At 67.7% G+C, this 57,671-nt stretch carries 45 protein-coding genes (2 of these 45 cut by a window edge); 28 read left to right on the forward strand and 17 right to left on the reverse strand.

Annotation, left to right across the window (positions count from 1 at the left end; genetic code table 11):
- From HV766_RS13300 to HV766_RS13360, 13 genes are all read left to right on the forward strand, one after another.
- Window positions 1-1,528: the 3' portion of an HAL/PAL/TAL family ammonia-lyase gene (locus HV766_RS13300; RefSeq protein WP_370540020.1), read on the forward strand. 170 nt of this gene lie to the left of the window's left edge; 1,528 of the gene's 1,698 nt are visible here — the last part of the coding sequence; its start codon lies off the left edge, out of view; the stop codon is at window positions 1,526-1,528.
- A gap of 42 nt (window positions 1,529-1,570) precedes the next feature.
- Complete coding sequence (locus HV766_RS13305; RefSeq protein ID WP_054456498.1) at window positions 1,571-2,554, forward strand: Bug family tripartite tricarboxylate transporter substrate binding protein; 984 nt, start codon at window positions 1,571-1,573, stop codon at window positions 2,552-2,554.
- Window positions 2,555-2,568: 14 nt separating this feature from the next.
- Window positions 2,569-3,573, forward strand: a complete 1,005-nt coding sequence (locus HV766_RS13310) for an ornithine cyclodeaminase family protein (RefSeq protein WP_175181283.1) — start codon at window positions 2,569-2,571, stop codon at window positions 3,571-3,573.
- Between the two features lie 10 nt (window positions 3,574-3,583).
- Window positions 3,584-4,402 carry a phosphate/phosphite/phosphonate ABC transporter substrate-binding protein gene (locus tag HV766_RS13315; RefSeq protein WP_175181284.1) on the forward strand — a complete coding sequence of 273 codons (819 nt, stop codon included), beginning with the start codon at window positions 3,584-3,586 and terminating at the stop codon, window positions 4,400-4,402.
- Between the two features lie 198 nt (window positions 4,403-4,600).
- A complete protein-coding gene (locus HV766_RS13320) occupies window positions 4,601-5,530 on the forward strand; it encodes a LysR family transcriptional regulator (protein WP_175181285.1) in 930 nt (309 codons plus the stop codon).
- 129 nt (window positions 5,531-5,659) lie between these two features.
- Window positions 5,660-6,481 carry a DUF3348 domain-containing protein gene (locus tag HV766_RS13325; protein WP_175181286.1) on the forward strand — a complete coding sequence of 274 codons (822 nt, stop codon included), beginning with the start codon at window positions 5,660-5,662 and terminating at the stop codon, window positions 6,479-6,481.
- 10 nt (window positions 6,482-6,491) lie between these two features.
- Complete coding sequence (locus HV766_RS13330) at window positions 6,492-10,181, forward strand: DUF802 domain-containing protein (RefSeq protein WP_175181287.1); 3,690 nt, start codon at window positions 6,492-6,494, stop codon at window positions 10,179-10,181.
- A complete protein-coding gene (locus HV766_RS13335; protein ID WP_054456414.1) occupies window positions 10,178-10,828 on the forward strand; it encodes an OmpA family protein in 651 nt (216 codons plus the stop codon). The genes HV766_RS13330 and HV766_RS13335 overlap by 4 nt, the downstream gene beginning before the upstream one ends.
- Window positions 10,818-11,468 (forward strand): DUF2894 domain-containing protein, encoded by a 651-nt coding sequence (locus tag HV766_RS13340; protein WP_175181288.1) that lies wholly within the window; start codon window positions 10,818-10,820, stop codon window positions 11,466-11,468. The genes HV766_RS13335 and HV766_RS13340 overlap by 11 nt, the downstream gene beginning before the upstream one ends.
- Before the next feature lie 80 nt (window positions 11,469-11,548).
- On the forward strand, window positions 11,549-11,794 hold the full coding sequence (locus HV766_RS13345; protein ID WP_054456412.1) for a ParD-like family protein: 246 nt from the start codon (window positions 11,549-11,551) through the stop codon (window positions 11,792-11,794).
- The gene (map, locus tag HV766_RS13350) at window positions 11,795-12,586 is read left to right on the forward strand and encodes a type I methionyl aminopeptidase (RefSeq protein WP_054456411.1); all 792 of its coding nucleotides are present in this window, start codon (window positions 11,795-11,797) and stop codon (window positions 12,584-12,586) included.
- A 108-nt stretch (window positions 12,587-12,694) separates the two neighbouring features.
- Entirely contained in the window at window positions 12,695-13,915 is a 1,221-nt protein-coding gene (locus tag HV766_RS13355) for an MFS transporter (protein WP_175181289.1), read from the forward strand.
- Between the two features lie 94 nt (window positions 13,916-14,009).
- Complete coding sequence (locus HV766_RS13360; RefSeq protein WP_054456409.1) at window positions 14,010-14,633, forward strand: glutathione S-transferase family protein; 624 nt, start codon at window positions 14,010-14,012, stop codon at window positions 14,631-14,633.
- A gap of 12 nt (window positions 14,634-14,645) precedes the next feature.
- Here HV766_RS13360 and sodC read toward each other — a convergent pair whose 3' ends face one another.
- The 4 genes from sodC to HV766_RS13380 form a co-directional block, all read right to left on the reverse strand.
- Window positions 14,646-15,170, reverse strand: a complete 525-nt coding sequence (gene sodC / locus HV766_RS13365) for a superoxide dismutase family protein (protein WP_054456408.1) — start codon at window positions 15,168-15,170, stop codon at window positions 14,646-14,648.
- Window positions 15,171-15,702: 532 nt separating this feature from the next.
- The gene (locus HV766_RS13370; protein WP_082401160.1) at window positions 15,703-17,022 is read right to left on the reverse strand and encodes a DUF445 domain-containing protein; all 1,320 of its coding nucleotides are present in this window, start codon (window positions 17,020-17,022) and stop codon (window positions 15,703-15,705) included.
- Between the two features lie 52 nt (window positions 17,023-17,074).
- The gene (locus HV766_RS13375; RefSeq protein WP_054456407.1) at window positions 17,075-18,463 is read right to left on the reverse strand and encodes a GntP family permease; all 1,389 of its coding nucleotides are present in this window, start codon (window positions 18,461-18,463) and stop codon (window positions 17,075-17,077) included.
- A 138-nt stretch (window positions 18,464-18,601) separates the two neighbouring features.
- Complete coding sequence (locus tag HV766_RS13380; protein ID WP_054456406.1) at window positions 18,602-19,531, reverse strand: LysR family transcriptional regulator; 930 nt, start codon at window positions 19,529-19,531, stop codon at window positions 18,602-18,604.
- A gap of 199 nt (window positions 19,532-19,730) precedes the next feature.
- Between HV766_RS13380 and HV766_RS13385 the strand changes: the two genes are divergently transcribed.
- The 6 genes from HV766_RS13385 to HV766_RS13410 are packed head-to-tail and all read left to right on the forward strand — an operon-like array spanning window position 19,731 to window position 28,382.
- The gene (locus tag HV766_RS13385) at window positions 19,731-21,851 is read left to right on the forward strand and encodes a 3-hydroxyacyl-CoA dehydrogenase NAD-binding domain-containing protein (RefSeq protein ID WP_175181290.1); all 2,121 of its coding nucleotides are present in this window, start codon (window positions 19,731-19,733) and stop codon (window positions 21,849-21,851) included.
- Window positions 21,852-21,876: 25 nt separating this feature from the next.
- Window positions 21,877-23,058 carry an acetyl-CoA C-acyltransferase gene (locus HV766_RS13390; protein WP_175181291.1) on the forward strand — a complete coding sequence of 394 codons (1,182 nt, stop codon included), beginning with the start codon at window positions 21,877-21,879 and terminating at the stop codon, window positions 23,056-23,058.
- A 9-nt stretch (window positions 23,059-23,067) separates the two neighbouring features.
- Window positions 23,068-24,264, forward strand: coding sequence for an acyl-CoA dehydrogenase family protein (locus HV766_RS13395; protein WP_054456403.1), 1,197 nt, complete (start codon window positions 23,068-23,070; stop codon window positions 24,262-24,264).
- Window positions 24,265-24,273: 9 nt separating this feature from the next.
- Window positions 24,274-25,407, forward strand: a complete 1,134-nt coding sequence (locus HV766_RS13400; protein ID WP_175161401.1) for an acyl-CoA dehydrogenase family protein — start codon at window positions 24,274-24,276, stop codon at window positions 25,405-25,407.
- A 15-nt stretch (window positions 25,408-25,422) separates the two neighbouring features.
- Window positions 25,423-27,354, forward strand: coding sequence for an acyl-CoA synthetase (locus HV766_RS13405; protein ID WP_175181292.1), 1,932 nt, complete (start codon window positions 25,423-25,425; stop codon window positions 27,352-27,354).
- Window positions 27,355-27,398: 44 nt separating this feature from the next.
- Window positions 27,399-28,382: a tripartite tricarboxylate transporter substrate binding protein gene (locus HV766_RS13410; protein ID WP_054456400.1), complete on the forward strand. Its 984-nt coding sequence runs from the start codon at window positions 27,399-27,401 to the stop codon at window positions 28,380-28,382.
- 17 nt (window positions 28,383-28,399) lie between these two features.
- Here the strand turns inward: HV766_RS13410 and HV766_RS13415 are convergent, their stop codons facing one another.
- The gene (locus HV766_RS13415; protein ID WP_175181293.1) at window positions 28,400-29,014 is read right to left on the reverse strand and encodes an ABC transporter ATP-binding protein; all 615 of its coding nucleotides are present in this window, start codon (window positions 29,012-29,014) and stop codon (window positions 28,400-28,402) included.
- A gap of 310 nt (window positions 29,015-29,324) precedes the next feature.
- On the opposite strand from HV766_RS13415, the gene HV766_RS13420 reads away from it, so the two are divergent.
- Window positions 29,325-36,878, forward strand: a complete 7,554-nt coding sequence (locus HV766_RS13420; protein ID WP_175181294.1) for an autotransporter-associated beta strand repeat-containing protein — start codon at window positions 29,325-29,327, stop codon at window positions 36,876-36,878.
- Between the two features lie 132 nt (window positions 36,879-37,010).
- Here HV766_RS13420 and HV766_RS13425 read toward each other — a convergent pair whose 3' ends face one another.
- Window positions 37,011-37,607: a short chain dehydrogenase gene (locus HV766_RS13425; protein WP_125472171.1), complete on the reverse strand. Its 597-nt coding sequence runs from the start codon at window positions 37,605-37,607 to the stop codon at window positions 37,011-37,013.
- Window positions 37,608-37,737: 130 nt separating this feature from the next.
- Between HV766_RS13425 and HV766_RS13430 the strand changes: the two genes are divergently transcribed.
- The gene (locus HV766_RS13430; RefSeq protein WP_175181295.1) at window positions 37,738-38,628 is read left to right on the forward strand and encodes a LysR family transcriptional regulator; all 891 of its coding nucleotides are present in this window, start codon (window positions 37,738-37,740) and stop codon (window positions 38,626-38,628) included.
- 43 nt (window positions 38,629-38,671) lie between these two features.
- Here the strand turns inward: HV766_RS13430 and gcvA are convergent, their stop codons facing one another.
- Window positions 38,672-39,589, reverse strand: coding sequence for a transcriptional regulator GcvA (gene gcvA / locus HV766_RS13435; RefSeq protein WP_119451398.1), 918 nt, complete (start codon window positions 39,587-39,589; stop codon window positions 38,672-38,674).
- A 150-nt stretch (window positions 39,590-39,739) separates the two neighbouring features.
- Here gcvA and HV766_RS13440 point away from each other — a divergent pair, with 150 nt between their 5' ends.
- Genes HV766_RS13440 through HV766_RS13455 form a run of 4 tightly spaced genes read left to right on the forward strand, consistent with a single transcriptional unit; the run spans window position 39,740 to window position 43,839 of the window.
- Window positions 39,740-40,414 carry a cupin domain-containing protein gene (locus HV766_RS13440; RefSeq protein WP_175181487.1) on the forward strand — a complete coding sequence of 225 codons (675 nt, stop codon included), beginning with the start codon at window positions 39,740-39,742 and terminating at the stop codon, window positions 40,412-40,414.
- A complete protein-coding gene (locus tag HV766_RS13445) occupies window positions 40,411-41,523 on the forward strand; it encodes a flavin monoamine oxidase family protein (RefSeq protein WP_175181296.1) in 1,113 nt (370 codons plus the stop codon). Before HV766_RS13440 ends, HV766_RS13445 begins: the two co-directional genes overlap by 4 nt.
- A gap of 5 nt (window positions 41,524-41,528) precedes the next feature.
- The gene (locus tag HV766_RS13450) at window positions 41,529-42,590 is read left to right on the forward strand and encodes an alcohol dehydrogenase catalytic domain-containing protein (RefSeq protein ID WP_175181488.1); all 1,062 of its coding nucleotides are present in this window, start codon (window positions 41,529-41,531) and stop codon (window positions 42,588-42,590) included.
- Window positions 42,591-42,615: 25 nt separating this feature from the next.
- Complete coding sequence (locus HV766_RS13455; RefSeq protein WP_175161411.1) at window positions 42,616-43,839, forward strand: MFS transporter; 1,224 nt, start codon at window positions 42,616-42,618, stop codon at window positions 43,837-43,839.
- 15 nt (window positions 43,840-43,854) lie between these two features.
- On the opposite strand, the gene HV766_RS13460 is transcribed toward HV766_RS13455, so the two are convergent.
- Window positions 43,855-44,316 (reverse strand): GNAT family N-acetyltransferase, encoded by a 462-nt coding sequence (locus HV766_RS13460; RefSeq protein WP_125472167.1) that lies wholly within the window; start codon window positions 44,314-44,316, stop codon window positions 43,855-43,857.
- Window positions 44,317-44,492: 176 nt separating this feature from the next.
- On the opposite strand from HV766_RS13460, the gene HV766_RS13465 reads away from it, so the two are divergent.
- Together HV766_RS13465 and HV766_RS13470 are read left to right on the forward strand one after the other, a co-directional pair.
- Window positions 44,493-45,521, forward strand: a complete 1,029-nt coding sequence (locus HV766_RS13465; protein ID WP_175181297.1) for a MerR family transcriptional regulator — start codon at window positions 44,493-44,495, stop codon at window positions 45,519-45,521.
- A gap of 90 nt (window positions 45,522-45,611) precedes the next feature.
- Window positions 45,612-46,298 carry a GntR family transcriptional regulator gene (locus HV766_RS13470; protein WP_054456386.1) on the forward strand — a complete coding sequence of 229 codons (687 nt, stop codon included), beginning with the start codon at window positions 45,612-45,614 and terminating at the stop codon, window positions 46,296-46,298.
- A 14-nt stretch (window positions 46,299-46,312) separates the two neighbouring features.
- Here HV766_RS13470 and HV766_RS13475 read toward each other — a convergent pair whose 3' ends face one another.
- Window positions 46,313-47,197 (reverse strand): LysR family transcriptional regulator, encoded by an 885-nt coding sequence (locus HV766_RS13475; protein ID WP_175181298.1) that lies wholly within the window; start codon window positions 47,195-47,197, stop codon window positions 46,313-46,315.
- 154 nt (window positions 47,198-47,351) lie between these two features.
- Between HV766_RS13475 and HV766_RS13480 the strand changes: the two genes are divergently transcribed.
- Window positions 47,352-48,863, forward strand: coding sequence for an MFS transporter (locus HV766_RS13480; protein ID WP_054456384.1), 1,512 nt, complete (start codon window positions 47,352-47,354; stop codon window positions 48,861-48,863).
- Window positions 48,864-48,889: 26 nt separating this feature from the next.
- On the opposite strand, the gene HV766_RS13485 is transcribed toward HV766_RS13480, so the two are convergent.
- From HV766_RS13485 to HV766_RS13520, 8 genes are all read right to left on the reverse strand, one after another.
- Window positions 48,890-50,173, reverse strand: coding sequence for a cystathionine gamma-synthase family protein (locus tag HV766_RS13485; protein ID WP_054456383.1), 1,284 nt, complete (start codon window positions 50,171-50,173; stop codon window positions 48,890-48,892).
- A gap of 288 nt (window positions 50,174-50,461) precedes the next feature.
- Window positions 50,462-51,475 carry a response regulator gene (locus HV766_RS13490; protein ID WP_054456382.1) on the reverse strand — a complete coding sequence of 338 codons (1,014 nt, stop codon included), beginning with the start codon at window positions 51,473-51,475 and terminating at the stop codon, window positions 50,462-50,464.
- Window positions 51,476-51,509: 34 nt separating this feature from the next.
- Window positions 51,510-52,520, reverse strand: coding sequence for a chemotaxis response regulator protein-glutamate methylesterase (locus HV766_RS13495; RefSeq protein ID WP_175161415.1), 1,011 nt, complete (start codon window positions 52,518-52,520; stop codon window positions 51,510-51,512).
- On the reverse strand, window positions 52,517-54,772 hold the full coding sequence (locus tag HV766_RS13500; protein WP_175181299.1) for a hybrid sensor histidine kinase/response regulator: 2,256 nt from the start codon (window positions 54,770-54,772) through the stop codon (window positions 52,517-52,519). Before HV766_RS13500 ends, HV766_RS13495 begins: the two co-directional genes overlap by 4 nt.
- Window positions 54,769-55,419, reverse strand: a complete 651-nt coding sequence (locus tag HV766_RS13505; protein WP_175181489.1) for a chemotaxis protein CheW — start codon at window positions 55,417-55,419, stop codon at window positions 54,769-54,771. Before HV766_RS13505 ends, HV766_RS13500 begins: the two co-directional genes overlap by 4 nt.
- Window positions 55,420-55,423: 4 nt before the next feature.
- Window positions 55,424-56,707: a CheR family methyltransferase gene (locus HV766_RS13510; RefSeq protein ID WP_175181300.1), complete on the reverse strand. Its 1,284-nt coding sequence runs from the start codon at window positions 56,705-56,707 to the stop codon at window positions 55,424-55,426.
- Window positions 56,704-57,234, reverse strand: a complete 531-nt coding sequence (locus HV766_RS13515) for a chemotaxis protein CheW (protein WP_082401156.1) — start codon at window positions 57,232-57,234, stop codon at window positions 56,704-56,706. Before HV766_RS13515 ends, HV766_RS13510 begins: the two co-directional genes overlap by 4 nt.
- On the reverse strand, window positions 57,234-57,671 hold the final stretch of the coding sequence (locus HV766_RS13520) for a methyl-accepting chemotaxis protein (RefSeq protein ID WP_054456378.1). Its footprint extends 1,182 nt past the window's final position; the window shows 438 of its 1,620 coding nt (coding positions 1,183-1,620); the start codon falls outside the window, past its right edge — the gene reads right to left on this strand; the stop codon is at window positions 57,234-57,236. Before HV766_RS13520 ends, HV766_RS13515 begins: the two co-directional genes overlap by 1 nt.

A 57,671-nucleotide genomic window follows, 5' to 3' on the forward strand; every position in this document is an offset into this window, starting at 1 on the left:
CCAGCCCGTGGCGCCCACCGAAACTGCGTGGCAGCGCGTGGCCCGCTCGCACGACTTGCTGCTGGAATACGGCCGCCTGGGGCAGCCCGTGTACGGCCTGAATCGTGGCGTGGGTCAGAACAAGGACCAGACCATCTTCTCCGGCGACACGCTGTCGGACGAGGCCCGCGCCTTGTCGGCGGCCTTCAACCATCGCATGCTGCTGTCGCACACCGTGGCCTATGGCGAGCCGGCGGCGACGGACACGGTACGCGCCGCCATGCTGATACGGTTGAATACCGCGCTGGCGGGCGGCACCGGCATGAGTCCGCCGCTGGTGCGCCAGTACGCCGACTTTCTCAACAAGGGCTTGACGCCGGTGGTCTTGGGCCAAGGCTCGGTCGGCCAGGCCGACATCACGATCCTGCCGCAGATCGGCCTGGCCATGATGGGTGAAGGCATGGTGGAAACCGGCGGCAAGCGCCTGCCGGCAGCCGAGGCCATGCGCCAGGCAGGCCTGGCGCCGATCCAGCCCTACGCCAAGGATTCGCTGTCCTTGTTGAGTTCCAACGCCTATGGCGCGGCCCTTGCCATCCTGGCCGCGCACGACGCCAGCCGGGTGCTGGACCGCGCCGATGAGGTGGCGGCCCTGTCGCTCGAAGGCCTGAACGGCAATATTGCACCCTTGCTGCCCGCCACCCAGGGCCAGCGTCCATATCCGGCGCAGCAGCAGGTGGCCCGGCGCATCCTGTCGCTGCTCGAAGGCAGCGCGCTGTGGCAGACGGATGAACAGCGGCCGTTGCAGGATCCCCTGAGCTTCCGCACCGTGAGCCAGGTCCATGGCGCGGCCCGCGAAACGCTGCGCCAGCTGGACGTGCAGCTGCTGGTGCAGATCAACAGTTCTGATGACAACCCGACCGTGGCGCTGGATGTCTCGCCGCCACCGGGCGCCACGCCGCAGGAAACCCGCTACTACGTGACGCAGGGCAAGCTGCGCGGCGCGGTGCTGCCCAGCGCCGGCTTCGATCCCACCGCCTGGGTGGTGCCGCTGCAGTCGGTGGGCGTGGCGCTGGCCCAGGTGGCCCAGTCTTCGGCGCAACGCGTGCTGCGCATGGGCGACCCGGCCTTCACCAAGCTGCCGCGCTTTCTGTCGCCCAATGACACGACGCTGGCCTACACCACGATACAGAAGCCCGTGTCGCTCCTGGCGACCGAAATCCGGACGCTGTCGCAGCCCGTCTCGTCCGATGCGCTGGCGGTCGCCGGCAACATCGAAGACGTGGCCACCAACGGCCCGCTGGCGGCGCAGCGCGTGGGCCAGCAGGCCGCGCGCCTGCGCACGCTGCTGGGCATAGAACTGATCCATGCGGCGCAGGCCGTGGATCTGCGCACGCGCGCGGAACCGCGGCGTCCGGTGGGCAAAGGGACCGGCGAGGTGCTGGCGGCCTTCCGGCAGGAAGTGCCGTTTCTTTCGCAGGACAGAAGGCTGGCCGACGACATCGCGCGCGCCGACCGGTTTCTGAACCAGGAGCGCGGCGCGGCGCAGTAAGCGCCACGCCGCGGCCTGAACCACACAACAAGGGGAATGACCATGAAAAAGTACCTTGCGCTGTGCCTGAGCAGCGCCCTGCTGGCCGCCGCGCTGCCACTGCCTGCGGCTGCCGCCGATGGCAAGTATCCCGCCAGGCCCGTCACCATCGTCGTGCCGTTTGGCGCGGGCGGCATCGCCGATGCGCTGCCCCGCATCGTCGGCCAGGAACTCAACAGCAAATGGGGCGTGCCGGTCATCATCGAAAACAAGGTCGGCGCCTCCGGCAACATCGGCATGGACTTTGTCGCCCGCGCCAATCCGGACGGCTATACGCTGGCCCTGGCGCCCGCGGGCAACCTGACCGTGAACCCGCTGCTCTATACCAAGCTGCCGTTCAACACCGCAAAGGACTTCGCGCCGGTGACCATGCTGGCCACCTCGCCCAATGTGCTGGTGGTCAACGACAAGGTACCGGTCAAGAGCTTCACCGAACTGGTGGCCTATGCGCGCCAGCATCCGGACAAGCTCAACTATTCCTCGCCCGGCCCCGGTAGCGGGGCCCACCTGGCGGGCGAACTGCTGAACCAGTCGGCCGGCATTGTCACGCGCCACATCCCCTACAACGCCATGGCTGCCGCAGTCAACGACGTGGTGGCGGGCAACGTGGACATGATGTTCGCCGGCGTATCCACCGTGCTGCCGCATATCCAATCCGGCAAGCTGCGCGCGCTGGCGGTGGCCGGTCCGCAACGCCTGCCGCAACTGAAGGACGTGCCCACGGTGGCCGAGAGCGGCTATCCGGGCTTTGACGTGACGTCCTGGTACGGCATCGTCGCGCCGGCCAAGGTGCCGCCCGCTATCCTCGACCAGTTGCAGGCCGACATTGCCGCCGTGCTGCAAAAGGAGTCCGTGCGCCAGAAGTTCGCCGGCCTGGGCGTGGAGCCCGCCGGCTCGAACCGCGCGGATTTCACCCAGGCGATCCAGCAGGAAACCGCAAAGTGGGCGGCCATCGTCAAGCAGGCCGGCATCCAGCCCATCCAATAAACAGAGGAGACATCATGCAATCCATAGACATCACCTATTTGAACGGCCCTGACGTGCGCGCGCTGGCGCTGACCGATGCGGAAATCCTGGCCGCGGTGCAAAGCGCGCTGGACGCCCAGGGACGCGGCAAGACCGTCATCGAACCCCGCATGCACCTGGTGCCGGAGTCTTCCGCCAAAGGGCACTTCAATGTGCTGCGCGGCTACATCGAGCCGCTGCACGTCGCGGGCGTGAAGGTGGTCAGCGACTTCGTCGACAACTACAAAGTCGGCCTGCCTTCGGAGATGGCCCTGCTCAATCTGTTCGATCCGGTCAACGGCAAGCCGTTGGCCGTGGTCGACGCGACCGCCATCACCGACATGCGCACCGGCGCCGTCACCGCGCTGGGCGCCAAGTACCTGGCGCGCAAGAACAGCAAGGTGCTGGGGCATATCGGGTCGCGCGGCACTTCCTATTGGAACGTGCGGCTGCTCGACAGCCTTTACGACTTTGACGAAATCCGCGTGCACTCGCGCCGGCCGGAAAGCCAGCAGGCCTTTGGCGAGCGCCTGTCGCGCGACCTGGGCAAACCGGTGAAGGTCGTCAATGACTGGGAATCCTGCGTGCGCGGCGCCGACATCGTGGTCGAAGCCTCGCGCCTGCCTGAACCCACGCCGCTGCTCAAGACCGAATGGATCAAGCCCGGCGCCCTGGTCATGCCCTACGGCACCATGAGCGCGGTGGAACTGAACCTGACCGACATCATGAGCAAGGTGGTGGTCGATGACTGGGGCCAATGCCGCAAGGGGCTGCCCTATGGCGCGCTGCGCGCCCACGTCGACAGCGACCGCATCACGGAAGAAAACCTGCACGCCGAACTGGGCCAGATCGTGGCGGGCCTGAAGCCGGGTCGCGAGCGCGATGACGAAACCATCCTGTTCTGGCACCGCGGCCTGTCCACCACCGATATTGCGCTGGGCCACGCCATGCTGGAAAAGGCCCGCAATATGGGCCTGGGCCAGACCTTGAAATTTGCATAGGCGCAGCGCCATGGATCTCATCACTTCGACGCGCATGTACGACGTGGCGCCCGCGGCGCGGGCTGCCTGGCATGCGCTGCTGCAGGCCGCGCACGCCAGCGCCGGACTGGAGGTGCGCTTCGTCGAGCACGGCTGGCCCACGCCCATCGGCGAACTCTGGGAACGGCCCGGCCTGTGCGGCGTCTTCATGTGCGGCTGGCCCTACGTCAACGCGCTGCAGGCGGGCCGGGCCTTTGCGGCGGTCGCTGCGGTGGTGCCTGACTGGCCGGCCTACGAAGGCCTGCCGCGCTATCGCAGCGAATTCCTGGTGCGCGCCGACTGCGGCTGGTCCTCGCTGGCTGATGCGGCCGGCAGCCGCTATGGCTGGATGGTGCGTGACTCCCAATCGGGCTGGAATGCGCCGCGCGCGGCGCTGGCCGGGCTGGCCGCGGCTGGCGGCTCACTGTTCGCAGCGTCCAAGGGGCCTTATGGCAACCCGCGGGGCCTGCTGCGCGCGCTGGCTGACGGCGAGATCGACCTGACCGCGGCCGACAGTTGGTACCTGGATCTGCTGCGCGCGCACGATCCGGCCGCGCTGGCCGGACTGCGCACGCTGGCGTATACGCCATGGACGCCGAATCCCCTCCTGGTGTCCGGACCCGACGTGGCCCCGGCCGCCACGCAGGCCCTGTCGGATGCCCTGCTTGCCATGCACGAGAATCCGGCGCACCAGCCGCTATTGCGCGCGGCGCATGTCGCGCGCTTCGCCCGCCCGGATCCGGCCGCCTACTCTGTCCTGGGCGACATGGCGCAAGCCGCCGTGACGGCAGGCTATCCCGAGATACGCTGAAACCGGCGCAGGCCCCGCCTTTCCAGGCGGGGCGGACTGCCTCTTTCCCCTGGCACGGCGGCGCTTTAAAGAATTATTAAAACCCCGTGCCGACAATGCCCTCCTGCGACGGCTGGCCTTCCCTGGGCCGCCGGCAACACGCACATCAAGCAATGGAACATGGCGCTGATCCGTCCGGACCGCGCGGGAGATGCACTCATGAAACGCCTGCAAGGCATGGAATTGTTCGCCGAAGTGGCGAAGGCGCATAGCTTCAGCCGGGCCGCCGCGACGCTCGGCATGCCCACCTCCACGGTGTCGCGCCACGTGGCCGAACTGGAACGCTCGGTGGGCCTGCGGCTGCTCAGCCGCAACACGCGCCGCGTGGAGCTGACCGATGCCGGGCGGCTGTACTTCGAACGCTGCCGCCGCATCGTGGCCGAAGCCGAGATCGCCCACGAGGAACTGCGCGAGCAACTGGAACTTCCCAGCGGGCCGCTGCGCGTCCAGCTGCCCGCGGCGTATGCGCTGGACGCCTTGATGCCCGCCCTGGTGGCATTCGGCAGCCGCTACCCGGATATCCGGCTCCAGATGAGCGTGGCCGGACCCGAGTTCGCCGAGCAGCCGCCCGAGATCGGCGACGTCTCGATCCGCCTGGGCGAACTGCCCGACTCGTCGCTGGTGGCGCGCCGCGTGGGCGCGGTCCATGCCGGCCTGTACGCCTCGCCCGCCTACCTGGCCGCCCGCGGCATGCCTGTCAGCCCCGCGGACCTGGCGCGCCATGACTGCATCGGCCTGCGCGCCGGCGGCGGGCAGCCCGCGCCCTGGCCGCTACAGCGCGGCCGCGAGCAGTTGCTGGTTCCGGTGGAGCACCGCTACGGCGCCAACGACGCCTGCATGGCCAGGCAGCTTGCCGTGTTGGGCGCCGGCATCGCGGCGCTGGGCGGCGACGAAAGCGGCCGGCTGCGCTCGGGCGAGCTGGCGCGCGTGCTGCCGGCCTGGAGCCTGGGGCCGATCGAGGTCCACGCCGTGACCGAAACCCGTTTGCTGCCCGCCCGGACCCGGTACCTCATCGATTTTCTGGCGGACTACCTGGACAATCCGGCGCATGGCCTGGCGCCAGAACTCCGAATTCGCCGGGTGGCATAACCCCGTCACAATATTGCATCGGCAGATGATGCGACCCTCTTTTTTCGGGCGGCACGCCCTTGCCGCCCGTCCCCCGCCCCTGGCGCCGCCCTCCACCGTGTAAACTCCCCCCTTTTTGACTCTGGTGGTATGTTGCAGGCCCCACAGCGCACAGGTTTAAGCGGCCCGACGCTCATTCGCTTGCTGACTCGCCTGACGGATGTCGATGTTCCGCAATCCAGGCAATCGCTCTCGGACCATCTGAGCCAATGGCTCGGCTGGACGGACGCGATCGCGCTCTCCGCGGCGCTGAACACCAGCCCGCCGGTGATCGCCCCCGGCGCCCGCATGTTCAGCAGCGCCGAAGAACGCGAGTGCGAACGCGTGCGGACCACGCTGGCCGACGCCATCGCCAGCGACACCGCGGCCACGGCCGCCAAGCGGCGCACGCCGGGACAAGCGCCCGCGCCCGCCAAGCAACTGGCGGCGCTGGCCGAGGCCGATTACGCGAATTTTCGCCAGCGCTATCTGTCGTTGCAGCACACGATGGAAACCGCCGTGGGCAATTTGCGCAGCCGGCTGCGCGGCATGGTCGCAGCCACAAACGGCGAAATGACGCGACTGGCAGTGGTCGACGCCATCATGGACCGCGCCCTGCTGCCCAAGGAACGCGCGCTGTTCGGCGCGATTCCGAAATTGCTGCAAGGCCATTTCGAGCGCCTGCGCGACGCGGAGGCCGCGGCCCTGGCCGAGGCTGCCGCATTGGCGCAAGCGCAAGGCGAGACCGAAGCCGAGGCGCAAGGCGATGCCGCGGTCGAGACGGGCGCGGCGCCCGCTCCGGCGACGGCATCGATAACGCCGGGCGCCTGGCTGGACACGTTCCGCAAAGACATGCGCAGCGTGCTGCTTGCCGAATTGGATGTTCGTTTACAACCGGTCGAAGGGCTGCTTGCCACCCTTCGCGCCAGCTAACCGGGACACTATGTCCAAATATCTGACTAATCTCGTAGTTTTCTTGGCGGGTCTGGCCGTCGTGGGCTGGATCGGCGTGGGCTATGCGGGCACCAACCCGCTGGCGCTGGCCGTGACCTTGCTGATAGCCGTCTGTTACCTGGCCGGCGCGCTGGAACTGCTGCGCTACCAGCAGGCGACATCCTCGTTGACGCGCGCGCTCTCGGGCCTGTCCGAAGCGCCCGGCAATCTGGGATCCTGGCTGGACCAGTTGCCGCCGGGCCTGCGCAACGCCGCGCGGCTGCGCATCGAAGGCGAGCGCGCGGGCCTGCCCGGACCGGCGCTGACGCCGTACCTGGTCGGCCTGCTGGTGCTGCTGGGCATGCTGGGCACTTTCCTGGGCATGGTCGTGACCCTGCGCGGCACCGGCCTGGCGCTGGAAAGCGCCACCGATCTGGCCGCCATCCGCGCCTCGCTCGCCGCGCCGGTCAAGGGCCTGGGCTTTGCCTTCGGCACCTCGATCGCCGGCGTGGCCAGCTCCGCCATGCTGGGCCTGCTGGCAGCCCTGTGCCGCCGCGAACGCGTGCGCGCCGCACAACTGCTGGACAGCAAGGCCGCGACCACGCTGCGCGTGTACTCGCAGGGCTATCAGCGCGAGGAATCCTTCAAGCTGCTGCAACGCCAGGCTGAAGTCATGCAGCGCCAGGCGGAAGCCATGCCTACCCTGGTGGACAAGCTGCAAGCCATGATGAGCGACATGGCCCGCCAGAACCAGGCCCTGAGCGACCGCCACATGGCCAGCCAGGACGCGTTCCAGGGCAAGGCCGAGGCGGCCTATTCGCGCCTGGCCGCCGTCATGGAACAGTCCATGAAGGAAAGCGTGTCGCAAAGCGCGCGCTCGGCCGGCGCCGCCCTGCAACCCGTGGTGGAAGCGACGATGGCCAGCCTGTCGCGCGAAACCGCTTCCCTGCAGGACACCGTGACGCAAGCCGTGCAGCGCCAACTGGAAGGACTGACCTCGGGCTTCCAGGCCACCACCAGCAATGTCGCCGGCATCTGGAACCAGGCCCTGGCCGGCCAGCAGCGCGCCAGCGAGGCCCTGTCCCAGGACCTGCGCGCCTCGCTCGACCACTTCGCCCAGACCTTCGAACAGCGCTCGGCCGCCCTGCTGGACAGCGTGTCCTCGCGCCTGGAGGAATCGTCGGGCAGCATGTCGCAAGCCTGGACCCAGGCGCTGTCGCGCCAGGAGCAGGCCAGCGAAAAACTGGCGGGCGACAATCTGCAGGCCCTGACCGCGGCCGCAGCCAGCTTCGAGCAGCATTCGGCCTCGCTCTTGCGCACGCTGAACCAATCGCACACCTTGCTGCAGTCCGAGCTGGCCTCGCGCGACCAGCAGCGCCTGGCCGCCTGGACCGACACCCTGGGCGCCATGGGCGCCACGCTGCGCCAGGAATGGGAACAGTCCGGCGCGCAGGCCGTCGAACGCCAGGAAGCCATCAGCGCCACGCTGGCGCAGACCGTGCGCGACATCACCGCGCAGGCCGAAGTCCAGGCCCGGCTGCTGGAAGGCGTATCCGCCCGCATGGAAGCGGCCGCCAACGGCGTCTCGGAACAATGGGCCACCGCGCTGGCACGCCAGGAACGGGCTGGCGAAAAGCTGGCAGGCGACAACCGCGAGGCCCTGGCCGCCGCGGCCGCCACGTTCGAACAGCATTCCGCGGCCCTGCTGCAGACGCTGGACCAGTCGCACACGCAATTGCAGGCCGCGCTGGCCTCGCGCGACCAGGAACGCCTGGCCGCCTGGACCGGCACGCTCACCGCCATGGCCGCCACGCTGAGCCAGGAATGGCAGCAGGCTGGCGCCGACACCGTGGCCCGCCAACAGGCCGCCAGCGATACGCTGGCCCAGACCGCGCGCGACATCGCCGCCCAGACGCAGGCCCAGGCCGGCATGCTGGAAAGCGTATCGGCCCGCCTGGAAACGGCGGCAGGCAGCGTCACCCAGGCCTGGACCGAGGCGCAAGCCCGCCAGGAACAGGTCAACGCCAAGCTGGCTGGCGACAACCAGCAAGCGCTGGAAACCGCCGCCGCCACCTTCGAACAGCATTCCGCGGCCCTGCTGCAAACGCTGAACCAGTCGCACGCCGAATTGCAGGCCGCGCTGGCCTCACGCGACCAGGAACGCCTGGCTGCCTGGACCGGCACCCTCACCGCCATGGCCGCCAAGCTCGGCCAGGAATGGGAACAGGCCGGCACCCAGGCCGCCCTGCGCCAGCTGGAAGTCAACGACACCCTGGCCCAGACCGCGCGCGACGTTTCGGCGCAAACCCAGGCCCAGGCGGGCTTGCTGGAAAGCGTATCGACTCGCCTGGAAACGGCGGCTACCGGCGTCACCCAGGCCTGGACCGAGGCGCAGGCGCGCCAGGAGCAGGCCAACGCCAAACTGGCCGGCGACACCCAGCAAGCGCTGGAAACCGCCGCCGCCGCCTTCGAACAGCATTCCGCCGCCCTGCTGCAAACGCTGGATCAGTCGCATGCCGAATTGCAGGCCGCGCTGGCCTCTCGCGACCAGGAACGCCTGACCGCCTGGACCGGCACGCTCACCGCCATGGCCGCCAAGCTCGGCCAGGAATGGGAACAGGCCGGCACCCAGGCCGCCCTGCGCCAGTTGGAAGTCAACGACACGCTGGCCCAGACCGCGCGCGACATCACGGCTCAGACCCAGGCTCAGGCCGACCTGCTGGAAAACGTGTCGACCCGTCTGGAAACGGCGGCCGGCAGCGTCACCCAGGCCTGGACCGAGGCGCAGGCACGCCAGGAGCAAGCCAACGCCAAGCTGGCCGGCGACAACCAGCAGGCGCTGGAAGCCGCCGCCGCGGCATTCGAACAACACGCCGCCGCCCTGCTGCAAACGCTGGAGCAATCGCAGACGGACCTGCAGAATGCGCTCGCCGCCGAGGACGAAGCGCGCCTGGAAGTCTGGACCGGCAAGCTCGGCACGATCGCCGACTCGCTGCGCACCGAATGGGAACAGACCAGTTCCTACACCGCCAACCAGCAGCAGCAGATCTGCGACACGCTGGCCATCACGGCGCAGGACATCAGCGCGCAGACCCAGGCGTCCGCCAACGACACCATCGCCGAGATCGGCCGCCTGGTGCAGGCCGCCTCTGAAGCGCCGCGCGCCGCCGCCGAAGTCATCGGCGAACTGCGCCAGAAGCTCTCCGACAGCATGGAGCGCGACAATGACATGCTGGAAGAACGCAACCGCCTGCTGGAAACCCTGGGCACCCTGCTGGACGCCGTCAACCACACCGCCGCCGAGCAACGCACGGCCGTGGACGCGCTGGTATCTTCGTCGGCGGAGCTGCTGGACCGCGTCGGCACGCAGTTCACCGAACAGGCGCAGGCCGAAACCGGCAAGCTGGCCGAGGTGGCCGCACAGGTCGCCAGCGGGGCCGCCGAAGTGGCCAGCCTGGGCGAATCCTTCGGTACTGCGGTGCAGCTCTTCGGCGAGTCCAACGACAAGCTGGTGGCGCACCTGCAACGCATCGAAGCGGCGCTGGACAAATCCATCGCGCGCGGCGACGAACAGCTCGCCTACTACGTGGCGCAGGCCCGTGAAGTGGTGGACCTGAGCATGGTGTCGCAGAAGCAGATCATCGAGAACCTGCAGCAGTTGGCCATCCAGCGCGCGACGGCCGGAGCGGAAGCGGCATGAGCGAGGACATCGACGGCGGCGTGGAGCCCACAGTCCCGGCCTGGGCCGTCTTCGGCGACCTGATGTCGGTGCTGCTGGGCGCATTCGTCCTGATCCTGGTGAGCGTCGTCGCCGTGCAGCTGCAGCTGTCCACCCAGCTGGAGGAAGAGGTCAAGCAGCGCCAGGTCGAAACCCAGCGCCGCGAAACGCTGGAGCAGGCGCTGGCGGGTCCGCTGGCCGCCGGCCGCGTGACCCTGATCGACGGCCGCATCGGCATCAGCGGCAGCGTCCTGTTCGCCCTGAACTCGGACCAACTGCAGCCCGAAGGCCGTGAAGTCCTGAAAAGCCTGATCGAACCCCTGTCGGCCTATCTGAAGTCGCACAACGAGATCCTGATGGTCAGCGGCTACACCGACGACCAGCAGGTGCGCGAAGGCAACCGGCGCTTCGCCGACAACTGGGACCTGTCCGCGCAGCGCGCCTTGACCGTAACGCGCGCGCTGATCGACGAGGGCGTGCCTTCGTCGGCCGTGTTCGCCGCGGCCTTCGGCTCCGAACAGCCGGTGGCCTCGAACGCGGATGAGGACGGCCGGTCCAAGAACCGCCGCGTCGAAATCGCGCCCATCCCCAAGCCCTCCAGCGACGCCGGGACCTCGCATGGCCAGTGACGGCACCCGCGGCGAAATCATCGACGCCCGGGCCATGCTGGACGCCTGGCGCGAGGCCGGCGCCGACCGTGTGGATCCTGTCCGCTTCCAGTTCATGGACGCGCTGCAACGGCGCGCAGCCGCCCAGGGCGGCGAAGCCCGCAGGCTGCTGGACGGCAAGCTGGCAACGCTGATCCAGGCCTACGAGGCCGAACTGGACGGCGCGCCCGCGGATGCGGCCGAAAACCTCCCCGCGCCCGCTGCCGCCCTCCCCGAACCCGGACCGTTGGCGGCGCTGACCGCGTACATCGCCGATCCCGGCACCGACGCGCGCGGCGCCGCCGACCTGCGCGCCACCTATCCTGAACTGCAAACGCTGGAGTACTTCCGCGGCGTCTGGTCGCGGGTCAGCGCCGACCGCCAGGTGCGGCAGTCGCAGGAGCAGGTGCACAAGAACGCCGGCCCGCTCAACTCCAATCAGCTGGTGCACCGCGCACTGTCGCTGATGCGCGAAGTGTCGCCCGGCTATCTGCAGCAGTTCCTGTCGTACACCGACGCGCTGATGTGGATGGAGCAGGTGCACGCCGCCATCGCGCCCCCGCCAAAGGAGGCCGCGCCTCGCGCCGGCGCCAAGAAGACGGCGCGCGGCAAGGGCCGCTAGCCCCCTCCCGATTTGCGCCCTGCCGCCCATCGGCGGTAAGATACGATCCATATACAAACCATATATGGATCATTCACTCCATGGGCATCGTCAAGATCTCCGAGCAGATGCATGAGAACCTCCGCGTCGCCAGCGGCGCGCTCAGCCGCTCCATCAATTCCCAGGCCGAACACTGGATGCGCATCGGCATGCTGTCCGAGCTCTACCCCGAACTGCGCCACGCCGACATCTGCCAATTGCTGATCCGCATCGAACAGGCCGAGGGCTTCGCCATCGCATCCTTGTCCCAAGGCTTGCCACAGCCAGCCCAGCAGGAGGCCGCGTAAATGGCGAAGAAGGTTTCCATCAAGTCCGCCGCCGACATCGAAATGGCCCGCAAGGCCGGCGCCATGGCAGCGGAAGTGCTGCACATGATTGCCGAGCACGTCCGCCCCGGCGTCACCACCGATGAGCTGGACCGCATCTGCCACGACTACATCGTCAACGTCCAGAAGGCGATACCCGCCAACGTCGGCTACCACGGCTTTCCCAAGACCATCTGCGCCTCGGCCAACCACGTGATCTGCCATGGCATCCCGTCGGCCAAGGTGTTGAAGAACGGCGACATCCTCAACATCGACGTGGCCGTGATCAAGGACGGCTGGTTCGGGGACACCAGCCGCATGTACTACGTGGGCCAGCCCAGCCCGCTGGCGCGGCGCCTGGTCAACACCACCTACGAAGCCATGCGCGCCGGCATCATGGCCGTCAAGCCCGGCGCGACGCTGGGCGATATCGGCCACGCCATTCAGACCGTGGCGCACCGCGAGCACTTCAGCATCGTGCGGGAGTACTGCGGCCACGGCATCGGCCAGATCTATCACGACGATCCGCAAGTGCTGCACTACGGCCGCCCCGGCGAAGGCATGGTGCTGCAGCCCGGCATGATGTTCACCATCGAACCCATGATCAACGCCGGCAAGCCCCAGACCAAGCAACTGCCCGACGGCTGGACCGTGGTCACCAAGGACCGCTCGCTGTCGGCGCAATGGGAGCACATGGTGGTCGTGACCGAGACCGGCTATGAAGTGCTGACGCCTTGGCCGGACGGCTTCGGCGACTATCCGCCCATCCCCTGAGAAAGAGGCGAAGCGGCGCGCGCGCCTTGCCCATGGCAAGGAACGGAGTGCCGGAGGACAAGGGCACGATCATGATCGTGCCCTTGTCGTTTCCGCCGTCCGCGCCCCATGCCCGCCCTGCCCTCAGCGTTCCGCCGCCTGGCCGCCTCCAACCTGGCCGCCCAATTCTCCGAACAGATGGCGCTTGCGGCCGCCCCGTTGGTCGCGGTGCTGGCGCTGGGCGCCAGCGCTGCCGAGACGGGCTATCTGCAGACGGCCCAGACCCTGCCCTTCCTGCTGCTGTCCCTGCCCGCCGGCGTGCTGGCCGACCGGATGTCACGGCGCGCCCTGATGACCGCCGCCGAATGCGTGCGCGCCGCCAGCCTACTGGGCCTGCTGGCGCTGCTGGCCACGGGCGGACTTAATCTGGGCTGGCTGGCCGCGCTGGGTTTCCTGGGCGCGGTGGGCACGGTCGCCTACAACGTGGCCGCGCCGGCGCTGGTGCCGCGGCTGGTCCCGCCCGCCGGACTTGCCAGCGCCAACCGCTGGCTGGAACTGGCCCGCAGTACCGCTTTTTCCGCAGGGCCAGCCGCCGGCGGCGCGCTGGTCGGGTGGATGGGCGCGCCCTCGGCGTATGTGCTGGCCACCGTGCTGTCGCTGCTGGCGGCCCTGCTGCTGGCCGGCCTGCCCCACGACACTCCCGGCCCAGCGCCGCGCCGCCGCGTGCTGGAGGAACTGCGCGAGGGCGCGGCGTTCGTCCTCACGCATCCGCTGCTGCGCCCGGTGCTGGTGACCGCCGTATTCTTCAATACCGCCTGGTTCGTGCTGCAGGCCATCTACGTGGCCTACGCCATCGAACGGCTGGGCCTGTCGGCCACGGCCGTCGGCCTGACGCTGGGCGTGTATGGCGGCGGCATGGTGGCCGGCGCCTTGCTCGCGCCCTGGCTCGCACAGCGGCTGAGCTTCGGCGGCATGATCGCCGCCGGCCCTCTGGCCGCGCTGATCGCAAGCGCCATCCTGCTCTCCACGCTGGCGTTTCCGTCCGGCGCGTGGGCGGCAGCGGGCTTCTTCCTGTTCGGTGCGGGTCCCATCCTCTGGACCATCACCACCACCACGCTGCGCCAGGCAATCACCCCCAACGCCCTGCTGGGCCGCGTGTCCGCCGTCATCCTGACCGCCACCTTCGGCGCCCGCCCGGTCGGCGCGCTGATCGGCGCCGCGCTTGCCGCCCGCGCCGGCGTCGAAGCCTGCCTGTGGGTATCGACCGCCGGCTTTGCCGTGCAATTCGTGGTGCTGTATACCTCGCCGGTGCTGCGCCTGCGCACCCAGCCCGAAGCCGGCGCCTATTGAACGCTGTTGCGCACGCAAAACCGGCAATCTGTATCTGTGCGCGCCCGCCGCCGCCCGCTAGACTGCCCCGGTCAGTCAACACGGCGGCGGCAAGATGCTGAAGATCCTGGGTAAAGCCTCATCCATCAACGTGCGCAAGGTGCTCTGGGCCTGCGCCGAACTGGACCTGCCTTTCGAGCGCGAAGATTGGGGCTCCGGGTTCCAACCCACCAGCGAGCCCGCCTTCCTGGCGCTGAATCCGAACGCGATGGTGCCCGTCATCCAGGACGGCGACTTCGTGCTGTGGGAGTCCAACAGCATCATCCGCTACCTGGCCGCGCAATACGGCGGGCTGGACCTGTACCCCGCCGAACCCAGGCTGCGCGCCCGCGTCGACCAATGGATGGACTGGCAGGCCACCGACCTGAATCGTTCCTGGAGCTACGCCTTCATGGCCCTGGTGCGCGAATCTCCCGCCCACCGCGACCGCGCCGCGATCGAAGCGTCCTGCCGCGAATGGGCGAGCTTCATGGCGATACTGGACCGGCGCCTGGAACAGGCCGGCGGCTACGTCGCCGGCCCCGCGTTCTCGCTGGCCGACATACCGGTCGGCCTGTCGGTGAACCGCTGGTTCAGCACGCCCTTCGACAAGCCGCGATTGCCGGCCGTCGCCGCGTACTACGACCGCCTCGCCGAACGCGCAGGCTACCGTCTGTACGGCCGCAACGGCACGGCCTGACCGCCCAAGCGGCTACTTCACCACCCCGCAAACCAGCCGGCCGCCCCCGCCGCCCAGCGGCGCCGGCGTATCGCTGTAGTTGTCGCCGCCCACGTGCACCATCACCGCGCGGCCCTTCACATCGGCCAGCTTCAGATGCGGCGCCACCACCGCCTTCGTCGCCGTGCCGTCGGCAGCGACCACGATGAACGGCAGATCGCCCTGATGCCCGTCAGTCGCCATCGGCCCCTTGTGCGCCTTGGTGCCCTTGGGATCGAAATGCCCGCCCGCCGCGCCGCCAGCCGCCATCTGGTTGTTCACCATGCCAGGCTCGCACGAACCCTTCTCATGCACATGGAAGCCGTGCTCGCCGGGCGGCAGGCCCTTCAGATGCGGCGTAAGCTGCAGCCCGCCTTTGGTGTCCTTGAGCGTGATCGTGCCAGCGCTCTTGCCCACGCCGTCCACGCTCAGGAACGACATCGACACGTCTTCCGCCAGCGCCGCGCCAGACGCGCCTGCGAACGCAAGCGCCGCGACCAGCATCGAGATTTTCTTCATGGGGTGCCTCCAAGATACGCGCCCGCAGCCCGCGGACGCCCGGTGGTGCATGGACGGCCCGTGCCGGCCATGCCGGAAAAAACAATAGCATTTGGGTCAGGGCGTCTGCCAGCAATCTTCGTTCCTGATACAAACGCAGATCTTGCAAAAAAGAGCCATCCCGCCACATTCGCGCGAGCGCGCAAAACCCCGACGACACACCCAACGTACGTCAATTGCGGCCGTCCGGACGGCCGCAAATGACGGGCATCGCAAGACTCGAAACCGAACCCCGCTCTAGCGGCGCATCAAATCTGTACGCACGTAGCCCGTCGGCGCGGGCGCCTGGGTGGCGAGCAACCTCGATGCGCCCGAGGGAATCTGAAGGGAAGGCCGCAGGCCTGGACGAAGATGACGACGGGGCAGTCCGGAGCGAAGGCTCCGGACCGCAATCGTGGGCGCTCGCCACCCAGGCGCCCGCGCCGACGGGCGGCCTACGAAGCGCAGAAAACAGCAGCCGAATCCTCAACAGCCATCCCATACGGCAATCGCATCACCCTCGAACCAGCAACACGACCGCGTGCAGTGCCACCCCTATCAACCCGCCCACCAAGGTGCCATTGAACCGTATGTACTGCAGATCCTTCCCCACGCTAAGTTCCAGCTCATCCACCAGATGCCGTTCATCCCAATTCTTCACCGTGCGGGAAATGTGCTCCGTGACCCCGCTACGCAAGCGCCCCGTCAACCTCCGCGCCCCGCCCAGCACGTGATTGTTGATCGCCTCCCGCAACCCCGGATCCTCCCCCAGCTTGCGCCCCAAGGCCAGCAATGCGCTCTCCAGATGCCGCGCCAGCGCCGAATCCTCCGATGACAGATCGCGCCTCAGCGCTGCATGGATATCGTCCCACAGCCCCTGCACGTACTCCTGCACCTTCGGATGATCGATCGCCCGCTGCTTCAGCGCCTCCACCTGTGCCGACAAGGCCGGATCATCCTTCAGCCGCCGGATGTAATCCTGCACCCAGGCTTCATAATCCCGCCGCACCGGATGCCCAGGCTCGGACAGCACGTCCCGCAGTTCCTCCACCAGCGCCCGCGCCAGCCGGTCCGCCAGATTGTCGGCAATTCCGTCCACCGACTTCACCACGTCCACCGCCGCAATGATGCGCGGCCATTCCTTCTTCGCGAACTTCACCAGCAGGCTCGAGGCCCGCGCCTTCACGTCCTCGTCGCCCAGATAGCCGCCCAGCCGCTCCAGCGCCGCGTCCAGCAGCTCCTGATGCCGCCCGTCACGCGTCAACAAGCCCAGCACCTCGCCCGCCGTATCCGCCGCGTCCCAGCGCCGCAGGTTCTTCACCACGAACTCCTGGATCACCCCGCGCACCGCCCGGTCGTCCAGCAGGTCCAGCGTCTGCAAGGCCACATTGCGCGCCCCCTCGCTCAAGGCCCGCGCCTGCCGCGGGCGCCCCAGCCAGCGCGCCAGGCGCGCCGCGGGATCGAACACCCGCAGCTTCTCCATCAGCGTGTCCGGATCCAGGAAATGGTCGCGCACGAACACCGCCAGGTTGTCCCCGATGCGGTCCTTGTTGCTGGGAATGATGGCCGTATGCGGAATCGGCAGCCCCATCGGCCGGCGGAACAGCGCCACCACCGCGAACCAGTCGGCCAGAGCGCCCACCGTGGCCGCCTCGCAGAACGCCCGCACCCAGGCCCAGGCGCCCTGCCCGCCCATGACGTGACTGGTGATGAAACCGCAGACCATCGCCACCAACAGAGCCAGCGCGGCGATCTTCATGCGCCGCAACTGCGTGCGGCGCGCTTCGGAAGCCAGCGCGGAATGCGTGGCGGCGGAACGGGGCATCTCTGTCATGGGGTCTCCGGAAACGACAGACCCAGCATAACAATTACGGCCCGCAGCGGCGTCAGCCCAGCGGCGGCAGCATGTTGAACAGCAGCACCATGATGAGCCCGACCACCGACACGATGGACTGCACCACCGAAATCGTCTTGGTCGCTTCGCCCATGGTCATGCCGAAGGACTCCTTCACCATCCAGAAGCCTGCGTGATTGGCGTAGTTGAAGAACAGCGAGCCGCAGCCGATGGCCAGCGCCAGGAGCGGCAGGTTCAGGCTGGGATCGGCGCCCGCCAGCGGCGCCAGCAAGCCCGCCGCGCCCACGATACCGACCGTGGCCGATCCGGTGGACACCGACAGCAGCATGGCGATCAGCCAGCCCAGCACCAGCGGCGGCAAGGAAAACTGATGGGTCAGCTGCACGATGGCATCGCCCACCTTGGCGCTGGTCAGCACCTGCTGGAACGCGCCGCCGCCCGCGATGATGAGCATGATGCCGGCGATGGGCTTGAGGCTCTTGCCCATGGCGTCGCGCAACTTTTCCGCGTCGCCGCCGCGCATCAGCACCAGGGTGAAGGCGGCGAACAGCACGCCCAGCAGCATCGCGACCATCGGGTCGCCCAGGAACGCCGCCACGTGCATGGCGCGCGAGTCCTTGGGCAGCAGCATTTCCGCGCCCGCGTGCACCAGCATCAGCAAGGCGGGCAGCAAGGCCGCCAGCACCCCCAGGCCTACGCTGGGCGCATTGCGGCCGGCAGCCTCCTGGCGGGTGGTGGTGAACTGTTCCAACAGCGCCTCGTCCGGACGCGTCGTCATGCGCGGCGAAATGAAAGCGCCATACAAGGGGCCGCCGAAGACCATGGCCGGCAGCGCCGCGATGAAGCCGTAGATCATGGTCGGCCCCACCGTGGTCTTGAGCGTGGCGATGGCGGTCAGCGGCCCCGGATGCGGCGGCACCATGCCGTGCATTGCCGCCAACGCCGAGATCACCGGCACGCCCACGTACACGTAGGCCGAGCCCTTGAATCGCTGCTGGCTTTCCAGCTTGCGCGCCACGCTGAAGATCAGCGGCAGCATCACCACCAGGCCGACCTCGAAGAACATCGGTATGCCGATGACGAAGGCCACCAGGGTCATGGCCCACGGAATCATGCGCGGCGAAGTATGGCTGAGGATGGCATTGGCCAGGCGTTCGGTCGTGCCCGAGTCGGCCAGGATCTTGCCCAGCATCGCCCCCAGCGCGATCACCACGCCCACCGCGCCCAGCGTCTTGCCGGCGCCATTGCTCAGGTTCTTGACGATGGCCACGGGCTCCATGCCGGTGGCGAACCCCACGCCGATGGAGACGATCAATAGCGCCAGCAGCGGATGCATGCGGATGCGCGAAACGATCAGCGCAACCAGCACCAGCACGCTAGCCAGCGCGGTAAGAAGCAATTGGACGTCGGAAGAGGACATGGACGGGCCTGGAAAAAATGGGCGCGGCCCTGCGGCCGCTTGCCGATAGGAACACGGATTTTATGCCCGCCAAGCTGAACGGCCAGTCAGGAAAGGCGCGCGTCCAGGGCCTGCACGCGCCTCAGCGGGCTGGCCCCGCTAGCCTGCCGCCTCCAGCAATCCCGGCCTGCCTTCGTGCGCGGCCTGGGCACGCTCCAGGATGAATTCGATGATCATCGAGATCGCCCGCGGGTGGTGGCGATTGGGCATGTACAGCATGTACATGCCGCGCCCGAAGATGCTGAGCCGCCATTGCGGCAACGCGGCCACCAGTTCGCCGCGCGCAATGTCGTCGTGCACCACGTAGTCCGGCACCACGCCCACGCCCAGCCCCGCCAGCGTCGCGTCGCGCAGGAACGCGTAGTTGCGCGAAATCACCGTCGGCTCCAACACCACATGCTGCCGCGGCTGGCCGCCGTAGTAGGCCGAAAGCCGCAAGGGCCGGCCGATGACCGCCGCGCTGATGATGGGCGTGCGCGACAGCTCTTCCGGATGCTGCGGCAGGCCCCGGGCGGCGGCATAGTCCCGCGAGGCGCAGGCCACGTAGCGGACCTGGCCCAGCTCGCGCGCCACCAGGTTCTGCGGCGGCTCGGACATGATGCGCACCGCGATATCGACCTCGTCGCGCAGCAGGTCGTCCACGCTGTTCTCGAACAACACGTCCAGCACGATATCCGGATAGGTCCGCTTGAATTCCAGCAGCCAGGGCGTCATCACGAACTGCCCGTAGCCGCTGGGTACGCTCAGCCTGACCTTGCCCTGCGGCGTCTTGCCCAGGGTCTCGACGGATTCACGCGCCGCGGCGAGTTCGTCCTGGATGCTGCGCCCGTGGTGATACAGCTTCAGTCCGATTTCTGTCGGCTCCACATGCCTCGTTGTGCGCCGCACCAGCTGCATGCCTACCGAGCGTTCCAGCTGATTCAAGTGGTAGCTGACGTTAGCGCGCGTCATCTTCAGGCGGCGCGCGGCCTCGCTGAGGTTGCCCGCGTCCAGGATTTCCACCAGCAACGTCAGGGATTTGGTGTCCATTCCGGGCCTCCACGCCGCAGCAAGTCACCTCCACATTGTCAAATTTTTTTGACCTCAATGTCAATTATCGATGCCATTGTCAAGACTTCTTTACTGCGAAAGAATGAGGCCATAAAAGACGGGCCGTTCCTGGTCCGCCCGGCCCTAGCCCTCGCCCCCAGCGGCGCTCCGGCGGCAGGCCTCATCGGAGACACTGTCCATGACAGACAGCGCAAGCACCGGCGCGGCCAACGCGCGCCGCTATGACGACATTCTCGTCGTCACCATCGACCATCCCCCCGTCAATGCCCTGAGCGCCGCCGTGCGCGGCGATCTGGCCGCGGCCGTGCGCGACGCCCAGGCCGATCCGCAGGTCCGCGCCATCCTGCTGATGGGCGCGGGCAAGAACTTCATCGCGGGCGCCGACATCCGCGAATTCGGCAAGCCGCCGCAGCCGCCCATCCTGCCCGACGTCTGCAACCAGATCGAAGCCAGCGCCAAGCTGGTGATTGCCGCGCTGCACGGCGCGGCGCTGGGCGGCGGATTGGAAGTGGCGCTGGCGGCGCACTACCGCGTCGCGCTCGCGGGCGCCAAGCTGGGCCTGCCCGAAGTGAACCTGGGCCTGCTGCCCGGCGCCGGCGGCACCCAGCGCGCGCCGCGCCTCATGGGCGCGCAGGCCGCGCTGGATTTGATGCTGACCGGCAAGCACCTCTCTGCCGGCGCCGCCCTGGAAGCCGGATTGGTGGACGCGCTCTCCAGCGAGACCGATCCGCTGGACGCGGGCCTGGCCTACACCCGGCAATTGCTGGCGATCGGCGCGGGTCCGCGCCGCACCCGCGACGCCGACGCGCTCGCCGACCGGACCGCCGCGCTGGCCCAGGTCGAGGCAGCGGCCGAACGCGTTGCCCGCACCACCCGTGGGCTGTATTCCCCCGGCAAGATCGTCGAAGCCGTACGCGCCGCCATCGAGCAGCCTTTCGAGGATGGCCTGCGCACCGAACGCGCGCTGTTCCTGCAATGCCTGGACAGCCCGCAGCGGGCGGGCCTGGTGCATGCCTTCTTCGCGGAACGCGACACGGCCAAGATGCCGGGCCAGCAAGCGGCCCGGCCGCGGCGCCTGGAGCGTATCGGCATCGTCGGCGGCGGCACCATGGGCGCGGGCATCGCCGTCTCGGCGCTGGACGCCGGCTTTCCCGTGACCATGGTCGAGCAGGACGATGCCGCGCTGGAACGCGGGCGCGGCCGCGTCGCGCAGGTCTACGAGCTGCTGGTCAAGAAAGGCCGGATCAGCGCCGAAGAGCGCGATGCGCGCATGGCGCGTTACACGGGTTCCACCCGCTACGATGCGCTGGACGACGCCGATCTCATCATCGAAGCCGTGTTCGAAGACATGGCGGTCAAGCAAGCCGTGTTCGCGCAGTTGGACCGCGTCGCCAAGCCCGGCGCGGTGCTGGCCACCAATACCTCGTACCTGGACGTCAACCTCATCGCCGCCGCCACGCGCGGGCCCGCCGACGTACTGGGCCTGCACTTCTTTTCGCCGGCCAACATCATGAAGCTGCTGGAAGTCGTGGTGGGCGAGCACACCGCGCCCGACACCGTGGCCACCGGCTTCGAACTGGCGCGGCGACTGCGCAAGATCCCGGTGCGCGCGGGCGTGTGCGATGGCTTCATCGGCAACCGCATCCTGGCCGTGCACCGCCAGGCGGCGGACATGATGATGGAAGACGGCGCGTCGCCCTACGAGATCGACGCCGCCGTGCGCGACTTCGGTTATCCCATGGGTCCCTACCAGATGGCGGACCTGGCCGGCGGCGACATCGGCTGGGCCACACGCAAGCGCCGCGCGCCCACCCGCGACCCAGCACTGCGCTACGTGCAGATTCCCGACCGGCTGTGCGAACGGGGCTGGTTCGGCCAGAAGACGGGCCGCGGCTTCTACCTGTACCCCGACGGCGCGCGCCAAGGCGAACCAGACCCCGAAGTCCTCGCCACCATCGATGCCGAACGCGCGCGCGCGGGCGTCACGCCGCGCGCCTACACGCAAGAAGATATCCAGCGCCGCTACCTGGCCGCCATGATCAACGAAGCGGCCAACGTGCTGCACCAAGGCATCGCGCAGCGCCCGTCCGACATCGACGTGGTGTTCCTGTCGGGCTACGGCTTTCCGCGTTATCGCGGCGGCCCCATGCACTACGCCGACAGCGTGGGACTGGACCGCGTGCTGGCCGATATCCGCGGCTATGCGCAGGAAGACCCCGCCTTCTGGAAACCTTCGCCGTTGCTCGTGCAGCTGGCCGAATCCGGCCGCAATTTCGCCAGCCTGAACCAGGCCGGCTGACCCGGACACTTTACAGGAACACGCCATGCGCGAAGCCGTCATCGTCTCCACCGCCCGCACCCCCATCACCAAGGCGGGGCGCGGCGAATTCAACCTCATCGCCGGCCCCACGCTGGCCGCGCACGCCGTGCGCGCCGCCGTCGACCGGGCCGGCATGGACCCGGCCCTGATCGAAGACGCGTTCATCGGTTGCGGCTATCCAGAAGGCGCCACGGGTCGCAATATCGGCCGCCAGGCCGTGATCCGCGCCGGCCTGCCGGTCGGCGTGGGCGGCGCTACCGTCAACCGCTATTGCGCCTCCGGCCTGCAGGCCATCGCCTCGGCCGCCAGCCGCATCGTCATGGACGGCGCCCCCGCGATGATCGCGGGCGGCGTGGAACTCGTGTCGCAGATCCGCACCCGCGACGACGGCGTGAGCGGCATGGATCCGTGGATCGTGGCAAACAAGCCCGAGCTCTACCTGCCCATGATCGAAACCGCCGACATCGTCGCGGCCCGCTACGGCATCAGCCGTGAAGCCCTGGACCATTTCGCCGCGCAAAGCCAGGCGCGTACCGAGGCCGCGCAGGCCGCTGGACGGTATCTGGAAGAGATCGTTCCGGTCACCACGACCATGTCCGTCACCGACCGCGCCACCGGCGCCGTCAGCGAATGCGAAGTGACCGTGGACCGCGACACCTGCAACCGCCCCGGCACCACCTACGACGCCCTGGCCTCGCTGGCCCCTGTGCGCGGCGCCGGCCAGTTCGTCACGGCAGGCAATGCCTCGCAGTTGTCGGACGGCGCCGCCGCCTGCGTGCTGATGGAAGCCGCTGAAGCCCAGCGCGCCGGCATCACGCCGCTGGGCGCGTTCCGCGGCCTGGCGATCGCCGGCTGCGAACCCGACGAGATGGGCATAGGCCCCGTCTACGCCGTGCCCAAGCTGCTTGCGCGCTACGGCCTCAAGGTGCAGGACATCGACCTCTGGGAACTGAACGAGGCCTTCGCCTCGCAAGCCCTGTATTGCCAGCAAAAGCTGGGCATTCCGATGGACCGCCTGAACGTGGACGGCGGCGCCATCGCCCTGGGCCACCCCTTCGGCGTCACCGGCGCCCGTCTGGCCGGCCACGTGCTGATCGAAGGCCGCCGCCGCGGCGCCCGCTATGCCGTCGTCACCATGTGCGTGGGCGGCGGCATGGGCGCGGCCGGCCTGTTTGAAATCTACTGAGGATCCCCCATGGACCTGGAATTCACCCCCGAAGAAAACGCCTTCCGCGACGAAGTGCGGGCCTTTCTCGCCAGCCACCTGCCCGAGCGCCTGTCCGCCAAGGTCGCGCAGGGCAAGCTGCTGACGCGCGCCGACATGGTCGAGTGGCACGCCATCCTCAACCAGCAAGGCTGGCTCGCCAGCCATTGGCCGATGGAATACGGCGGCACCGGCTGGAGCGCCGTGCAGAAGTACATCTTCGAAAACGAATGCGCGCTGGCCGGCGCGCCGCGCATCGTGCCCTTTGGCCTGAGCATGCTGGGCCCGGTGCTGATCAAGTACGGCAGCGAGGCGCAGCGCCGCCACTGGCTGCCGCGCATCCTGGACGGTTCCGACTGGTGGTGCCAGGGCTATTCCGAACCCGGCGCGGGCTCGGACCTGGCCTCCGTCAAGACCACCGCCGTGCGCGACGGCGACAGCTACGTGGTCAACGGCCAGAAGACCTGGACCACGCTGGGCCAGTACGCCAACATGATCTTCTGCCTGGTGCGCACGTCACAGGAAGGCCGACGCCAGGAAGGCATCAGCTTCCTGCTGATCGACATGGCGAGCCCCGGCGTGGAAGTGCGCCCCATCATCACCCTGGACGGCGAGCACGAAGTCAATGAAGTGTTCTTCTCCGACGTGCGGGTGCCTGCGGCCAACCTGGTGGGCGAGGAGAACCGCGGCTGGACCTGCGCCAAGTACCTGCTGACCTACGAACGCACCAACATCGCCGGAGTCGGGCAATCGACGGCGGCGCTGGAACGCCTGAAAACGGTAGCCGCAAGACTACGCAAGCACGGACGTCCGCTATCGGAAGACCCGGACTTCGCCGCGCGGCTGGCGCGCGTCGAGATCGAGCTGGCCAACATGCGCACCACCAACCTGCGCGTGGTTGCGGCGGTGGCCGGCGGCGGCGCGCCCGGCGCCGAAAGCTCCATGCTGAAGATCCGCGGCACCCAGATCCGCCAGGAGATCAGCGCGCTGAACCGCCGCGCCATGGGCCCCTATGCCCGCCCCTTCGTGCCCGAAGCGCTGCACGACGGCTATGACGCACCGCCCATCGGCCCCCACGGCGCCGAGAGCGCCGCCGCGCAGTACTTCAACAACCGCAAGCTGTCGATCTTCGGCGGCTCCAATGAAATCCAGAAGAACATCATCTCCAAGATGATCCTCGGACTGTAAGGGCTGGCCATGAATTTTGAACACACCGAAGACCGGCGCATGCTCTCCGACATGCTGCGCCGCTTTGTCGCCGAACAGAGCGACTTCGCCACGCGCGACCGCAATGCCCGCTCGGAGCGGGGCTACAGCCTGGAGCTGTGGCAGCGCTATGCCGAACTCGGCGCCATCGGCGCCCTGTTTGCCGAAGCAGACGGCGGACTGGGCGGGACCGGCTTCGACATTTCCGTCGTGTTCGAAGCGCTGGGCCGCGGCCTGGCCGTCGAACCGCTGCTGGACGCGCTCATGGTCGGCAGCGCCATCGCCGAAGCCGGCACGCCGGCCCAGCGCGAGACCCTTGAAGGCCTGATCGCGGGCAGCATCACGGCCTCGCTGGCCCACGCCGAACCCGGCTCCGGCTATGAACTGGCGCACGTCGAGACCCGCGCCGAACGCACTGCAGACGGCTGGGTGCTCAACGGCGCCAAGGCCGTGGTCGCGGCGGGCGAGCACGCAGACCTGTTCCTGATCCCGGCCCGCAGCGCGGGCGGGCCGGACGACGAGGCCGGCATCAGCCTGTTCCTGGTCAGCGCCGGCACGCCCGGCCTGACGCTGCGCGGCTATGGCCTGATCGATGGCGGCCGCGCGGCCGAATTGGTGCTCGACGGCGTGCAGCTTGCGCCAGAAGCCTTGCTGGGCGAGGCCGGCGCAGGCTACCCGCTGCTGGAACGCGCCGCCGGGCGCGGCATCCTGGCGCTGTGCGCCGAAGCCGTCGGCGCCATGGACTGCGCTCGCGACGCCACTCTGGAATACCTGCGCACGCGCCGCCAGTTCGGCGCTCCCATCGGCAGCTTCCAGGCGCTGCAACACCGCATGGCCGACGTGCTGCTGGAGATCGAACAGGCGCGCTCGTCCGTGATCAACGCCGCGGCCACGCTCAACCATCCCGACCGCGCCACCCGCGAGCGCGCGCTGTCCGCCGCCAAGTACACCATCGGCCGCATCGGCACCCTGGTGGCTGAAGAGAGCATCCAGCTGCACGGCGGCATCGGCATGACCTGGGAGCTGCCCCTGGCGCACTATGCCAAGCGCCTGGTCATGATCGACCACCAACTGGGCGACGAAGACCATCACCTGCGGCGCTACATCGCGCTGGGGCAGGCCTGAGCGGAGGACCACGCCATGACCCAGGTCCATGCCGCCCCGCCCCTCTCGCCGCCTTTTGCGGCCCCATTCCCCGTGCGCAGCGCGGCGGACGTGCAGCGGCTGCAAGCCCGGCCGCTGACCGAGACGCTCACGGTGCAGAGCACCTACGAGATCTTCCGCAACTCGGCCGCGGCTTTCGGCGACAAGACCGCGCTGACCTTTCTGCGCAGCGCCGATCCCGGCGACACGCCGGTGCGCTGGAGCTACCGCGAACTGCTGGCCGGCATCCACCAGACCGCCAACCTGCTGCATGAACTGGGCGTGGGCCCGGGCGACGCCGTCGGCATCCTGCTGCCCGGCTGCCTGGAGTACCACCTGGCGCTCTGGGGCGGCGAGGCCGCCGGCATCGTCCAGCCCTTGAATCCCCTGCTGGCCGAGGACAAGCTCGCCTCCCTCATGACCACGGCGCGCGCCAAGGTACTGATCGCCTACGGGTCCGACGTGGAATGCGGCTCCTGGTCCAAGGCGCTGCGCCTGCGCGAACGCGTGCCCACGTTGCACACGCTGCTGCGCGTGGCGCCGTTGGACGAGCCGCCCTCGGCCCGCCCGGCGCTACCGGATCATGCGCTGGACTTCAACGCCGCGCGCGCCGTGCAGCCGGTCGACCGCCTGGTCAGCAACCGGGAAATCCACGCCGGCGACGTGGCCGCCTATTTCCATACCGGCGGTACCACCGGCGCGCCCAAGCTCGCCATCCACACCCATGCAAACCAGGTCTTCAGCGCCTGGGCCGCGGTGCAATTGCAGAACGCCGGACCGGACGACGTGGTCATCAACGGCTATCCGCTGTTCCATGTGGCGGGCGTGTTGCCGGCATCGCTGGCCGCCCTGTCGGCGGGCGTGGAAACCGTCATCCCCACCACCCTGCTGCTGCGCAACCGCGACGTGCTGCGCAACTACTGGCGCCTGGTCGAACACCACCGCGCCACCTCGCTGCAAGGCGTGCCGACCATCCTCGCCGCGTTGGCCGAAGTGCCGCTGGCCGGCGCCGACATCTCGTCGTTGCGCTATTGCCGCACCGGCGCCGCGCCCCTGCCCGCCGAGCTGGCCGCTCGCTTCAAACGGCTGTTCGGACTGCACGTCAACGAAAGCCTGGGCATGACGGAGATGGCGGGCATCTCCACCATCTCGCCGCCAGGCTGCGAGTTTCCGGTCGGCTGCGTCGGCTTTCCGCTGCCCTACGTGCAGGTGCGCATCGTCGGCCTGGACGTGCCGGCCGGCGCGCCCGCGCGCGACCTGCCCGCCGGCAAGCCCGGCATGGTGCTGTTCAAGGCGCCCAACGTCATCCCCGGCTTTCTTGATTCCGAAGACACGGCGCGCGCTTTCACCGAGGACGGCTGGCTCATCAGCGGCGACGTCGGCTACCTGGACCCGGACGGCCGGCTGCATCTGCAGGGCCGCGCCAAGGACCTGATCATCCGCAGCGGCCACAACATCGATCCCAAGACTATCGAGGACGCGCTCGCATCGCACCCGTCGGTGCAGCTCTGCGCCGCCGTCGGCGCCCCCGACGCCTATGCCGGCGAACTGCCCATCGCCTTTGTCACGCTGGCCGAAGGCGCGCAGGTCCCGGAAGCCGAACTGCTGGCCTATGCCGCCGAACACGTGGACGAAAGCCCGGCGCGGCCCAAGCGCGTCATCGTGCTGGACAGCATGCCCATGACCAACGTGGGCAAGATCTACAAGCCCGACCTGCGCCGCCTGGCCACCGCCGTATCGGCCCAGGCCGTGGTGGCGCGCACCTTGCAGGAAGCCGGCCTGATCGACGACGGCGCGCTGTTCCGTGTACAGGCCGACGCTCAATCCGAGGTCGCAGTCCAGGCCGACGCCCGCGCGTCCGCAGCGCTAAAGGCCAGCCTGCGCGACGCGCTGGCCCGCTTACCGGTCAAGGTCGCCCTGCGCGACTGAGCAGTCCCCCTCCCACACACAACAACACCCCAGGAGACAAACCCATGACCCATAAGCCCCTGCGGCGCGCCTGCCTCGGCGCCGCGCTGCTCTCGATGGCCGGCATTGCATTGCCCTTCGCCGCCGGCGCGCAAGGCGCCTATCCGTCCAAGCCCATCACGCTGATCGTGCCCTTCCCGGCCGGCGGCTCCACCGACCGCCACCTGCGCACCGTGGCGCAGGACGCCTCCAAGTACCTGGGCCAGCCCGTTATCGTCGAAAACCGGCCCGGCGCCGGCGGCACCCTGGGCCCGGCGACCATGGCCAAGACCGCCAAGCCCGATGGCTACACCATCACGCTGTACACCCTGGCCATGCTGCGCATGCCGTACATGCAGAAAAGCAGCTGGGACCCCATCAACGATTTCACCTTCATCCTGGGCCTGTCCGGCTACACCTTCGGCTTCACCGTCCGCTCCGACTCGCCGTACAAGACCTTCAACGAATACATCGAGGCGGCGCGCAAGGCGCCCGGCACCATCGACTATGGCTCCACCGGCATCGGCTCATCGCCGCACCTGCTGATCGAGGAAGTCGCCATCAACGCCAAGGTGAAACTGAACCACGTGCCGTTCAAGGGCAACGCCGACATGCAACAGGCCCTGCTGGGCGGTCACGTCATGGCGCAAAGCGACGCCACCGGCTGGGATCAGTTCGTGGATTCCGGCAAGATGCGCCTGCTGGTCACCTTCGGCGAAAAGCGCACCACGCGCTGGCCCGACGTGCCCACCGCCCAGGAACTGGGCTACAAGGTCGTGTCCACCTCGCCCTATGGCCTGGCCGGCCCCAAAGGCATGGATCCCGCGGTGGTGAAGACGCTGCACGACGCCTTCAAGAAGGCGCTGTTCGACCCCGCCAGCATGGACGTCATGAAGCAGCTGAACCAGGAGCCCGCCTACCGCAACAGCCAGGACTACAAGGAATGGGCGCAGGCCACCTACGTCAAGGAAAAAGGCTTGATCGAGTACCTAGGCTTGATGGCGAAGTAATAATGGCGGCGCCGCCTTCAGCGCAGCGCCGCAACCTCGATTGATCTGGCGCCGCAGGCTTCTACCAGTTCAGGATCGTGGCTGGCGAACAGCACCACCCGATCCTGCGCCCAGGTCTTGAACTGTTCTGCCAGCACGCCGCGCGCCTGCGCATCCAGGCCGTTGCTGGCCCCATCCGCAATGATGACGGCCGGGTCGCCCAGGGCGGCGGCCGTCAGGTAGACCTTGCGCCGCGTGCCCGTGGACATCTGCTCGAAGCGCTTGTCCAGATGCGGCTGCAGTCCCAGCCGGAACGCCAGGTCCAGCACGCTGTCGGCCAGCGGCACATTCTTCTCTGCCGCCACCTGTTCCAACAAGCCGCGCCCCGTCTGCGCGGGCAATGCCATGCAGTTGTCGGGCACATAGGCCAGGCGGGACCGGGCTTGCGCCGGCGCCTGGGTCAGCGCATGTCCGTCGATCCAGACCTCTCCCGCATCCGGCGCGATCACGCCCGCAATGATGCCCAGCAGCGTGGACTTACCGGTGCTGTCTTCTTCGCACAACGCCACGCATCCGGGCGTGAACGTATGGGTCAGCCCCTGGAAGACGAGATGGTCGCCGTAGCGCTTGCCGAGATTGTCGATTCGTAGCATGGCCGGGAGTGTACGCAGGAATGCGGCGCTCGGCCATCACCGCTCGGCGTGGCGTCAACGCAGCAAATGTGAACGGAATTCAAATTTTTCCATGTTGACAGTGCGGAAATTCGCATTTTTGCCGTACATTACGCGGCGTAAATAAATGTTAATTTTCCGCAAAACATTTCGAATTTTGTAACGGTTGCCTCGCCCGTTCATGCTATCGGCTCGCTGAGCGACCTACCACCAAGACGCATTTCGTTTCATTTAAATCAATACAACATCCAATTTTGCCGGCCTGGCATCGGCGCCGGCATAGAAGAGATCAATGAATCACGTCTATCGAGTAGTCTTCAACGCCACCGCCGGCGTGTGGCAAGCCGTCAGTGAAATCGCCCGCGGGCCGGCAAAAAGCAGCAGCCCTGCCCGGCGCCTGCGCCGCGGCGGCGCACAGTTGGCGGGCGCGCTGGGCATTGCGCTGGTTGCCACGGGCGCGCATGCGGTTCCCGTCAACCCGCAACTGTATTGGGACGGCGGCCACTCCGTGGCGAACGGCTCGGTGGATGGCGCCGCCGGCATCTGGGACTACACCAACACCAACTGGACGTCCGCCGACGGTTCGTCGAATCAATCCTGGAACGACAGCAACGCGGTGTTCTCGGGCACCGCCGGCACGGTGGCGGTTGGCGGCCAGCACAGCATCACGGGCCTGGAGTTCAAAAGCGACGGCTACAAGCTCGTGGGCGGAGCCAATGGTCAGCTGAATGCCAGCGGCGTTGCCGTGATTCGGGTCAATTCCAACGTGACCGCAACCTTGGGCGTCGCCATAGGCGGCAGCGGCACCCTGCACAAGCAAGACAGCGGCACGCTGGTACTCAACGGCAACAACACGTATACCGGCGGCACGATAATCGAGGCCGGCCGTCTGGAGGTCGGCAGCAATACCGCGCTGGGCAGCGGCGCCCTGACGGCGCTCTACAACACGGTGCTCGACGCCAATAACAAGGTGGCCCTCGACAACAACGTGAATCTGTTTGGCAGCGTGGAGATAGGCGGAAGCGCCGACCTGACGCTGAACGGCGTCGTTTACGGCCCAGGCTCGCTGATCAAGAACGGCGCCGCCAACCTGACCTTGAACGGGGCCAACACCTATCTGTCGGGTACCACGCTGAACGCCGGCACGCTGACGGTGGGCAACGATCAGGCTTTGGGTCTCGGCAACTTGACCGTGGGCGGCGCTTCCACCCTGACGGCAAGCAACACGGTAACGCTAGGCAACGCCATCGCCCTCAATGCGAATCTGACGGTTGCCGGCGACAATGACCTGACCTTGAATTCGCTGATCTCGGGCCCCGGCCAATTGGTCAAGACTGGCAACGGTACGCTCAGCCTCAACGCCATCAATACCGCCCACACTGGCGGCATCGCCCTCAGTGGCGGTACCTTGGAGTTCAGCAACAATGAAGCCCTCGGGAGCGGCGCGCTGGTCGCCAATGGCACGGCCACGCTGAAGAACACCCAGCCCACGAGCCTGCAGAACGCCGTCCGCGTCAACGGCAACCTGACCATGGAGCTCCAGGAGCAGCTGACCTTGGCGGGCCAGCTGAGCGGCAGCGGCAAGCTGATCAAGACTGGCGCGGACGAATTGTTCCTGTTTGGCAACAACCCATCATTTGCCGGCAACCTCGAAATCGATCAAGGTTACGTCACGACAGCCGGCGGTAATGGCCTGGGCGCTCCTGCCAGCGTGAAGCTGGCCGCGGGCACCACGCTGAGCCTCAATGATCCCGTCGTCCGGATTGGCGCCCTGAGCGGCAGCGGCACTACCAACATCAGCTGGTCCACCGTGTTGCAGGTGGGCGGCACCAACGCCAGCAGCGCATATGCCGGCATGCTGAGCGGCCTGGGTTCGCTGGAAAAGACGGGCGCAGGCACGCTGGAACTCACGGGCACAAGCGCCCTGAACAACAACGTCACCGTCACGGCCGGCACCCTGAAGGTCAGCGGCACCCTGAGCAGCCCCGCTGTCATCGTCCGGACCGGAGGCACCGTGAGCGGCGGCGGCTTCATCAATAGCCAGCTGAACATCGACAGCTTTGGCCATCTGGCCGGAACCAGTGGCAGTACGCTGACCGCCAGCGCACTGGTCCTGGCCCAGAACTCAAACGTCGATGTGGCGCTGGGTTCCTCGTCTACCGGAAACACCCCGCTCTTCAATGTCATGGGCAACCTGACGCTGGCCGGAAAGTTGAATATTTCCGATGCTGGCAACCTCGGCGACGGTGTGTATCGCTTGTTCAATTACGGTGGCGGTCTTACCATCAACGGCATCGGCGTCGACACGAGCAGAGTGGGCGGTATCGGCGGAATGACCGTACAGACTTCCACCGCCAATCAGGTCAACCTTTTGGTCCAATCGAATTTGCCGGTGCAGGCCTGGGACGGCTCGCGCTTGGTCGCTGACGGCTCGATCGACGGTGGCAACGGCACGTGGAATGCCGCCAACAGCAATTGGACCAGTGCCGACGGCACGATTAACCAAAGCTGGCTCAACAAGTTCGCTGTGTTCATGGGCGACCCCGGCACTGTCACGGTGGAAGGCGCGCACGAAATCGGCGGCATGCAGTTCATGATCGATGGCTACCACCTCGTCGCTGGCAACAACGCGGAGCTGCGGGCCAACAACGGAACCAGGGGCCAGTTCGCCGTAAGGGTTGATCCCAACGTTACCGCGACCATCAATGTTCCTATTAGCGGGCTGAACACCCTGCGCAAGCTGGACCTCGGCACGCTGGTGCTGAACGGCGCCAACAGCCACGCCGCCACCCTGCTGGAGGGCGGCACCCTGGTACTCGGCAACGATGCCGCGTTGGGGCAGGGGCCGCTGGCCGCGTACAGCGGCACCACGCTGGACAACAACCAGGCGCTCACGCTGACCAACCAGATCTTCGCCCAAGGCCAGTTGAACCTGGGTGGCAGCAATGACTTGACCCTGAACGGCGACATCGCCGGCAACAGCGGCGGCCTGAACAAGAACGGCAGCGGCACCCTGACCCTGGGCGGCAACAACTCCTTCGGCGGCACGATGGCGCTGAACGGCGGCAAGCTGGTGCTGGCCTCCAGCAATCCGCTGGGCAACAGCACCCTGACCGCCGCCTCCGGCATGCAGCTGGACAACAGCGTGGCATTGAGCCTGAGCAACACCATCAACCTGGCTGGCGACCTGAACCTCGTCGGCAACCAGGACCTCACGTTGGGCGGCCTGGTCAACGGCCTCGGTGGCCTGACCAAGCGCGGCACGGGCAAGCTGACCTTGAACGGCGCCAACTCTTTCCAGGGCGGCGTCAACCTGACGGGCGGCAACCTGGCCGTGGGCCACGACGCAGCGCTCGGCGAGGGCACGCTGACCGTGCGCAACGCGGGAACCCTGGAAGCCAGCCGCGCGGTGACCCTGGCCAACAACGTGCAACTGAGCGCCTCCCTTGCGCTGGACGGCAGCAATGATTTCACCCTGAACGGGGTGATCAATGGTTCCACCGAGCTGGTCAAGAACGGCGCCGGCCGACTCACCCTCAATGGCGAAAACCGCCATAGCGGGGGCACCACGGTCAATGCCGGCGACTTGAGCCTGGGCAATGCCGCGGCGCTGGGCACCGGCATGCTGACCGTCACGGGCAACACGCAACTGGATACGGCGGGCCCGATGCGCCTGGGCAATACCGTCAATGTCGACGGCGCGCTCACGGTGGCGGGCAACAACAGCCTGATCCTGGATGGACAGCTCAACGGCAACGGCACGCTGCGCAAGACCGGTGCGAACGACCTCTCGCTTACCGGCAGCGCCAACACCTTCAGCGGCATGATCGATCTGCAAGGCGGCAGCCTGACCACCGCGGGCAACAACGCGCTGGGCCAGAATGCCACCGCGAACGTGGCAGCCGGCGCCAATCTGTTCATCACCAATCTGGCTCGTCTGGCCAGCCTGAACGGCAACGGCACCGTAACGGTCTCGAACGGGAACAACCTGACCATCGGCGCCAACGGGGCCAACAGCAACTTCGGCGGCCAGCTCGACGGCAAGGGTTGGTTGACCAAGAGCGGCACGGGATCGCTGGTTCTTTCCGGCAACAACACCCTTACCGGCCAGACCTCCGTCAGCGCCGGCAGCCTGTGGGTAGACGGCTCGCTCGCCAGCACCAATGTGATGGTGTACAGCGGCGCTGCCCTGGGTGGAACCGGCAGCATCGCCGGCGACGTGACGCTCATGGGTGGCGCCGCCCTGAAATTGACGGACGGCTACACCCTGTCGGTTGGCGGCCTGCAACTGGGCACCAACTCGATCGTCAACGCCAGCCTCGGCGCCCCCGCCCTCGGCGGCGGCACCGCCTTGGTGGACGTGACCGGCAACCTGACCCTGGGCGGCACGCTCAATATCAGCGACGCCGGCGGCTTCGGCACCGGCGTGTACCGTCTCATGAATTATGGCGGCAGCCTGACCAACAACGGCATGAACTTCGGTTACCTGCCCGGCAATGTGCAAGCGGCCGACCTGACCTTGCAGACCGCCGTCGACAAGCAGATCAACCTGCTGGTGGCCGCACCCAACGTCACCGTGCAGTTCTGGGACGGCTCGCAAACCGTCGGCAACGGCGCGATCGAAGGCGGCAACGGCACCTGGGACGGCGCCAACGCCAACTGGACCGGCGTCGACGGCAACGGGAACCGCTCCTGGGCCGGCAAGTTCGCGGTCTTCCAGGGCGCTGCCGGGAAGGTCACCGTTGCCGGCGCGCAAAGCACGACGGGCATGCAGTTCATGACCGACGGCTATGTGCTGGAGCGCGGCTCGCTGGGTTCGCTCAACCTGGTCAACGGCGATCAGGGCTACGCCTCGGTGCGCGTCGATCCCGGCGTGACCGCGACCATCAACGTCCCGCTCGTTGGCAGCGGCACGCTGGCCAAGCTCGACGCCGGCACCCTGGTACTCAACGCGTCCAACGGCTACACCGGCGGCACGGCGCTCAACGGCGGCACGCTGGTGCTGGGCAACGACAAGGCTTTGGGCAATGGCCTGCTGACCGCTGCCAACGGCACCACGCTGGACAGCAACACGGCAGTCACCGTGCGCAACAAGGTCGCGCTGAACGGCGCGCTGACGATCGCCGGTTCCAACGCCATGGACCTGAACGCCACCGTCGGCGGCGCTGGCGGCCTGATCAAGAACGGCGCGGCCAACCTGACCCTCAGCGGCGTCAACAGCTACGTCGGCGGCACCCTCCTGAACGCGGGCGGCCTGATCATCGGCAACGGCGCCGCGCTCGGTTCCGGCACGCTGACGGTAGGCGGCGCGGCCACGCTGGACAACACTCAGGCGCTGGCGCTGGCGAACAACATTGCCCTGAACGCCGGCCTTGCCGTGCAAGGCAGCCACGACCTGACGCTCGACGGCAACATCTCGGGCACGGGCAGCCTGACCAAGAACGGCGCCAGCACGCTGACGCTCAACGGCACCAACAGCTACACCGGCGGCACCTACGTCAACAGCGGCACGGTAGCGTTGGGCGCGGGCAGCAGCCTCGCCGCCACCGGCATCGTGACCGTCGCCAGCGGCGCGACCTTCGACCTGTCGGCAGGCCAAGGCGCCCAGGTGTTCGGCACCCTGGCGGGCGCCGGCAACATCAAGATGGGAACCAACACCCTGCTGGCGGGTGGTTCGGCCGACGGCATCTTCAGCGGCTCGGTCATCGGCACGGGTACCCTGGTCAAGCAGGGCTCGGGCACGCAGACCCTGACCGGCGCCAACAGCTATACCGGCGGCACGCTGGTCGCGGACGGCACGCTGCGCGCGGGATCCACCACGGCGCTGGTCCAAGGCACCGGCTATCAGGTGCTGTCGGGCGCCACGCTGGACCTCAATGGCAACGTGCTCCAAGCCAGCAGCCTGACCGGCGCCGGCACCGTGGCGCTGGGCGCGGGAACCCTGACCGTCAATTCCGCGGCTGGCAGTGCGTCCTACTACTCGGGCATCGTCGTGGGCAGCGGCGGCCTGGTCAAGACCGGCGCCGGCGCGCTGACGCTGACCGGCGGCAGCGCCTTCTCGGGCGGTGTGCAGCTCAAGCAGGGCAGCATCGGCCTGGGCCATTCCCTGGGCCTGGGCACTGGCATGCTGTCCATGGACGACGGCACTGTCATCAACCTGATTGCCAACGGCCTGACCATCGTCAACAACCTGCACATGACGGGCACCAACGACCCGGTCATCGACACCGGCGCCAACACGGCGACCTGGGCCGGTGCCATCACGGGCGGCGGCTTCCTTACCAAGCAAGGTAGCGGCGTCCTGACCCTGACCAGCGCAGGCAACAGCTACACCGGCGCGACCGATGTCGCTCAGGGCACGCTCAAGGCCGGCGCCACCAATACATTCAGCAGCGCCTCGGCCCACACCGTGGCCAGCGGCGCCGTGCTGGACCTGGCGGGCTACAGCCAGACCGTGGCCAGCCTGAACAACAGCGGCGCGGTCAATCTCGGCGGCAGCACGCCGGGCACCGTGCTCAAGGTCACCGGCCCCTACGTCGGCAACAACGGCAAGCTGGGCGTTTCCACCGTGCTGGGCGCGGATGGCAGCGCCACCGACAAGCTGTTGTTGAGCGGCCCCAGCGCCATCGCCAGCGGCAGCACCAGCGTGCAGATCGCCAATGCCGGCGGCCTGGGCGCCCAGACGGGCAGCCAGGGCATCCAGGTCATCTCCACCGAGAACGGCGCCAGCCTGCAACCCGGCAGCTTCACGCTGGCGGGCGGCCATGTCGATGCCGGCGCCTACGAGTACCGTCTGACCCAGACGGCACAGGGCGCCGCGCTGCACTCGACCAACACGCAGGTCAACCCGGGCCCAGGCACCGATCCTGTCACCCCCGCTCCCGCCTACCGTGAAGAAGTGCCGCTGCTGTCCTCGCTGCCCGCGCAACTGCGCCAGGCGGATATGGCAATGCTCGGCGACATGCGCAAGCGCATGGGCGACGACGTCGCTCAAGGCGCCATCGACCAGGACCCGAACCACCGCGCCTGGGCCCGTGTGCTGCGCACGGCTCCGACCATCACGCAGCAAGGCACGGTCAACCCCGAGAGCAGCGGCCACCTGACCGGCTTCCAGGCCGGCGTGGACGTGTACGCCGACCGCAACCTCAAGGCCGGCCTGTACGTGGGCCAGCTGGACGGTGACATGGGCGTGCGCGGCTTCTCCAGCGGCATGGAGCGCAAGTACGCGGGCTACAACAACCTGCGTGGTCGCTACGTGGGCCTGTATGGCACCTGGCAGCACGACTCCGGCCTGTACGCCGACGCCGTGATCCAGGGCGCCGACTACCGCAGCAGCCTGCGCACGGCCGACACCGGCGCCGGCGCCACCACCAAGGGCCACGGCTGGCTGGCCTCGCTGGAAGTGGGCAAGCCCTTCGACCTGGGCAGCAGCTGGCAGTTGGAGCCGCAGGCGCAAATCATCTACCGCAAGCTCAATCTGGACGGCACCACGCTGAGCCTGGCCAAGGTGAAGAACGATGCGGACGATGACTGGACCCTGCGTCTGGGCGCCCGCGTCAAGGGCAGCTACAGCATCGGCGGCACCGTGCTGCAGCCCTTTGCCCGCGTCAATCTGTACAAGGCCAGCAATACCACCGACGTGGCAAGCTTCAGCGCCCCGGCCGGCACCACCGACATCCGCGCCAAGGGCGGCTACACGTCGACCGAGTTCGCGGTGGGCGCCATGCTGCAGCTGACCAAGAACACCAGCCTCTACGGCGACATTGGCAAGCTGTGGGCCAACAGCGGCGACAGCCGCGTCAAGACCGGCGCACAGGGCTCTGTCGGGTTGAAGGTGCTCTGGTAAGCCTTATGAGCTGGGCCGGGTAGCCGGCCCCTGGCATGACCAAGCCCGCAGCGGTCCGTCCGCTGCGGGCTTTCCTTTGGCAGAGTCCCATGTCTGCGGCGCTCAGCTGCCGCACCCGGAACTCCCAGGAAATCACCACACCCGGAACACGCGTCCGGTCTGCGCGCCTTCCACGCTTCGGCTATAGGCCAACGCAACCCGGCTGGCCGGTGCGGATTCAAAACCCTGGAAGTACGGGCCGTAGGCATCCAGCGATTCCGTCAGGACCGTGGGGCTGACCGAGTTGATGCGCACGCCCCGCAGCTCCACGGCGGCGCCGCGCACGAAACCGTCGATGGCGGCATTCACCGCGGACGCATTGGCGCCGTAGCGGATCGGTTCATCGGTCAGGATGCCGCTGGTGAGCGTGATGGAACCGCCTTCGTTGACGTAATGCTGGCCGATCAGCGCCAGATCCACCTGTCCCAGCAGCTTGTCGTGCAGACCGATCTTGAACTGCTCCGCTGTCATTTCGGCCAGAGGGCCAAAATGCAAGCTGCCCGTGGTGGAGACGATGGCATCCACCTTGCCCACGCGCTCGAACAAGGCGCGGATGCTGCCGCTCTGGGTCACGTCGACCTGATGCTCGCCGCGCGTCTTGCCCACTGCAATGACGTCGTGGCGCTGGCCCAGTTCTTGGGCGACCGCGCGGCCGATGGTGCCGGTGGCGCCGATCAGGATGATTTTCATGGAAACTCCGATTCGTATGTTGTGGGGTGCGCCCGCGATATCGCCAGCGCTTGTGCCCATTCTGGCCAAGGGCGCGTCCCGGAAAAATCCTAAAATGGTGGGTTCACTTCACACTCAGGGTGCGTAATCCATGGACCGCCTGCTCAGCATGGAAGTCTTTGTGGCGGTCGTCGAGCTGGGCAGCCTGACCGCGGCGGCGGCCCGCCACGAGATGTCGCCCGCCATGGCGGCCAAGCACATCAAGGGCCTGGAGGCGCGGCTGGGCCTGAGGCTCATGAACCGCACCACGCGTCGCCAAAGCCTGACGGAAGCGGGCCAGGCCTATTTCGCCCGCTGCAAGGTGATCCTGTCGGACATCCGCGATGCCGAACAAGGCGCCGAAGCCATGCGCGCCGCGCCGCGCGGCCATTTGCGCATCACCTCCACCGTGACCTTCGGATCGTTCGCGCTGGCCCCCGCCATCGCCGACTACCTGTCCGAGTATCCCGACGTCAGCGTGGACCTGGCCCTGAGCGACGCCGTCGAAGACGTGGTGGCCTCGCGCTACGACCTGGCGGTGCGCATCGGCGAACCCGCCGATTCCAGCCTGGTCGCGCGCAAGATCGGGCGCTATCAGATGATCATCTGCGCGGCGCCGGCCTATCTGCAACGCCACGGCACGCCTGAAACGGCAAGCGACCTGGCGCGCCATCAATGCCTGGATTTTTCCTACTGGAACCGCCGCACCGGTTGGCGCCTGAACGCGGAGAATGGCGGCGCGGCCTACCCTGCCGGCCGCTTCGTGTCGAACAACGGCCAGGCGCTCAGGCAGGCGGCACTGGCCGGATTCGGCATCGTGCTGCAGCCCGAGCTGTTGCTGGCCGAAGACGTACGCGCGGGCCGACTGGTCCCGATCCTTGAGTCCGCCTGGCCCGTGGCCCGGCCGATCACGCTGCTGTATCCCAAAGACCGCAAGGCGCTGCCCAAGCTCACGACCTTCGTGGAATTCATGGTGCAGAGATTCGCCCGCGCCGCAAGGTAAGCGCGGCGGGCGTCGCGCAAGGTCCGCCGGGCTCCGAACCCGGCTACCGACAGGCAGCGGCCTCGTCGAACAGCCAGTCGCGGAAGGCGGCCAATCGGGGCAACTCGCGCGCCTGGGGCCGATAAACAACGTAGTAGGCCAACGCGGAGGGAACCGCCAACTGCGGAAACAGGCGCACCAGGCGGCCGGCAACCAGATCATCATGCGCCATCACGCTGCGGGCCAGCGCCACGCCATGGCCATCGATAGCCGCCTGCAGCACCGCGGCGGAATTGTTGATCTTCATGCCGCGGGCGGTGGATACGCCTTGTACGCCGACTTTCTCCAGCCACATGGCCCAGGTCGGAAATCCCGTCTGCGCGTCCATCGAAAGATCATGGATCAAGGTCTCGCCCGCCAGCTCGGCCGGACGCTTCGCCGCCTTGCGCCGTCGCAGCAGTTCCGGGGAACAGACCGGGTAGACCTCTTCGTCCATCAGCTTTTCCGCCGCCAGGCCGGGCCAGACGCCAGCGCCATAGCGCACGCCGATATCGATCTGCTGGGCCGCGAAATCCACGGGCTTGAGGTTGGTGTCCAGGCGCACGTCGGTATCGGGCCAGGCATGCTGGAAGCGCTCGATCCGAGGCAACAGCCACTTGGCGGCGAAAGCCGGACTCACGGCCACGGTGAGCATGCCGCTCAAGGAACCTTCCTTCAAGCGCTCCAGGCCCAGCGCCAGCTTGCCGAGCCCCGCCTGTATCTCCGGCAACGCGCGTTCAGCCGCCGCCGTCGGGACCAGCCGCGCCTTGCCGCTGGCGCCGCGATGGAACAGCGGCGCGCCCAGCCATTGCTCCAGCGCGCGCACGAGCTGGCCCACCGCAGCAGGAGTCACGTGCAGCTCGGCCGCAGCTGCCGAAAAGCTTTGATGGCGCGCACTGGCCTCGAAGGCGCGCAGCGCGTTGAGATGCGCAAGAGACTTCATGGCGATAAAGTTTTTCTTTCAATCAAAGGTAGTTTATCTGGTTTGTCCGCGGCTGCCGATTGGCGAAGAATACGCCCTTTCAGTAGCCAATTTCAGCATATGGCGGCCAAGGGCCGGACATCACCTTGGAATAGCTTTTCTACCAATATCATGCTTATCAACGCCGATTTCTCACGCAACGCCATCGTGACGCCGGAGCAATACCAATGGGTGCCGTCGCCGCAGCACGGCGTGGAACGCATGATGCTGGACCGCGTGGGCGGCGAACAGGCCCGCGCCACCAGCATCGTGCGCTATGCGCCGGACAGCCGCTTTCCGCCGCACGCGCATCCCGGCGGCGAAGAAATACTGGTGTTGTCCGGCACCTTCTCCGACGCCAGCGGCCACTATCCGGCAGGCTGGTATCTGCGCAATCCGCCGGGCTCCGCCCATGCCCCTTCCAGCAGGAACGGCGCCACCATCCTCGTCAAATTGCGGCAGATGCCTGCGGGTGAACAATCCGTCGTACGCATCGACACGCGCGATCCCGCCGCTTGGACACGCGAGCGCCGCGGCGAAATCTGCCCGCTTTACTCCGCGTCCTATGAGCAGACCTGCCTCTGGCGCCTGCCCGCCCGCGCACCGTTGCCGCGGATCGCAGCCGTGGATGCGGAAATACTGGTTCTGGCCGGATCGATTGCCGACGGACAAGCTTCTTATCCGCAAGGCAGCTGGCTGCGCCTTGCCCGTGGCGCGCAAGCCGCCCTCGACGCCGGCGCCGAAGGCGCTACCGTCTATCTGAAGACCAACCATCTGCCGGACCCGAACGGCGGGAGCCAGCCATGACGACGTCAGTGGACACCGTCATCATCGGAGGGGGACTCGCGGGCCTGTACGCCTCCCTGCTGCTGCAGCGGCATGGCGCCGGCAGCCATATGCTGCTGGAAGCACGCGACAGGCTGGGCGGCCGCATCCTGGGCGCCGGCTCCTACGATCTGGGCCCCACGTGGTTCTGGCCAGCGATCCAGCCCAGGCTTGGCGCCATCGTCCGCGAGTTCGGCTTGTCTATCATCCCGCAACACGAAGCGGGTTTCATGATGGTCGAGCGTTCAGGAACGCCGGTACGTATGCACAGCTACCCCAGCCATCCGGAGTCCTTCCGGCTAACCACTGGCATGAGCGGCCTGATCGATACCCTGCTCGCACGCCTGGATCCGGCATGCATCAAGCTGGGCCGGACCGTGACCCGGCTGCATGCCACAGGCCGCGCCATCGAGGTGCATGCGCGGGACGGCGAGGGACGAGCCAGCGTCTTTCAGGCCTCGCAGGTGCTGCTGGCCGTCCCTCCGCGCCTGGCGCAATCCCGTATCGCTTTCGACCCTCCGCTGCCGAGCGCGCTGGCAACGCAATGGCGCGGCACGCCGACCTGGATGGCTCCCCATGCCAAGTACCTCGCCGTCTACGGTTCGGCATTCTGGCGCGAGCAAGACATGTCTGGCGCAGCCCGCAGCAGCCGGGGACCTCTGGCCGAGGTCCACGACGCCAGCACCCCGCAAGGTCCTGCCCTGTTCGGATTCGTAGGCATGCCCGCGGCGGCGCGCCGGTCGGCAGGCCAGGACGTGTTGATGACCCTCAGCCGCGCGCAGCTCGCCCGGTTGTTCGGCCCCCTGGCGCTCAAGCCCGAGCGGGAGTTCTACAAGGACTGGGCGCAAGACCCCGACACCTCGACGGCTGCGGACTGCAGGGATGGCGGCGCACACCCGGCAGCACCCGCCGTTGCAGCCGAGACTGGCGTATGGGCGGGTCGCTTGGCCGGGATAGCCAGCGAATGGTCCGCCGCATTCCCCGGCTATCTGGCTGGCGCCATCGATGCCGCGGACGCGGGCGTGAAGTGGCTGCTGAACTGCGCTGCACCCTCCCCCAATGCGGTCCCGCCTGGAGCCCTCGCCCAATGACACGCCTGCCTTCCACCTATCGCGCCATTCGGACCACCGCGCCCGGCCGGCTCGAATTCGTTGAATTGTCCACGCCCGAACCCGGCCCCGGAGAAGTACTGCTGCGCGTCGAAGCTTGCGGCGTCTGTGGCGCCGACGCGGCCGATATCGACAATCCGGCGCTGCAACGGCCGCGCGTCCCCGGGCATGAAGCCGTCGGCCGCATTTCGGCGCTCGGCGCGGGCGTCGACGCCCGCTGGAAGATCGGCCAACGCGTCGGCGTGGGGCGCCTGGGCGGTCATTGCGGCGCCTGCACGCAATGCCGCCAGGGCCTCTTCAATCTGTGCGCGAATCAACCGGTAGTCGGCGTTACCCGGGATGGCGGTTATGCCGAGATGATGCTGGCCCGGGCGACCGGACTGGTTGCCATACCCGGCGAGCTCGACGCCATGCAAGCCGCCCCGATACTTTGCGCCGGCATCGCCACCTTCAACGCGCTCCGGAAATCCGGAGCGCAGGCCGGCGATCTCGTTGCCGTGCTGGGCATAGGCGGCCTGGGCCACATGGCGTTGCAATACGCCCGCCGCATGGGCTTGAAAGTGGCGGCAATCGGCCGGGGCCTGGACATCGCCGCTGACGCCTTGCGCCTGGGCGCCCATGTCTACATCGACAGCAACGAGGAAGACGCCGCGCAACGGCTCCTCGACATGGGCGGCGCACAAGCGCTGATCGCCACCATCACCGACACGCAGGCCGTGTCCGGGCCCATGCGCGGACTGGCTCCGCAAGGCCGCACGATGTTGCTGGGCGTGGGCCGCGACCCGCTGGCGGTGCCGCCCGGCTTTCTGGTGGGCGGCGAGCGCACCGTTGCCGGGTCCATGACCGGCACGCCTTGGGAAACTGAAAAAGCGCTGAATTTCAGCGTACTTGCAGAGGCGCTGCCCATGGTCGAGACTCTACCCCTGGAGCGCGCAGCTGATGCCTTGCTGCGGCTGAAGTCCGGCGATGCGAAGTTCCGCGTGGTCCTGACCATGGACGCCGCGCGAGAACCGCAACGCGCTCGGCAAATCAACACCCATATCAACTAAAAGCACGACTCTCGAGGAGACCCACTTGTCCGCATCAACCCCGGCGCCATCGGCCGCACCCGGCGCTGAACTCACGCCGCAGGCGCAGCGCGGCAACATCGCCCGGCTGACAATCGCCCAGGCGCTGGCAGGCGCCAACGCCGTCGTGGTCTACGCCACCGGCGCCATCGTCGGCGACATGCTGGCGCCGGACAAGGCGCTGGCGACCCTGCCCATTTCCATCTTTGTGGTCGGCATGGCCGCCTGCATCCTTCCTGCTGGCGCCATCGCCAGGCGCCATGGCCGCCGCGCGGCATTTCTTGCCGGCACCGCCTGCGGCGTGCTGGTGGGCCTGCTGGCCGCCGCCGCCATCGTGCTGAGTTCTTTCTGGCTGTTCTGCCTGGGCACGTTCTTCGGCGGCGCGTACGCCGCCGTCGTGCTGTCGTTCCGCTTCGCGGCGGCCGACGGCGTGTCTCCCGCCAGGCGCGCCCGCGCCCTGTCCTTCGTGATGGGCGGCGGCGTGCTGGCCGGCGTGGTCGGCCCGCAGTTGGTCACGTACACGATGTACCTGTGGCCCGTCCACATGTTCGCGGCGACCTATCTCATGCAGGCGGCGGTAGCAGCGGTCTCGGCCCTGGTCCTGCTGGGCGTGCACCTGCCCATGCCCAGTGCGGCCGAAGTTGCGGGCGGACGGCCGCTGGGCGTGATCGCGCGCCAGCCGCGCTTCATCACGGCGGTGGTCTGCGGCGCCGTCTCCTACATGCTGATGAATTTCCTGATGACCGCCGCGCCGCTGGCCATGCATCTTTGCGGCCATTCCCAGGAAAGCGCCAACCTCGGCCTGCAATGGCACGTCATCGCCATGTACGGCCCCAGCTTCTTCACGGGACGCCTCATCACGCGTTTCGGCGCCGGACGCATCGTCACGGCGGGCCTGGCGCTCACCGGCCTGTCCGCGGCCATCGGCCTCACCGGGATCGACGTGGCCCACTTCTGGGTGACCTTGATCCTGCTGGGCCTGGGCTGGAACTTCGGATTCGTGGGCGCGTCGGCCCTGGTTCTGGAATGCCACCGGCCGGAAGAAAAGACCCGGGTGCAGTCGCTCAATGACTTCATCATCTTCGGCACCATGGCGGTCGGCTCCTTCGCATCGGGCGGCCTGCTGGCGGCCTATGACTGGGCGACGGTGCTGTGGGTTTCGTTCATTCCCCTGGCGATCGCAGCGGTCGCGCTGCTGGCCGGGTCTGCCAAGTCGCGGCAACAGGCCTGAACCCGGCCGTTCGGCTCAACCGAGGTCGCCGGATACCGGCGGCCTCGCGATGAATGCCTGCTTGCCATGCCTGTCAAAACCCGCGGACTCGTAGAATCGAAGGGTCGCTTCGTCCTTTCTACCGGTCATCAACATGACCTTGTAGCAATTCCCGCCCCAGGCGAACGCCAGCGCCTCGTCGAGCACCGCCTTGGCAAGGCCCTGACGCCGGTAAGCGGCATCCGTCACCACGTTCTCGATCACGCCATAGGGCCGACAACCACGCGTCAGATTGGGAATGACGGTAAGCGTGCAGCTTGAAGCGAGCTTGCCGTCGGCATACGCGCCAAAAACCCTGTGCCGAGTGCTTTCCATCAGTTCCTGCCAGACCGCTGCGACCGTTTGCGCGCCCGGCAGGGGATCATCCGCTGGATGCAGATGCCGATACAAATCCAGCAGACTCGACAACTCGGAAGCATCCAGCTCACGGATATTCATTGTTCGTTTCCTCTTCGGGGGACGCCCATTATTCCAGCAACGGCCAAGGCCGCCGCTCAAAATCGCTGGATCCCATCGCCCGACGTGTCAGACTAGCTGCCGCCCGCGGTAACGCTTGACCCTCACGCAACGTCAGGTCCCAGAGTTCGTTCCGCGCCATCAACAGGAGGAATGCCGTGCAACTGAAAGTAGGAGAACTGGCCAGGCGAAGCGGGCTGACTGTCCGCACGCTGCACCACTATCACGCGATCGGGCTGCTCACGCCTTCGGCGCGCGCCGACAACGGCTATCGGCTGTATGGCCGCGACGACATCGCGCGGCTGCATCAGATCCAGGCGCTGCGCCGCTTCGGATTGCCGTTGGCCGAGATCGGCGCTTATCTGGACCAGCCCGACACTCCCCTGGACGAAATCATCGCGAAGCAGATCGCGATGCTCGACCGCCAGATCCAGCAAGCCTCCCGGCTGCGCGAGCGTCTCGCCCAGCTGCAGGGCCAGTTGGCGCAAGGCAAGGAGCCAGAGCTGGCCGATTGGCTCACCACTCTGGAACTCATGACCATGTACGACAAATACTTTTCCCCCGATGAACTGGCCCGCCTGCCCATGTACCGCAGCAGCCAGAATGGCGACGCCGACTGGCTCGCGCTGGTCAAGGAGGTGCAGGCGCAGATGGATGCCGGCGTCGCGCCCGAAGCGGCGCAGCCGCGCGAACTGGCCTTGCGCTGGATGACCCTGCTGCTGCGCGACACCAGTCGCGATCCGCGCCTGCTGGTCAAGCTGAACCGGATGCACGAACGCGAGCCCTCGATGCAGGCGCTCATGGGCATCTCTCCGGCCTTGCGCGATTACGTGCTGCAAGCCTTCTCGGAAAGCAAGCTGCGGATCTACGAGAAGTACCTCACGCCGGACGAGGCGCGCTACATGCGCGAGCATTACGGCGATCGCATTGGCGAATGGCCCGAACTGATGGCCGAGGTGCGCGACGCGCTCGACGCGGGCGTGGCGCCGGACTCGCCCACGGCCCTGGCGTTGGCCCGGCGCTGGCTGGACCTGTTCCGCAGCTATGCCGGCAACGACCCCGCCACCCAGGCGAAATTCCGCCACGCGCTGATGACCGAGCCCGAGCTCACCGCCGGCACCTGGACTGATGACGCCACCCTGTCGTTCATGCGGCAGGCAATGGGCGCGCTGGCGGCGGCGCGCTAGCGCGGGTCCGCCCGGCCATGGGCAGGCCCGCTCCCCGCCGGGCCTGCCCATTTGCTAGACTGACCAGCCCTGTCCCTCGCCTGCCCCAACATGTCCCAGGAAGTCCGCCCCGACCCCAGCGCCGACGATATCGCCAAGGAAATCTCGGCGGCCATCGTCGCGCACAAGCTGCCGCCCGGCACGCGGCTGCGCGAAGAGGCGCTGGCGGGGGTGTATCAGGTCAGCCGGACCAAGATCCGCGCCGCGCTGCTGATGCTGTCCAAGGACAAGCTGATCAACATCGTGCCGGACAAGGGCGCGTTCGTGAGCAAGCCGGACGCGAACGAGGCGCGCGAGGTCTATGCGGTACGGCGCATCCTGGAAGCAGCGCTCGCACGCGAATTCGTGGCGCGGGCAACGGCGGCGGACTACCGCCGCATCGACGCCCATCTGGCCGCGGAGCGCCGCGCGCTGGAAGGCGGCGACGTGCAGGAACGCAACCGGCTGCTCGGACACTTCCACATTCTGCTGGCCGAGACCGTAGGAAATTCCGTGCTGACGGGGATGTTGCGCGAACTCTCGGCCCGCAGCGCCGTCATCACCGTGCTGTATCAAAGCTCGCACGATGCCAGCTGCTCGTCACAGGAGCATCACGCCTTCATCGAGGCCGCCCGCGCGGGCGATGCCGACCGTGCCTGCGCGCTGATGGACGCGCATCTGGAGCATGTGCAGACGGCGCTGGATTTCAAGAACGGCGGCCGCAGCGGCGGCGACCTGGTCAGCGCCCTGCTCAGCTGAAGCCGGCCCCAGCGCTACGGCTGCGCCTGCGTCCCCGCCAGCAGCTGGCCCATGCGCTGCTGCAGCCAGAGTTCCGTCTCGCTCAGGCTGCCGCCCCTCAGCCACAGCGTACGCACGGACAACATGGGCAGGAACAGGTCCGCGCAGCGCACGCTGACGAGCTCGTTGCTGAAACCCTGGTATTCGCCGATGTTCAGCGGCAGGATGGCCCAGCCCACGCCATTGGCGGCCATGGCAGCGATGTTGTAGCTGCTGTCGGCCCGCCAGACCGATGGGCTCAGCACCACCTGGTCGACGCCGTCCATCTGCATGAGCAACTGCCGGTGACGCGCCAGGTCATTGCGCCCAACCTCGGGCAGCGCGGCCAGCGGATGGCCCTGCGCCACGAAGATGCCCTGCGCCACATTGCCCAGATGGCGATGGGCGAAGGCGCTGCCCGGATCGCCGCGATCGAACTGGAAGGCCAGGCTGGCGCGGCCCTGTTCCACGTAATCGGCGACCTCCGTCGCGGTGCCGTTGAGCTGGGTCAGCTCCAGCGCCGGATAGCGTTCGGCCAGTTCCTTCAGCAACTGGTCGGCCACCAGATAAGGCAGCCCTTCGTCCAGCGCGACGCCCAGGCGCGCTTCGCGCCCGGCGGCAAACGACAAGGCGCGCTGCTCCAGCGCGCCTGCCTGGCGCAGCAGTTCCCGCGCCTCCTGCAACATGACCTCGCCGGCGGCCGTCAGGGTTGCGTTGCGCCGCGACCGGTCGAACAACTCCACGCCCAGGTCCGCTTCCAGCAAGCCTACCGAGGTACTGATCGCCGACTGCGCCCGGCCCAGGCGTCGCGCCGCCGCCGAGAACGATCCCGATTCCGCAGCAGCAACGAAATGACGTAGCTGATCCAGTGTCCATTGCATGTCGCGACTCCTCGTTATCCATCTATTTTATAGATGGTTTCAAACTTTTTTATGCGACTTGGAAGATGGATAATGGCGCCCTCTGAGACCCGGCCAATCCCGGCCCCGCCCGCGTTCGCGGCGCGGCAGGCGTTTCAGTTTCAGGAGTAGAACCATGCAGCGGACTGAACCGAACGCTGTCGCCACGGCCGCGCCCGGCCGCTGGCTGGTGCTGGCCATCGTGTCCAGCGCCTTGCTGTTGATCGTGGTCGACATGACCGTCCTCTATACCGCCCTGCCCCGGCTCACGCATGAATTGAACGTCAACGCGTCGGAAAAGCTGTGGATCGTGAACATCTACGCGCTGGTCGTGTCCGGCCTGCTGCTGGGCATGGGTACGCTGGGCGACCGCCTCGGCCACAAGCGCCTGTTCATGGCGGGGCTGGTCGTGTTCGGCACGGCGTCCCTGTGCGCGGCCTACTCGCCCGGCGCGGCCACGCTGATCGCGGCGCGCGCGCTGCTGGCCGTGGGCGCCGCCATGATGATGCCTGCCACGCTGTCCATCCTGCGCCTGACCTTCGCCGACGAGCGCGAACGCGCCATCGCCATCGGCGTATGGGCCTCGGTTGCCTCGGGCGGCGCCGCTGTCGGCCCGGTGGTGGGCGGCGTGCTGCTGGAGCATTTCTGGTGGGGTTCCGTGTTCCTCATCAACGTGCCCATCGTGCTGCTGGCGCTGCCGCTGGCCTGGCGCCTGATTCCTGCCAGCCGTCCGGACGCCTCCCGCCCCTGGGACCTGCCGGGCTCGTTGCAGGTGATGGCAGGCCTGATCCTGTGCGCCTACGCGCTGAAGGAACTGGGCAAGACCGACCCGTCCTGGCGCGACGCCGGCCTGGCCTGCGCTGCGGGCGCGGCCATGCTCGCCGTGTTCGTGCGGCGCCAGCGCGCGCGGCCTTATCCGCTGATCGACTTCGCCATCTTCCGCAACCTCAGCTTCAGTTCGGCCGTGGCGGCTGCGCTGTTCGCCGCCGCTGCGCTGCTGGGCATGGAGCTGGTGTTCAGCCAGCGGCTGCAGCTGGTCATGGGCATGTCGCCGCTTGAAGCCGCGCTCTTCATCCTGCCGCTGTCGCTGGCCGCTTTCATCGCGGGTCCGCTGGCGGGCTGGCTGCTGGGCCGCGTCAACAGCGCCACCATGCTGTTCCTGTCGTTGCTGGTGTCGGGGCTGGGCATGACCGGCTACCTCCTGAGCTATGACGCGGCGCTGCTGCCGCAGATGGTCAGCCTGTGCGTACTGGGCGCCGGCATAGGCGCCACCATGACCGCGGCGTCCAGCACCATCATGCAGAGCGCCACCCCGGAGCGCGCCGGCATGGCGGCCTCGATCGAAGAGGTGTCGTACGAGCTGGGCGGCGCGCTGGGCGTCACCCTGATGGGATCGATCCTGTCCGGCGTCTATGCGCACACGCTTGCCGTGCCGGTTGGCCTGCCCCAGTCCGACCTGGCGCGCGACAGCCTGGACCAGGCCCTGATCGTGGCGGACGGACTGTCGTCGGACCTGGGCATGGCCTTGACCCGCCTGGCCAAGACCGCCTTCGACACGGGCTATGCCGCAGTCATCGCCACCGCGGCTCTGATGCTGCTGGTCACGGCGGGGTTCGTGCTGTTCAACCGGCGGCGCATGGCGGCCTGAAACAGGCCTGCCATGCCGGCCCCGGCTCAGCAGTTGCGGAAGGCGTGGTCCATGTCGGCGATCAGGTCTTCCTCGTGCTCCAGTCCGATCGACACGCGCACCAGCCCCTCGGACACGCCAGCCGCGTCGCGCTCGGCCGCCGGAACGCCAGAATGCGTGGTGGACGCCGGATGGCAGATCAGCGATTCGGTGCCGCCCAGGCTGACGGCCGACTTGAACAGATGCAGCGCGTTGATGAAGCGGAACGCCTTGGCGCGCCCGCCCTCAAGCACGAAGGCGAAGGTCGAACCCGGACCGGTGCACTGGCGTTTGTAGACTTCCTGGTAGGCCCGGTCCGCAATCATCTCCGGATGGAAAATCTGCACTTTTTCATGCGGATTGCCGGACAGCCACTGGGCCACCTTGGTCGCCGTGCGCGCGGCCTGCTTCATGCGCAGCACCACGGTCTCCATCGAACGCGTGATCATCCAGCAGGAATGCGGGTCCAGCTGCGAGCCGAACGCGCTGCGGATGGCTCGCACCTTCTTGACCAGCGTCTTGCTGCCGGTGACCGCGCCCGCAACCAGGTCGCTATGGCCGCCCACATACTTGGTCAGCGAATACACGCACAGGTCCACGCCATGCTCGGCCGGTTTCTGGAAGATCGGGCCCAGCAGGGTGTTGTCGCACACCGACACGGGACGATAGCCGTGCCGCGCTTCGAAGGCGTCCAGCTCATTCTTCATGGCCTCGAAATCGATCAAGGCATTGGTCGGATTGGCGGGCGTTTCAACAAAAAACAGACGCACCGGCCCCTGCGCCGCCGCGGCCTCCAGCGCTGTGCGCATGCTCTTGGCCGACAGGCCGTCCTCGACGGCATGCGAACCTATCCCCCACTCCGGGAAAATCTTGGAGATCAGGGTTTCGGTGCCGCCATACAGCGGCACGGATTGCACCAATTGATCGCCGGGCCGCAAGAATGCCAGGAACACGGCGCTGATCGCCGACATGCCGCTGGAGGTCACCGCGGCGTCTTCCGAACCATCCAGCAGCGCCAGGCGGTCCTCGACGATTTCCAGGTTGGGATGGTTGAAGCGGCTGTACACCAGCCCCGCGGACTCGCCCTGGGGCAAGGGTTTGCGGCCCGAAACCAGATCGAAGAACGCCGCGCCATCCTCGGCCGAGCGGAACGCGAAGGTAGACGTCAGGAACACCGGCGGCTTGACCGCGCCCTCCGACAGGAAGGGGTCGAAGCCGTACGACATCATCTGGGTTTCGGCATGCAGCGGGCGGCCGAAAATGTCCTTCTTGTGGTAGCTGGAGTAACTCATGCTATGCCTCTCTGTCTGGTTTCCGGGTGCCCGGCCGGGCCGTCGGGCTGGCGCTTCACGCATGCGAAAACAATAGCGCCGCCCGCCTCGGGCTGCATGGAAGAATGACAGTAGCCGGCCGCAAGAGTCCTTCCGCTTGCATCGTCCGGCGAGGACAGTGAGAAACAATATTTCCCCTTATGGGGATTTCCTGAAAGGCGCTGCCTGATTACCTCAACTTGGCGCAATCGACAGGAAAATCATGAAACCCGCGGAGGATGGCTGGCGCAGCCTGCCTGCGGCCGCGCCCTACATCACGCCGGGAACGACGCGGTTGCGGCCCTGCCGCTTGGCTTGATAGAGACCGCGGTCGGCCACCTGGATCAGGTCGGTGCAGGGCTGGTCGCCTTGCGGCACCGCCGTCGCCGTGCCTATGCTGACCGTCAGCCACGGGCCGTCGCCAGTGTCCTTCTGCGGAATCTGCAAGGCTTCCACCGCGCGGCGCAGCTTCTCGGCGGCCAGGCGCGCGCTGCCGGCCGGGGTGCCAGGCAGCACCAGCGCGAACTCCTCGCCGCCAAAGCGCGCCGCCAGGTCGGTGGACCGGTCGCAACTGGCGAAGATGGTGTTGGCCACCCGCTTGAGCGCCTCGTCGCCAGCGATGTGGCCGTAGGTGTCGTTGTAGGCCTTGAAGTGGTCCACGTCGATCATGAGCATGCTGATTTCGCGGCCGTCGCGGCGCGCACGCTGCCACTCGGCATTGAGGTATTCGTCGAAATAACGGCGGTTGCCCAGGCCCGTCAGTCCGTCGGAATTGGTCAGCCGGCGCAACTCCATATTGCTTTCCAGCAGTTGCTGCTGGCTCTGGCGCAAGGCCTGGTAGGCCTCGTCGCGCTGCACCAGGGCCAGGTAGGAGCGCGAGTGGTAGCGGATGCGCGCCACCAGCTCGATGGAGTCGGGCAGCTTGACCAGATAGTCGTTGGCGCCGGCGGCAAAGGCCGCGCTCTTGATCGCCGGATCTTCCTTGGTGGACAGCACGATGATGGGGATATCGCGCGTCACTGGATGACCACGGTATTCCTGCACCAGGCTCAGTCCATCCACGCCCGGCAGCACCAGGTCCTGCAGGATGACGGTGGGCCGGGTCTGGATCGCCACGGCCAGCGCCTTTTCCGGATCAGAGCAATAGTGGAAGTCGATGTTGCCCTCCGTGGCCAGGGCCCGCCTGATGGCCTCGCCGACCATCACCTGGTCGTCGACGAGCAACACCATGGCCGCATGCGAATGCAGGTTCGCCGAAGCCGAGCTGTCAATGGGAGGTTGCATAGTGAGTCCTTGAATGCTGTCGAGGTCCGCGCGCTCAGGCAAAAGCCTGGATCACGCGAGGAGCGATTTGGTCCAATGGGCGGATTTCCACGGCCGCCTGCATGGCCGCCGCGGCCTTGGGCATGCCATAGACGGCGCTGCTGGCCTGGTCCTGTGCAATGGTCAGGTAACCGCGCTCGCGCAGCGCCTTCAGCCCGCGCGCGCCGTCCTGGCCCATGCCCGTCAGCAGCACGCCGACGGCCAGGCCGCGCCAGTGCTGCGCCACGCTATGGAAAAAAACGTCGATGGAAGGCCGGTACAGGCTTTCCTTAGGGGTTTCGGTGTAGCGCAGCGTGCCGTCGGCCAGCATGTGCAGATGGTCGCCGGTGCCGGCCAGCAATATCTGGCCGGGTTCGGGCCATTCGCCCTCGCGCACCAGCCTGACGGGCAGCGGCGCCTGTTCATTGAGCCAGTCCGCCATGCCCGCGGCAAACGAGGCGTCCACGTGCTGTACCAGCACGATGCCGGCGGGAAACTCCGGCGGTATTCCCTTCAGCAGCTGCGCCAGCGCCGGCGGACCGCCAGCCGATGCGCCGATGACCAGGAGGCGCTTGGCGTCGGCCTGTTGCATGGGCCGGGCCACCGGCGTCAGGGCGGGCCGCTTGCCATAGCGGCCGATCAGCCAGCCCACGTTGCGGATCTTGCGCAGCAGCGGCGCCGCCGCCATGCGCATGTCGCCGCTGCCGATTACCGGCGTGTCTGCTGCGTCCAGCGCCCCGTGGCCCATGGCGTCGAATACGCGCGAGGTATGGCGCGCCACGTCGGCGGTCACCACCACGATCGCGCAGGGTGTTTCGGCCATGATGCGGCGCGTGGCTTCGACGCCGTCCATGATGGGCATGATGAGGTCCATCAGCACCACGTCCGGCCGGTCGCGGGCGCACAGGTCCACGGCCTCCTGGCCGTTGGTCGCGACCCAGGCGAGGTCCAGCCCCGGCTCCAGCGCGATCGCGCGCCGCAGCACTTCCACTGCCATCGGCATGTCGTTGACGATTCCGACTCTCACGTGCGCGCCTTTCCGATCAGGTCTTCCACCGCGTCGAGCAGCGCGTCATCATGGAAGCTGCCCTTCGCCAGATAATAGTCGGCGCCGGCGTCCAGCCCGCGCCTCCTGTCCTCTTCCCTGTCCTTGTACGACACCACCATCACCGGCAGGCCCTGCAGCTTGGGATCGGCCTTGATGCGCGACACCAGTTCAATGCCGTCCATGCGCGGCATGTCCACGTCGGTCACGACCAGGTCGAACGACTCGCTGCGCAACATGTTCCAGCCGTCCATGCCGTCCACGGCCACGGCCACGTCGAAGCCGCGGTTCAACAGCAGCTTGCGCTCCAGCTCCCGCACCGTAAGCGAGTCGTCCACCACCAGCACGCGCTTGCGCCGCCGCGCCTGTTCGGCCGCGCCCGCGCCGTCCACCCGGCTCAGCTGTCCGCCTTCCACCAGCTTCTGCACCGACACCAGCATGTCTTCCACGTCGAGGATCAGCAGCGGCGTGCCATCGTCCATCAATGCGCCCGCCATCACGTCCTGCACCTTGCCCAGACGCGGGTCCAGCGGCTGCACCACCAGCGTGCGCTCGCCCACGTAACGGTCCACGGCAACGCCATAAAGCCGGTCGTGGTCGCCCACCAGCACCACGCATACCGTTTCGGAGGCCGGCCCGGCGCCGCCCGTGCGCAGGATCTGGCGCGCGGACACCAGCCCGATCTGCCGGTCCATGAAGCGGAAATGCTGATGCCCTTCGAGCTGTTCGATGTCTTCGGCGCGCACTTGCAGCGCGTGGTTGACGTAGGCCAGCGGGAATGCGTAGATCTCTTCCTGCACCTCGACCAGCAGGCTGCGCACCACCGAGAGCGACAAGGGCATCTCCAGCATGAAACGGGTGCCCTGCCCCGTCTGCTGCTGGATGCGCACCGCGCCGCGCAACTGGCGCACCATGGTCTGCACCACGTCCAACCCCACACCGCGCCCCGAGATCTCCGTGACTTCGCCGCGCGTGCTGAATCCCGACAGGAACAGGAACTCCAGCAGCTCGGCCTCGGTCAGCCGGGCCGCGGTTTCCGCGCTGGCCAGCTTGCGCTGCACCACTTCCACGCGCAGCCGGTCCAGCGAAATGCCGGCGCCGTCGTCGCTGAGTTCAATCAGCAGCATGCCGGCCGCATGGCGCGCCGACAGCCGGATCCGGCCTTCGGCCGGCTTGCCCGCCGCCAGCCGGTCCTGCGGCATCTCGATGCCGTGGTCCACCGCGTTGCGCAACAGGTGCATCAGCGGCGCGTCGAGCTTTTCCAGGATGTCGCGATCCACCTGGGTGGACTCGCCTTCGATTTCCAGCCGCACCTGCTTGCCCAGCGCGCGGCCTACGTCGCGGACCATGCGCGCCATGCCTCCCACCCCGTCGCCGAACGGCCGCATGCGGCAGGCCAGCGCGGTGTCGTATAGGCGCTGGGCCAGGTGGCCCATGCGCCAGCCGAATTCGTCGACCTCGCTGGTGCGCTGCGACAGCTCCTGCTGGCATTGCTGGACGATGCGCAGGGCATCGTCCAGCGCGGCTTGCGCCTGCGCGTCCAGCGCCTGGCCCGCCAGGGCCGCGCGCACGCCGTCCAACGCCTGGACCGCGCCCGCCTGCATGCGCTTCAGACGCAGCATGGACGCGCCAAAGGGCGCGATCCAGTGCGACTCCACCAGGGTCTCGCTGGACAGGCCCAGCAATTTGTTGAGCGTGTCAGCCGTCACGCGCAGCACGCGTTCGCCCTCGCCCAATCCCGCGTCCGAACTGCGCCTTTGCACCGCTGCGGCGGGCGGTTCATCCAGGACCGGAATCGGCGGCAGGAAATCCGAGGGCTTGGGGGCCGGCGCGGCAGCCTGCGCTGCCGGCAACGCAGGCGCATTGCTCAGGCGCTTCACCAGCTCGTCGATCTCGCTACCCAGCTCCACACCCGGCGTGGCCACGCGCTGCAACAGGTCCGCGCCCATCAGCAGGGCGTCGATGTCCGCGGCCTGCAGCCGTAGCCGGCCTTCGCGCGCCTCAACCAGGCAATCCTCCATGGCGTGCGCGATGCGCACCGCCGGATGCAGATCGACGATGCGGGCCGCGCCCTTGAGCGAATGGGCCGCGCGCATGCAGGCTTCCAGCTGCGGCGCGGACGTGGGGTCGTGCTCCAGGGCCAGCAGGCCCTTGTTCAGCACCTCCACCTGGGTGCGGGTCTCCAGCTGGAACAATTCCAGAAGCGAGGCATCGCGCATCTGATCCGGATTCACGCCAGGCTCCGTTCCAAAGCTTGCATCAGCAAGGTCTCGTCCAACACGCCCACGGCGCGGCCGCCGCAGCGGGCCATGCCGCGCGAGTACTTGAGGCTTGCACCCTCCACGGTCGCGGGCAGGGGCTCCAGCCCGTCCAGGTCCACGGCGTGCATGCCTTCGACCTCATCCACCGGCACGACCACCGCGCGGCCTGCGCCGCCCAGTATCAGCATGCGCGCCGTGGCGGGCCGCTCGCGCGCGTCCTCCGCTGCCGCCTCCAGGCCCAGCAGGCGCGCCAGCGACACGCACACAGTGAGGGAGCCGCGCACATTGGTCACGCCCAGCATCGCCGGATCGCGCCGGTGCGGCAGGCTCAGGATGCTGCGGGTGCCGGCCACTTCGTCCAGCGCCCGGGTCGGCAGCCCCAGCCATTCGCGGTGCACGCGGAACACCAGCAGCGAAGACAGCCTGGCGCGCTCCTGCTGGGCCTCTTCGGCGCCCTGCTCTTCCATTTGCGGCGGCAGACGGTCAAGTATGCGCTTGGCCGCCGCCGCATAGACCGGACAATTGCGGCAATGCACGTGGTCGGCCAATTGCGCGCAACTCTTGTCGCCGCGGATGCCGATGCGGTTCCAGCAGTCGTCCACGTCGGACAGCACGCCCATGATTTCAACCACGTCGCGCCTCCCCGCGAGCCGCGCGCGCCTGCAGGCGGCTGGCCGCTTCGTGATCGCCGTCCGACGCCACCAGCGCGGCCAGATGCAGCAGGGCTTCGCGATGGGTCGGATCGAGATAGAGCGCCTTGCGGTAGGCCGCTTGCGCCTGCCGCGCGTCGCCTGCCGCGTCCTGCAGCAAGCCTTGCAGATACAGGGCCTCGGCGCTGGCGCCGTGGGTGCCTATGTGCGCCTGGCACTGCGCCATGGCGTCCTGCACCCGGCCCTGGTCGGCCAGGGCCGCGATATGGCGCAAGGAGGCCTGCGCGTCGCGCAATCCGGCCGAGGCGACCACGGGCGCCGCGGGTATCGCCGGTATGGGCGCATGCGCCAGGGGCAGGCCGGGCTCCGGCGCCTGGGCCAGCGGCCGCCTGGGCGGCGTCCAGCTGTGCACGATGGGCCGCGCTGCCGCCGGCGCGACAGGCTCGGCCGGCGGGGGCAGCGGCTTGGCCAGGAAGGCGAACGAACGCGCCATGGGCACTGCCGGCAGCCTGCGGCCGGTCAGCAAGGTGGTTTCGGCCGGGCCGACGAAAAGCACGCCATCCTCGCGCATAAAGCTGCGCAGCACCTGCACGGCGCGGGCCTGCGTTGCCGCGTCGAAATAGATGAGCAGATTGCGGCAGAACACAAAGTCATAGGGCGCCACCCCTGCCAGCAGATCGGGATCGAACAGATTGCCGGCCTGGAACCGCACCTGCGCCGCCACGTGGGCGGCCAGTTGGTGGCCGTCGGCGGTCTCCGAAAAATAGCGGTCACGGTACCCCAGGTCATCGCCGCGGAATGAATTGCGGCCGTACAGGCCGCGCCGCGCGAATTCGACCATGCGCACGCTGATGTCGAAGGCGTCGATCTGGAAACGTTCGGCGGGCACGCCGGCGTCCAGCAGCGCCATGGCGATGGAGTAAGGCTCCTCGCCGCTGGAACAGGGCACGCTCAACACGCGCAACACACGGCCTTCGGCGCCCGTGGCGTACAGGCGCGCCCGCGCCAGCGCGGCCATGGCCGCCTGCGATTCGGGATAACGGAAAAACCAGGTCTCCGGCACGATGACCGCTTCGATGAGCTGCTGCATCTCGGCAGGCGCCGCCTGCACCTGCCACAGGTAATCCTGCTCATCGGCAATGCCGGCCATGCCCATTCTGCGCCGCACCGCGCGCTCGACGGCGGCCTTGCCGATGGAGCCGCTATCCAGGCCCATGCGCCGCTTGAGCAAGGCGCTGAACTCGTCGATCAGCATCATGGCCGCGCCTCGCGCGCCGCGCCTGCGGCGTCGGCGGGAAACAACAGCGCCCGCACGGGCGCAGGCAGCAGGTCGCGCACGTTGACAGCCTGCACCATGCCGTCGGCATCGCCGAGCACCGCGCCCAGATAGCGCGCCTGCGGATTGTCCAGGCCGCCGGACTGAAACGCTGCGGGATCGTAGTGCACGGTTTCGGTCGCCTGCTCCAGGATCAGCCCCAGCAGATGTTCCGGCCCGTCCGACTGCGCCTGATAGCGCACCAGGGCCAGCCGGGTGCTGGTGACGGCGGCGGCCGCGCCGCCCCCCGCCAGCGCGCTCATGTCGATGACGGGGACAGCCACGCCGCGGCGGTCCATCACGCCGGCCACCCACGCCGGCGCGCCCGGCACCTGCTTGAACGGGCGCAGGCCCAGCACCTCGGCGATGTCTCTTGCGTCCAGCGCATAGCGGTCGCCGCCGATGCGGAACAGCAGGTACAGCCGGCGTCCGGCCGCAGCAGAGGGAGCGCGCTGCGCCATGGCAACCATCACACCTTGAAGCGCGAAACGCCGCTGCGCAGGTCGTTGGCGACCAGCGTCAGTTCTTCGATCGCCAGCGTGGACTGGCGCAGCGATTCCACGGTCTGCTGGGCGGCGTCGCTCAGCTGCTGCAGGGCCTGGTTGATCTGTTCGGCGCCGGTGGCCTGCGCCTGCATGCCTTCGTTGACCATTTGCACGCGCGGCGCCAGCGTCTGCACCTGCTGGATGATCTGCGACAGCTGGTCGCCCACCTGCTGCATGTCGGCCATGCCGCGTCGCACTTCCTCGGAGAACTTGTCCATGCCCATGACGCCGGCAGACACCGACGACTGGATCTCGCGCACCATCTGCTCGATGTCGTAGGTGGCGACGGCGGTCTGGTCCGCCAGCCGGCGGATCTCGGTCGCCACCACCACGAAGCCGCGGCCGTATTCGCCGGCCTTCTC

Source organism: Achromobacter aegrifaciens (genome assembly GCF_902859735.1).
GTDB classification, from domain to species: Bacteria; Pseudomonadota; Gammaproteobacteria; order Burkholderiales; family Burkholderiaceae_B; genus Achromobacter; species Achromobacter aegrifaciens.

Excerpts from the sequence above, each read along its gene's own strand:
- HV766_RS13400 (WP_175161401.1), top strand. The coding sequence starts at position 24,274 with ATGAATTTTGAACACACCGAAGACCGGCGCATGCTCTCCGACATGCTG.
- HV766_RS13315 (WP_175181284.1), top strand. The coding sequence starts at position 3,584 with ATGGATCTCATCACTTCGACGCGCATGTACGACGTGGCGCCCGCGGCG.
- HV766_RS13310 (WP_175181283.1), top strand. The coding sequence starts at position 2,569 with ATGCAATCCATAGACATCACCTATTTGAACGGCCCTGACGTGCGCGCG.
- HV766_RS13375 (WP_054456407.1), bottom strand. The coding sequence starts at position 18,463 with ATGTCCTCTTCCGACGTCCAATTGCTTCTTACCGCGCTGGCTAGCGTG.
- HV766_RS13305 (WP_054456498.1), top strand. The coding sequence starts at position 1,571 with ATGAAAAAGTACCTTGCGCTGTGCCTGAGCAGCGCCCTGCTGGCCGCC.
- HV766_RS13510 (WP_175181300.1), bottom strand. The coding sequence starts at position 56,707 with ATGATGCTGATCGACGAGTTCAGCGCCTTGCTCAAGCGGCGCATGGGC.
- map (WP_054456411.1), top strand. The coding sequence starts at position 11,795 with ATGGCGAAGAAGGTTTCCATCAAGTCCGCCGCCGACATCGAAATGGCC.
- HV766_RS13485 (WP_054456383.1), bottom strand. The coding sequence starts at position 50,173 with ATGAGTTACTCCAGCTACCACAAGAAGGACATTTTCGGCCGCCCGCTG.
- HV766_RS13440 (WP_175181487.1), top strand. The coding sequence starts at position 39,740 with ATGCTTATCAACGCCGATTTCTCACGCAACGCCATCGTGACGCCGGAG.
- HV766_RS13425 (WP_125472171.1), bottom strand. The coding sequence starts at position 37,607 with ATGAAAATCATCCTGATCGGCGCCACCGGCACCATCGGCCGCGCGGTC.
- HV766_RS13320 (WP_175181285.1), top strand. The coding sequence starts at position 4,601 with ATGAAACGCCTGCAAGGCATGGAATTGTTCGCCGAAGTGGCGAAGGCG.
- HV766_RS13505 (WP_175181489.1), bottom strand. The coding sequence starts at position 55,419 with ATGGGCGTGCTGTCCGACGTGGACGACTGCTGGAACCGCATCGGCATC.
- HV766_RS13420 (WP_175181294.1), top strand. The coding sequence starts at position 29,325 with ATGAATCACGTCTATCGAGTAGTCTTCAACGCCACCGCCGGCGTGTGG.
- HV766_RS13335 (WP_054456414.1), top strand. The coding sequence starts at position 10,178 with ATGAGCGAGGACATCGACGGCGGCGTGGAGCCCACAGTCCCGGCCTGG.
- HV766_RS13430 (WP_175181295.1), top strand. The coding sequence starts at position 37,738 with ATGGACCGCCTGCTCAGCATGGAAGTCTTTGTGGCGGTCGTCGAGCTG.
- HV766_RS13340 (WP_175181288.1), top strand. The coding sequence starts at position 10,818 with ATGGCCAGTGACGGCACCCGCGGCGAAATCATCGACGCCCGGGCCATG.
- HV766_RS13515 (WP_082401156.1), bottom strand. The coding sequence starts at position 57,234 with ATGGTTGCCATGGCGCAGCGCGCTCCCTCTGCTGCGGCCGGACGCCGG.
- HV766_RS13475 (WP_175181298.1), bottom strand. The coding sequence starts at position 47,197 with ATGCAATGGACACTGGATCAGCTACGTCATTTCGTTGCTGCTGCGGAA.
- HV766_RS13390 (WP_175181291.1), top strand. The coding sequence starts at position 21,877 with ATGCGCGAAGCCGTCATCGTCTCCACCGCCCGCACCCCCATCACCAAG.
- HV766_RS13480 (WP_054456384.1), top strand. The coding sequence starts at position 47,352 with ATGCAGCGGACTGAACCGAACGCTGTCGCCACGGCCGCGCCCGGCCGC.
- HV766_RS13395 (WP_054456403.1), top strand. The coding sequence starts at position 23,068 with ATGGACCTGGAATTCACCCCCGAAGAAAACGCCTTCCGCGACGAAGTG.
- HV766_RS13355 (WP_175181289.1), top strand. The coding sequence starts at position 12,695 with ATGCCCGCCCTGCCCTCAGCGTTCCGCCGCCTGGCCGCCTCCAACCTG.
- sodC (WP_054456408.1), bottom strand. The coding sequence starts at position 15,170 with ATGAAGAAAATCTCGATGCTGGTCGCGGCGCTTGCGTTCGCAGGCGCG.
- HV766_RS13380 (WP_054456406.1), bottom strand. The coding sequence starts at position 19,531 with ATGGACACCAAATCCCTGACGTTGCTGGTGGAAATCCTGGACGCGGGC.
- HV766_RS13405 (WP_175181292.1), top strand. The coding sequence starts at position 25,423 with ATGACCCAGGTCCATGCCGCCCCGCCCCTCTCGCCGCCTTTTGCGGCC.
- HV766_RS13490 (WP_054456382.1), bottom strand. The coding sequence starts at position 51,475 with ATGCAACCTCCCATTGACAGCTCGGCTTCGGCGAACCTGCATTCGCAT.
- HV766_RS13330 (WP_175181287.1), top strand. The coding sequence starts at position 6,492 with ATGTCCAAATATCTGACTAATCTCGTAGTTTTCTTGGCGGGTCTGGCC.
- HV766_RS13360 (WP_054456409.1), top strand. The coding sequence starts at position 14,010 with ATGCTGAAGATCCTGGGTAAAGCCTCATCCATCAACGTGCGCAAGGTG.
- HV766_RS13370 (WP_082401160.1), bottom strand. The coding sequence starts at position 17,022 with ATGACAGAGATGCCCCGTTCCGCCGCCACGCATTCCGCGCTGGCTTCC.
- HV766_RS13445 (WP_175181296.1), top strand. The coding sequence starts at position 40,411 with ATGACGACGTCAGTGGACACCGTCATCATCGGAGGGGGACTCGCGGGC.
- HV766_RS13460 (WP_125472167.1), bottom strand. The coding sequence starts at position 44,316 with ATGAATATCCGTGAGCTGGATGCTTCCGAGTTGTCGAGTCTGCTGGAT.
- HV766_RS13385 (WP_175181290.1), top strand. The coding sequence starts at position 19,731 with ATGACAGACAGCGCAAGCACCGGCGCGGCCAACGCGCGCCGCTATGAC.
- HV766_RS13410 (WP_054456400.1), top strand. The coding sequence starts at position 27,399 with ATGACCCATAAGCCCCTGCGGCGCGCCTGCCTCGGCGCCGCGCTGCTC.
- HV766_RS13415 (WP_175181293.1), bottom strand. The coding sequence starts at position 29,014 with ATGCTACGAATCGACAATCTCGGCAAGCGCTACGGCGACCATCTCGTC.
- HV766_RS13345 (WP_054456412.1), top strand. The coding sequence starts at position 11,549 with ATGGGCATCGTCAAGATCTCCGAGCAGATGCATGAGAACCTCCGCGTC.
- gcvA (WP_119451398.1), bottom strand. The coding sequence starts at position 39,589 with ATGAAGTCTCTTGCGCATCTCAACGCGCTGCGCGCCTTCGAGGCCAGT.
- HV766_RS13470 (WP_054456386.1), top strand. The coding sequence starts at position 45,612 with ATGTCCCAGGAAGTCCGCCCCGACCCCAGCGCCGACGATATCGCCAAG.
- HV766_RS13325 (WP_175181286.1), top strand. The coding sequence starts at position 5,660 with ATGTTGCAGGCCCCACAGCGCACAGGTTTAAGCGGCCCGACGCTCATT.